Annotated in this window: 48 protein-coding genes, 1 pseudogene and 1 riboswitch; of the genes and pseudogenes, 22 read left to right on the plus strand and 27 right to left on the minus strand. The window is 66.5% G+C overall.

Annotated elements, in window-relative coordinates; genetic code table 11:
• Positions 1-96: 96 nt before the first annotated feature.
• From B7Z76_RS03900 to B7Z76_RS03920, 5 genes and pseudogenes are all read right to left on the minus strand, one after another.
• Positions 97-222, minus strand: coding sequence for a hypothetical protein (locus B7Z76_RS03900; protein WP_291342269.1), 126 nt, complete (start codon positions 220-222; stop codon positions 97-99).
• A 54-nt stretch (positions 223-276) separates the two neighbouring features.
• Complete coding sequence (locus B7Z76_RS03905; protein ID WP_291342270.1) at positions 277-1,764, minus strand: outer membrane beta-barrel protein; 1,488 nt, start codon at positions 1,762-1,764, stop codon at positions 277-279.
• Positions 1,765-1,871: 107 nt separating this feature from the next.
• Positions 1,872-2,618, minus strand: a complete 747-nt coding sequence (locus B7Z76_RS03910) for a hypothetical protein (RefSeq protein ID WP_291342271.1) — start codon at positions 2,616-2,618, stop codon at positions 1,872-1,874.
• Positions 2,619-3,113: 495 nt separating this feature from the next.
• Positions 3,114-3,266: pseudogene (locus tag B7Z76_RS03915) on the minus strand (IS3 family transposase); the annotation flags it as partial.
• A gap of 83 nt (positions 3,267-3,349) precedes the next feature.
• A complete protein-coding gene (locus B7Z76_RS03920) occupies positions 3,350-4,762 on the minus strand; it encodes a PAS domain-containing methyl-accepting chemotaxis protein (protein WP_324482243.1) in 1,413 nt (470 codons plus the stop codon).
• A gap of 830 nt (positions 4,763-5,592) precedes the next feature.
• Between B7Z76_RS03920 and B7Z76_RS03925 the strand changes: the two genes are divergently transcribed.
• Genes B7Z76_RS03925 through B7Z76_RS03935 form a run of 3 tightly spaced genes read left to right on the plus strand, consistent with a single transcriptional unit; the run spans position 5,593 to position 7,952 of the window.
• Positions 5,593-6,417 (plus strand): ABC transporter substrate-binding protein, encoded by an 825-nt coding sequence (locus tag B7Z76_RS03925; protein ID WP_174503344.1) that lies wholly within the window; start codon positions 5,593-5,595, stop codon positions 6,415-6,417.
• 15 nt (positions 6,418-6,432) lie between these two features.
• Entirely contained in the window at positions 6,433-7,185 is a 753-nt protein-coding gene (locus tag B7Z76_RS03930) for an amino acid ABC transporter permease (protein WP_174503345.1), read from the plus strand.
• Positions 7,185-7,952 (plus strand): amino acid ABC transporter ATP-binding protein, encoded by a 768-nt coding sequence (locus B7Z76_RS03935; RefSeq protein ID WP_174503346.1) that lies wholly within the window; start codon positions 7,185-7,187, stop codon positions 7,950-7,952. The genes B7Z76_RS03930 and B7Z76_RS03935 overlap by 1 nt, the downstream gene beginning before the upstream one ends.
• Before the next feature lie 150 nt (positions 7,953-8,102).
• Here the strand turns inward: B7Z76_RS03935 and B7Z76_RS03940 are convergent, their stop codons facing one another.
• Positions 8,103-9,326, minus strand: coding sequence for a DUF2235 domain-containing protein (locus tag B7Z76_RS03940; RefSeq protein ID WP_291342275.1), 1,224 nt, complete (start codon positions 9,324-9,326; stop codon positions 8,103-8,105).
• 323 nt (positions 9,327-9,649) lie between these two features.
• On the opposite strand from B7Z76_RS03940, the gene B7Z76_RS03945 reads away from it, so the two are divergent.
• Positions 9,650-12,544 carry a S8 family serine peptidase gene (locus tag B7Z76_RS03945; protein WP_291342277.1) on the plus strand — a complete coding sequence of 965 codons (2,895 nt, stop codon included), beginning with the start codon at positions 9,650-9,652 and terminating at the stop codon, positions 12,542-12,544.
• Between the two features lie 25 nt (positions 12,545-12,569).
• On the opposite strand, the gene B7Z76_RS03950 is transcribed toward B7Z76_RS03945, so the two are convergent.
• Positions 12,570-13,346, minus strand: a complete 777-nt coding sequence (locus B7Z76_RS03950) for a hypothetical protein (protein WP_174503349.1) — start codon at positions 13,344-13,346, stop codon at positions 12,570-12,572.
• Positions 13,347-13,838: 492 nt separating this feature from the next.
• On the opposite strand from B7Z76_RS03950, the gene B7Z76_RS03955 reads away from it, so the two are divergent.
• On the plus strand, positions 13,839-17,126 hold the full coding sequence (locus B7Z76_RS03955) for an EAL domain-containing protein (RefSeq protein WP_174503350.1): 3,288 nt from the start codon (positions 13,839-13,841) through the stop codon (positions 17,124-17,126).
• Between the two features lie 126 nt (positions 17,127-17,252).
• Here the strand turns inward: B7Z76_RS03955 and B7Z76_RS03960 are convergent, their stop codons facing one another.
• From B7Z76_RS03960 to B7Z76_RS03970, 3 genes are read right to left on the minus strand one after another with little or no spacing between them, the layout of a single operon-like run.
• Positions 17,253-18,227 carry an HlyD family secretion protein gene (locus B7Z76_RS03960; RefSeq protein WP_291342279.1) on the minus strand — a complete coding sequence of 325 codons (975 nt, stop codon included), beginning with the start codon at positions 18,225-18,227 and terminating at the stop codon, positions 17,253-17,255.
• A gap of 14 nt (positions 18,228-18,241) precedes the next feature.
• Positions 18,242-18,454, minus strand: a complete 213-nt coding sequence (locus tag B7Z76_RS03965) for a DUF1656 domain-containing protein (RefSeq protein ID WP_174503351.1) — start codon at positions 18,452-18,454, stop codon at positions 18,242-18,244.
• Position 18,455: 1 nt separating this feature from the next.
• Entirely contained in the window at positions 18,456-19,526 is a 1,071-nt protein-coding gene (locus B7Z76_RS03970; RefSeq protein ID WP_174503352.1) for an FUSC family protein, read from the minus strand.
• A 224-nt stretch (positions 19,527-19,750) separates the two neighbouring features.
• Between B7Z76_RS03970 and B7Z76_RS03975 the strand changes: the two genes are divergently transcribed.
• Positions 19,751-20,908 carry a patatin-like phospholipase family protein gene (locus tag B7Z76_RS03975; RefSeq protein ID WP_291342280.1) on the plus strand — a complete coding sequence of 386 codons (1,158 nt, stop codon included), beginning with the start codon at positions 19,751-19,753 and terminating at the stop codon, positions 20,906-20,908.
• A 219-nt stretch (positions 20,909-21,127) separates the two neighbouring features.
• On the plus strand, positions 21,128-21,415 hold the full coding sequence (locus B7Z76_RS03980; RefSeq protein WP_174503354.1) for a DUF427 domain-containing protein: 288 nt from the start codon (positions 21,128-21,130) through the stop codon (positions 21,413-21,415).
• A 34-nt stretch (positions 21,416-21,449) separates the two neighbouring features.
• Here B7Z76_RS03980 and B7Z76_RS03985 read toward each other — a convergent pair whose 3' ends face one another.
• The 3 genes from B7Z76_RS03985 to B7Z76_RS03995 form a co-directional block, all read right to left on the minus strand.
• On the minus strand, positions 21,450-22,853 hold the full coding sequence (locus tag B7Z76_RS03985) for an L-serine ammonia-lyase (protein ID WP_291342282.1): 1,404 nt from the start codon (positions 22,851-22,853) through the stop codon (positions 21,450-21,452).
• A gap of 51 nt (positions 22,854-22,904) precedes the next feature.
• Entirely contained in the window at positions 22,905-25,754 is a 2,850-nt protein-coding gene (gcvP, locus tag B7Z76_RS03990; protein ID WP_291342284.1) for an aminomethyl-transferring glycine dehydrogenase, read from the minus strand.
• Positions 25,755-26,008: 254 nt separating this feature from the next.
• A complete protein-coding gene (locus tag B7Z76_RS03995) occupies positions 26,009-27,301 on the minus strand; it encodes an MFS transporter (RefSeq protein WP_291342285.1) in 1,293 nt (430 codons plus the stop codon).
• Positions 27,302-27,547: 246 nt separating this feature from the next.
• Between B7Z76_RS03995 and B7Z76_RS04000 the strand changes: the two genes are divergently transcribed.
• Positions 27,548-28,705 (plus strand): M20 aminoacylase family protein, encoded by a 1,158-nt coding sequence (locus B7Z76_RS04000; protein ID WP_291342286.1) that lies wholly within the window; start codon positions 27,548-27,550, stop codon positions 28,703-28,705.
• A gap of 116 nt (positions 28,706-28,821) precedes the next feature.
• Positions 28,822-29,325 carry a MarR family winged helix-turn-helix transcriptional regulator gene (locus tag B7Z76_RS04005; RefSeq protein ID WP_291342287.1) on the plus strand — a complete coding sequence of 168 codons (504 nt, stop codon included), beginning with the start codon at positions 28,822-28,824 and terminating at the stop codon, positions 29,323-29,325.
• 40 nt (positions 29,326-29,365) lie between these two features.
• Here the strand turns inward: B7Z76_RS04005 and catC are convergent, their stop codons facing one another.
• The 7 genes from catC to benA all read right to left on the minus strand — a co-directional run bounded on the left by catC (position 29,366) and on the right by benA (position 35,572).
• A complete protein-coding gene (catC, locus tag B7Z76_RS04010; protein WP_174503360.1) occupies positions 29,366-29,644 on the minus strand; it encodes a muconolactone Delta-isomerase in 279 nt (92 codons plus the stop codon).
• A gap of 15 nt (positions 29,645-29,659) precedes the next feature.
• Positions 29,660-30,814: a muconate/chloromuconate family cycloisomerase gene (locus B7Z76_RS04015; RefSeq protein ID WP_174503361.1), complete on the minus strand. Its 1,155-nt coding sequence runs from the start codon at positions 30,812-30,814 to the stop codon at positions 29,660-29,662.
• Between the two features lie 52 nt (positions 30,815-30,866).
• Positions 30,867-31,796, minus strand: coding sequence for a catechol 1,2-dioxygenase (catA, locus tag B7Z76_RS04020; protein WP_291342290.1), 930 nt, complete (start codon positions 31,794-31,796; stop codon positions 30,867-30,869).
• A gap of 77 nt (positions 31,797-31,873) precedes the next feature.
• Positions 31,874-32,674, minus strand: coding sequence for a 1,6-dihydroxycyclohexa-2,4-diene-1-carboxylate dehydrogenase (locus tag B7Z76_RS04025; RefSeq protein WP_291342292.1), 801 nt, complete (start codon positions 32,672-32,674; stop codon positions 31,874-31,876).
• A gap of 1 nt (position 32,675) precedes the next feature.
• The gene (benC, locus tag B7Z76_RS04030; RefSeq protein ID WP_174503364.1) at positions 32,676-33,692 is read right to left on the minus strand and encodes a benzoate 1,2-dioxygenase electron transfer component BenC; all 1,017 of its coding nucleotides are present in this window, start codon (positions 33,690-33,692) and stop codon (positions 32,676-32,678) included.
• Positions 33,693-33,707: 15 nt separating this feature from the next.
• On the minus strand, positions 33,708-34,220 hold the full coding sequence (benB, locus tag B7Z76_RS04035; RefSeq protein WP_174503365.1) for a benzoate 1,2-dioxygenase small subunit: 513 nt from the start codon (positions 34,218-34,220) through the stop codon (positions 33,708-33,710).
• Positions 34,217-35,572 (minus strand): benzoate 1,2-dioxygenase large subunit, encoded by a 1,356-nt coding sequence (gene benA, locus B7Z76_RS04040; RefSeq protein WP_291342296.1) that lies wholly within the window; start codon positions 35,570-35,572, stop codon positions 34,217-34,219. The genes benB and benA overlap by 4 nt, the downstream gene beginning before the upstream one ends.
• 141 nt (positions 35,573-35,713) lie before the next feature.
• Between benA and B7Z76_RS04045 the strand changes: the two genes are divergently transcribed.
• The 5 genes from B7Z76_RS04045 to B7Z76_RS04065 all read left to right on the plus strand — a co-directional run bounded on the left by B7Z76_RS04045 (position 35,714) and on the right by B7Z76_RS04065 (position 41,264).
• Entirely contained in the window at positions 35,714-36,622 is a 909-nt protein-coding gene (locus B7Z76_RS04045; RefSeq protein WP_291342297.1) for a LysR family transcriptional regulator, read from the plus strand.
• A gap of 49 nt (positions 36,623-36,671) precedes the next feature.
• Positions 36,672-37,661: an AraC family transcriptional regulator gene (locus B7Z76_RS04050; RefSeq protein WP_291342299.1), complete on the plus strand. Its 990-nt coding sequence runs from the start codon at positions 36,672-36,674 to the stop codon at positions 37,659-37,661.
• Between the two features lie 122 nt (positions 37,662-37,783).
• Positions 37,784-38,362: a flavodoxin family protein gene (locus B7Z76_RS04055; protein ID WP_291342301.1), complete on the plus strand. Its 579-nt coding sequence runs from the start codon at positions 37,784-37,786 to the stop codon at positions 38,360-38,362.
• Positions 38,359-39,186 (plus strand): MBL fold metallo-hydrolase, encoded by an 828-nt coding sequence (locus B7Z76_RS04060; RefSeq protein ID WP_291342303.1) that lies wholly within the window; start codon positions 38,359-38,361, stop codon positions 39,184-39,186. Before B7Z76_RS04055 ends, B7Z76_RS04060 begins: the two co-directional genes overlap by 4 nt.
• Before the next feature lie 326 nt (positions 39,187-39,512).
• Positions 39,513-41,264, plus strand: coding sequence for a methyl-accepting chemotaxis protein (locus B7Z76_RS04065; RefSeq protein WP_174503371.1), 1,752 nt, complete (start codon positions 39,513-39,515; stop codon positions 41,262-41,264).
• On the opposite strand, the gene atzF is transcribed toward B7Z76_RS04065, so the two are convergent.
• Genes atzF through B7Z76_RS04100 form a run of 7 tightly spaced genes read right to left on the minus strand, consistent with a single transcriptional unit; the run spans position 41,246 to position 50,633 of the window.
• Positions 41,246-43,012 carry an allophanate hydrolase gene (gene atzF, locus B7Z76_RS04070; RefSeq protein ID WP_174503372.1) on the minus strand — a complete coding sequence of 589 codons (1,767 nt, stop codon included), beginning with the start codon at positions 43,010-43,012 and terminating at the stop codon, positions 41,246-41,248. The genes B7Z76_RS04065 and atzF overlap by 19 nt on opposite strands.
• Positions 43,009-46,497, minus strand: coding sequence for a 5-oxoprolinase/urea amidolyase family protein (locus tag B7Z76_RS04075; protein WP_174503373.1), 3,489 nt, complete (start codon positions 46,495-46,497; stop codon positions 43,009-43,011). The genes atzF and B7Z76_RS04075 overlap by 4 nt, the downstream gene beginning before the upstream one ends.
• A complete protein-coding gene (locus B7Z76_RS04080) occupies positions 46,494-47,126 on the minus strand; it encodes an urea amidolyase associated protein UAAP2 (protein WP_174504830.1) in 633 nt (210 codons plus the stop codon). The genes B7Z76_RS04075 and B7Z76_RS04080 overlap by 4 nt, the downstream gene beginning before the upstream one ends.
• 7 nt (positions 47,127-47,133) lie before the next feature.
• Positions 47,134-47,898 (minus strand): DUF1989 domain-containing protein, encoded by a 765-nt coding sequence (locus B7Z76_RS04085; RefSeq protein ID WP_291342306.1) that lies wholly within the window; start codon positions 47,896-47,898, stop codon positions 47,134-47,136.
• 25 nt (positions 47,899-47,923) lie between these two features.
• Positions 47,924-48,721, minus strand: a complete 798-nt coding sequence (locus B7Z76_RS04090; protein ID WP_291342308.1) for an ABC transporter ATP-binding protein — start codon at positions 48,719-48,721, stop codon at positions 47,924-47,926.
• Complete coding sequence (locus B7Z76_RS04095) at positions 48,718-49,536, minus strand: ABC transporter permease (protein ID WP_291342310.1); 819 nt, start codon at positions 49,534-49,536, stop codon at positions 48,718-48,720. The genes B7Z76_RS04090 and B7Z76_RS04095 overlap by 4 nt, the downstream gene beginning before the upstream one ends.
• Positions 49,537-49,544: 8 nt before the next feature.
• The gene (locus B7Z76_RS04100) at positions 49,545-50,633 is read right to left on the minus strand and encodes a putative urea ABC transporter substrate-binding protein (protein ID WP_291342312.1); all 1,089 of its coding nucleotides are present in this window, start codon (positions 50,631-50,633) and stop codon (positions 49,545-49,547) included.
• 81 nt (positions 50,634-50,714) lie between these two features.
• A riboswitch (guanidine-I (ykkC/yxkD leader) is annotated at positions 50,715-50,825 on the minus strand.
• A 259-nt stretch (positions 50,826-51,084) separates the two neighbouring features.
• On the opposite strand from B7Z76_RS04100, the gene B7Z76_RS04105 reads away from it, so the two are divergent.
• The 8 genes from B7Z76_RS04105 (at position 51,085) to B7Z76_RS04140 (ending at position 57,654) form a co-directional block, all read left to right on the plus strand.
• Complete coding sequence (locus tag B7Z76_RS04105) at positions 51,085-52,089, plus strand: fatty acid desaturase (RefSeq protein WP_291342314.1); 1,005 nt, start codon at positions 51,085-51,087, stop codon at positions 52,087-52,089.
• Positions 52,086-52,727 carry a cysteine hydrolase family protein gene (locus B7Z76_RS04110; RefSeq protein ID WP_291342316.1) on the plus strand — a complete coding sequence of 214 codons (642 nt, stop codon included), beginning with the start codon at positions 52,086-52,088 and terminating at the stop codon, positions 52,725-52,727. The genes B7Z76_RS04105 and B7Z76_RS04110 overlap by 4 nt, the downstream gene beginning before the upstream one ends.
• Complete coding sequence (locus B7Z76_RS04115) at positions 52,724-53,500, plus strand: N-acyl homoserine lactonase family protein (RefSeq protein WP_174503379.1); 777 nt, start codon at positions 52,724-52,726, stop codon at positions 53,498-53,500. The genes B7Z76_RS04110 and B7Z76_RS04115 overlap by 4 nt, the downstream gene beginning before the upstream one ends.
• A complete protein-coding gene (locus B7Z76_RS04120) occupies positions 53,497-54,342 on the plus strand; it encodes an ABC transporter permease (protein WP_201712607.1) in 846 nt (281 codons plus the stop codon). Before B7Z76_RS04115 ends, B7Z76_RS04120 begins: the two co-directional genes overlap by 4 nt.
• The gene (locus tag B7Z76_RS04125) at positions 54,339-55,160 is read left to right on the plus strand and encodes an ABC transporter ATP-binding protein (RefSeq protein ID WP_174503380.1); all 822 of its coding nucleotides are present in this window, start codon (positions 54,339-54,341) and stop codon (positions 55,158-55,160) included. Before B7Z76_RS04120 ends, B7Z76_RS04125 begins: the two co-directional genes overlap by 4 nt.
• Before the next feature lie 32 nt (positions 55,161-55,192).
• On the plus strand, positions 55,193-56,179 hold the full coding sequence (locus tag B7Z76_RS04130; RefSeq protein ID WP_174503381.1) for an ABC transporter substrate-binding protein: 987 nt from the start codon (positions 55,193-55,195) through the stop codon (positions 56,177-56,179).
• 340 nt (positions 56,180-56,519) lie between these two features.
• A complete protein-coding gene (locus B7Z76_RS04135; protein ID WP_291342320.1) occupies positions 56,520-57,272 on the plus strand; it encodes a hypothetical protein in 753 nt (250 codons plus the stop codon).
• 64 nt (positions 57,273-57,336) lie between these two features.
• Positions 57,337-57,654, plus strand: coding sequence for a hypothetical protein (locus B7Z76_RS04140; protein WP_291342322.1), 318 nt, complete (start codon positions 57,337-57,339; stop codon positions 57,652-57,654).
• Positions 57,655-57,671: the final 17 nt, after the last annotated feature.

Raw genomic sequence — 57,671 nt, forward strand, 5'->3', positions numbered from 1 at the left:
TTGCGTGTCGTTCAGCCAGAAAAGTTCCGCCATGTTCCAAGTCCTCCGAACAGACTTGAATCAGACGCCCCGTAGTCATGGCAATAGGTACAGAACCTAATGATCTGCTTCGCCCTGACGGGCCACTGAACTGAAGACCACGCTCTTGGACAGGATGCGCGACAAATCGACAAACCTGGCGGCGACCAGCAGTTTCCGGCGTTTGGTCAGTGCGCGTTTCACGCGCAATCTAAGGCTCAGGCCGCGGCGCCAGGAGGCATGGGAGACCAGCGGCAATCAGAACAGGAGACCCGCCTCGATCACGCCAGTGACCTGGTCGCGGCCGGTGCCGCTCCTGCCATAGGCCGGCGCGGCGCCAGGCCTCGTCAGGTGCAGGTAGCCGAGATCGGCGCGCGCAAAGAGGTATTTCGATTGCCATGTCGGGGTTACCGAGAGGCCAACCCCCTGCGAGCGCGGCGTTGCGAACCAGAGATCCGGCCCGTTGGAGGCGAAATATTCTCCCCAGGCGCCGATCGAGTAGGGCGACGCACCGAAATGGTAATCGGCGAACACGGCCGCGCCGAAATTGCTGGAAAACCCGTTCAGACCCACCTGATGGTCAATGTTCGCATAAACGTATTGGACTTCCGGCACGATGTTCAGGTTGCCCGAACTGTACGAATAGAACCCGCCGATCATCGTCGAATTCACGAGCGGGGATTGGCTGAGCGGGCCGAACCCGACATGCGCGCTGGCATAGGGCGTGGCAGCGGAACCGTAGACATGCGTCCGCGGCCCCGTGCGCCCGAGATTGGTTGCGCCGGATATCGTGATGCTGTTGCTGGCGTCGGGTGCGTAGCTCACATCCGCCTGAAGGAAATTCCATACGCCGGTATCGAACCCATCGCCGAGCGATGCGGTGACGCCGAAGGGGCCATGGCTGTAGCTGGCGGTAACACCCAGACTCTGCCCGTTCTCGACATAGAAGAGGTCCGTTGTCAGGACGTTGGCATTCTCCCAGTCGATGGCGGATTCATATCCTTCGACCGAGCCGATCTGGCCTGCGGAAATCGTGAAATCACGGGTCGGGGCCAGTGTCAGATAGGCGGCGTAGAGGGGGCCCGTCGGGAGTGCCTGCGCGGTTGCCGGCGTCGGCGCCGTTCCGAGCGTGAACGGCGTCGCCGCGCCGCCCTGGAGGGTGAAGCGCACCAACCCATCGGGTTTTTCGATCTTGATCAGGCCGTTCATCAGTTCCGCGCCGGCCGACTTGCTGGTGCCCAGAAGGCCCGGATCAGCGCTGCTGCCCGCGCCTGACAAGGCATACATGTATCCATCGACCCCGCCGGTGACATCGAGAGTGCCGAACGGTCCAGCCTGAAGATGCAGTGGCGCCGGGCCCTTCATCGCCTCCGCGAGGGGCGCCCTCAGGAGCGATACGACACAGACAGCGACCAGCGCGCGAACAGTCCTGCACGGGACATGACGGCATCCCGATATCGTCTTCATGGGAGGCAATGACCTTTCGTGATGTCGAGGGGAAAGCACATACCAGATCAGACGCAGAAAGACGCCTGCCCGGTTGATGCATCGGCTCCCGCCAATGGGAGGGTGGCGTGTCGAGCGCCGCAAGGAGAATGCCGCAGCGTTTGGCTGAAATGCCACTTCGCGCTTGGTGATCAACCTGTGTCCGGCGGCAAAACCCGGCGTTCGACGCTGCTTGCCGGCGTCTTGGTCCTGTTCTTGCTGGAGCATCATCCGATTCATCAGGATCGGAACGTGGTCCAAGCCATCACGCCCTCGCGGCGGGGATCAATGGAATCGCATCGACAAACAGCCGGTTGTCGCCCCCGCTCCGGCCAGCTGTGCCAACACGGCCAGGCGGGGCGGGGAGATCAGGCGTCCACGGCTGCTGCGCGCTGCTTCGCCCGGCCGGTGAACCTGCGCAGCCCGCTGGACATATGCGGATCGCAGAAATGCGCCAGGGCTGTGGCTCGCAGTTGTGTGGGATCGCAGTCGGCATTCGCGTGCACGGTGCGGTAGCCCCAGAAGAAATACAGGTCGCCAGGATTGAGCACGACCTCCTTGAAGGCGCTGCCGCCGGCCTTCGCCCCGCAGCGCAGCAGCCCCTGGCGGAACTTGTTGTCCAGGAAGATCTTGTCGACCAAGTTCTGCAGGTACGAGGAGCGCACGCCGCGGCGCCGCTTGCGGATGATCAAGTGCCCGGCTTTTTCGCCCTGCGGGATAATCACAGGCAGCAGAGCGGTAATATAGTACGAATCATAGTGGAAGAAATAGGACTGGCTGCCGCCAGTCTCGCCCTTCACGCAGCGCAAGACATTGTAGAGCGACTGCTTGGGCGGCTCCTTACCCGAAACTCTTCTGTATATGCGGCGCATCAAGTCAAGAAATTCTGGCGACTGCAAGACCGGAGCGAAGGGCGTCGGCGTCGCACCGGTGAGGGTCAGAGCGACATACTCACCATGATTGTCGGCGACTTTCTGCTCGACGAACGCCTTCAGCGGCGCAAGCGTCTCCGGCGGGGCAAAGCCGCGCAATACACCGATGCCTTCTGCGTTGATCTCGCTGATCAGGGCATCGATGTCCGCGTCGCTTACGTTCGAGCTGGAGTTTATCGGCATTTCCAATTTCCTCGCGTCTACGCAAATTCTAAACATTTTTTTTAAGTTTTTTGATATCGTTTTAAAATGTTATCAATCTCTTAATATTATGACTAGTGGGTTTTCAGCAGCACAGAGCCGCAACCGCTCTTGCGGCATCCGAAATGCGCAAGAGTCGGTCCAAGATCATGCCTTGTCTTGGCGAAATCTTCCGAGCATCGGCCGCACCGACGCGCAGCGAAGGAATGCCAAGGCATTTCGGCCGAGGCACGAGGGCATCCATCAGCAAGGCCTGCGTATCGACGAGGACGTGACGCTTCTTGACGCCATCAGACCCTCCGTGGCCATTCCACCGATATTTCGGGCCGGAGGAACCCTCGGCTGGTCTGAGCGCCAAGGTCCCGCCATTCAGGAGTAGAGTTTCATCCCCGGGTGATGCCTACGATCGGGCGCAGGTGCAACAGAAGCTGATTTTTCCTGCCACCTCTGCCGGGGTTTTGTGGCCCAGGCTCGAATGGGCGCGATGTAATGCCTTTCCACGTTCCGCTCTTTCGAGCAGCGCAGGATCGACATGCTGGTGAGCGCAGTGCCGTTGTCGCTGACCACCATGAGCGGGCGCGCCCCCCGCTCAGTGATCGCCATATCCAACTCGCGCGCCACCCGGGCGCCGCCTCGCCAAATCGACGGCTCTTCATCTCGTCCGTCTCCCTGATGGAGCGGACTCTGCTCATTCCTGGAGGAAATCCACGGGCTCAGACCACTGCGCGCGCCGACAACTGCCTTGGCGCCAACGGCCTTGATCCTGGCAGAGATTTCGGCGGCGACCGAAACATGAGAGAATCGGACTGTTCACGAGTGTTTTCGGGATTTCTGCTTGCGACATCCAACCCTATTTTGAATCGCGAGATCAGGTTTGAGAGAAGATCTACTTCCTTGGAGAGATTATGATAGGACTCTGTTGATTCCTGAACCATATTGGCGTTCTGCTGGGTCGTCTGATCCATCTGGGTGACGGCAGAATTGATCTCGTTCATGCTCGTTGCCTGAGCCTTCGGGCCTATAGCGATTTCGGACATTATCCCGTTGACCTCCGCGACTTGCACAGAGATTCGCTCAAGCGACGTGCCCGTCTCGGCCACGAGTTTTACGCCCAGCTCGACTTGCGTTGTCGAGGTTGAGAGGATGCCTTTGATCTCTTTGGCAGCCTCGGCAGAGCGTTGAGCAAGCGCACGCACTTCGGAGGCCACGACGGCGAACCCGCGTCCTGCGTCGCCGGCTCGCGCAGCCTCAACGCCGGCGTTGAGGGCGAGCAAATTTGTCTGGAATGCAATTTCGTCCATGACGACGATGATTTGATTGATGGTCTGTGCGGAGGATGCGATATTCTGCATCGTGCCGACGGCTTGGTTCACGATGGTCGCACTGTTCCTGGCGTCTTTATCAGCATTTGAGACGACCTGACGTGCGTGCGCTGCGCCGTCCGCAGATTTCTTGATCGTCGAGGTGATCTCACTAAGTGTCGCGGCAGTTTCTTCCAGGCTCGCAGCCTGCTGTCCAGTTCTGCTTGCGAGATTATCCGATGCAGCCGACATCGTGAGAATTCCAGAATAGATCGACGCGGCAGTGGAATTTACAGCGGAAACTACTTCTTCCAAATTTCCAATTGCCGAATTGAAGTCCAGACGCAATAATTCATAATCTTCAGGAAATTCCTCGTTCAGTCGGAACGTCAGATTTTGGTTCGCAAGCTGCTTCAGCGCAGTCGCGAGTTGCGCGACGGTTTTTGCCTGAGCTTGGCTCGCCAACGCTTGAGCCTCTTCAGCAACCTTTTGGGCATGAATATCGACGACAGACCCGTAGGATCGCAGCGGTTCGCCGTTGGGCCCGCGCAAGGTTCCGCACGTCCCGCGGAACCACCTGTATGATCCGTCATTCGTTTTCAGCCGGTAGGAAAAATCAAAAGGCGTTCTCCCGCTATGATCGGCGAGATGTGCGATATAATGGCTGATTGTAGGTTCGGCGTCGTCCGGATGTAACCTGTCAGACCATGAAGTCATAATGTCAGGGAAGTCCGTCTCATTGTTAAATCCGAGCAAGCGGCGCATTTCCGGCGAAAATGTCCAGCGACTATTTTGATGAGTGGGATCACCTTGATAAATTACGATCTACCAAAGACCAACACCTGCAAAATTATCGAGCACCCTCAACCGCTCTTTAACCTCGTGTAATTCATTTTTTAATTCGGCATAGACGTCTTGATTTTTAAAAAATGAAAATAATGCCATTGCAAATGAACTCCGGTGTGGGTGATATATGGCTTCTCATGGTTCCGCTACGGGACTTCCATGTAAATTCAGCTTCTCGGTAGAGGTTTATCTTATCACCCAAGATGCATCAAAAATCAGACCTCGTGCATTTATCGATTTTGTTAATTATTAATTTACTATTTGTCATCATTTATAACATAAAATCGTCTTCTTGCCAACGGTTAAAACTTCGTATTGAAGCGGAGATGGGCCGGACTGGCTTGTAGCGACTGTATAAAGACAAGCTGATCGAGTTGGTCCTGCGACTGCACCGATCCGACAAAACCTCGCGAACTGGTCGAAGTCGTCTTCGACGGACAAGAAAGCGACCCGCGAGACGACCATCGGTCGACTCCCGATCGTTCCCCTCGGACAACGCAAAGACGCGCCGCCGGATACGCCCCGCCTGATGGCTGGTGCGATTCCCCCGCTCTCCGATCCGGTATCGTCCTGCCGAAGACCCGCCCTACCGACATATCGCCTGAAACAAATCTTATCGCTTTTCTTTTAATCACTCGTCTATAAACACATCCATAATTGATGATTTAATAGTCATATTACTCTAGTACCGCATAATTTTTGTCATTTTCATGTTGGCGACCCGGATCGAATAGCCTAATTTTTCTCCATTCGGACTGATCCTGACAATTTCGTCACCAGGTCCGCCCCTTTGTGAATGGAGACTGCACATGATCCGAATGAGACCGCTGCTCCGGGCCATCGGCGCGCTGGCCGGCGCCGGACTTGCCGGGCTGGCCAGCGCGCATGCGGCATCGCCCGCCTTGCCGCCGGGCATCGCGAAATCCGGCACGCTGCGGATTTGCAGCGCCGTCAACCTGCCGCCCATGGAGTTCATGAACGAAGCGACGAAGCCATCCGGGCTCGACATCGACCTCGGCGATGCCGTCGCCAAGCGTCTCGGCGTGAAGACCGAATGGATCAACATGCCCTTCGCCGGCCTCATTCCCGCCCTGCTCGCCTCGCATTGCGACATCATCATGTCGCAGCTGTTCATCAAGCCGGGCCGGCTGAAGGTGATCGACGAAATCCCCTACATGGTCTCGCACGAAGCCGTTCTCGTGAAACCGGGCGCGAAGCCCGTCCCCTCGCTCGAGACCCTGTCCGGCAAGAAAGTCGCCACCGTGACGGGCACCACGGCAACGGTGCTGCTCGACGCCGCGAACAAGAAACTGCACGCCGCCGGGAAAACGCCGATCGACATCGTGATGTTCCCCGAAAACACCCAGGCCCTGCAGCAGCTCCAGTTCGGCCAGGTGGCGGCCTATGGCGTCGCCTATGAAACCGCGCGCTACTACATCCACAAGGCGCCGGGACAGTTCGCGATGGGCGGGCCGCCCTATTTCACGATCGCGACCGGCATCGGCATCCGCAAGGACGAGACCGTGCTCAACAAGGCGATCAGCTTCACGCTCGCCGGCATGATGAAGGACGGCACCTACGCCGCGATCTTCCGGAAATGGGATCTCGGGATCGACATGCTGAAGCATGGCTGAGCGCGGAGCATCATTGTGCATTTCGATTGGATCTATTTCTGGCACCAATTGCTGGAACCGAGCGGCGCCTTCCTGCAGGGTCTCTGGCTGACGATCATGATCAGCATCGGCGGGCAGGCGATCGGCCTCGCGATCGGCCTGCCCGCCGCCCTCGCCCGGCGATCCCGGATGCGCGCCCTGCAATGGCTGGCGCGCACCTATATCTTCCTGATGCGCGGCACGCCGCTGCTGGTGCAGATCGTCTTCATCTACACCGGCCTCGCCGCCGCCGGCATAATCCGCTTCCATGACATCCATCTCGGCGGCATCACCCTCGCCGGCAATGTGCAGGCCGGCATTCTCGCACTCGGGTTGAACGAAGGGGCCTACATGGCCGAGATATTCCGGGCCGGCATCGACGCGATCGATCGCGGCCAGACCGAGGCCGCCAAATCCCTCGGCATGGTGCCCTGGCAGATCCTTCGCCATGTGGTGCTGCCCCAGGCCCTGCGGGTGGTGCTGCTGCCGATCGGCAACCAGTTCAACATCATGCTCAAGAACTCGACGCTCGTCAGCGTCATCGGTGTCTCTGAAATGCTTCTCGTGACCGAGACGATCAATTCCGCGACCTTCCGCACCTTCGAGCTCTATTCCGTGCTCGCCATCTACTTCCTCGCGCTGACGACGATCTGGGGCGTGGTGATGGCAAGGATCGAACGCCGGATGGACCGCCCGTCCGACCATGGCGCGGTACATATCGTCCCCACCCCACTGCCGGAGTCCGCCTGATGCAGCCGCTCCTGATCGAGGCAGAGGACGTCGAAAAGCGGTTCGGCAACACGAAAGTGCTCGACCGCGTCAGCTTCGGCGTCCGCCGTGGCGAAACCGTGGTGCTGATCGGCTCTTCCGGCTCGGGCAAGACCACGCTGCTCCGCTGCATCAACCATCTGGAGACGATCAATGGCGGGCGCATCGTGGTGAATGGCGGCCTGATCGGCTTTCGCGAGCAGAACGGTAAGCTGGTCGAAGACCGGGAGGTCAACATCGCCCGCCAGCGCCGCGATGTCGGCATGGTGTTCCAGCGCTTCAACCTGTTCGCCAATCTCGACGTGCTGGACAACATCATCCTCGCGCCGATGAAGGTGCGCGGCCGGCCCCGGGCCGAAGCCGTGGCGCAGGCCGAGGCGCTGCTGGCCCGCGTCGGCCTCGCCCACAAGGCAAGGGCGATGCCCTCGTCACTCTCGGGCGGGCAGCAGCAGCGGGTTGCCATCGCCCGCGCCCTCGCGATGCAGCCGGCGGTCATGCTCTTCGACGAACCCACCTCGGCGCTCGATCCCGAAATGGTGGGCGAGGTTCTGGCGGTGATGCGCGATCTCGCGCAGGACGGCATGACGATGATGATCGTCACGCACGAAATGGGCTTCGCCCGCAACGTGGCCGACCGGATCATCGTGATGGATCACGGCCGCATCGTCGAGGACGGCCCGCCTGCCGCCCTGTTCGAACAGCCCGCGCACCCGAAGACGCGCGCGCTGCTCGGACACCGTCATGCCTGACCTGCCGCCGCCGCGGCCCCGGGCCTGCACCCGCCGGGCCGCGGCGTCAGAGCATCATCCGATCGGATGGAGTCATCCGATCGGATAAAGATGCTCGACTTATCAATATGCTAGAGCACTACATCCGATCCAATCGGATCGGAAAGTGCTCTAGTCCGTCCAGTCGGGCGTCTTCGGCATGTTCACCGGGCGATAGGCCGGCACGCATGCCATCCGCGCGGCCACGGAGCGGTGGATCAGCGCATCGTCCGGGATGAGCCGAGGCTCGCCCAGGGGCAGATAGACGCCGAGAAACCCGGCCCGTCCGGGCCACTCGCGCCATTTCAGGCGTTTCGGAATGATTTCGAACAGCCACCAGAAACCCTTGAGCGAGTCGTGCAGCTTCGCCTCCGGCGACGGGGCGGCATAGACCCGCCTGGCGCCGGCGCGCGCCTCGCCACGCGCAACCTCGTCCAACATCGCATCGTTGATCTGCAACCCGGCATGCCTCGCCTGCTCGATCATCCACAACAGCGGATATTTCGATGCTCCGCTCTCTGCCTCCGGATAACCGCCCCCGACATCCGCATGCACGCCGGCGAACCACACCTGCCTGGTGTCCTGCGCGGCGCGGCCACTGTCGCTGAAGGGATCGGGCTTGAAGGTCTGGGGCTCGCGCCAGGGCAGCAGCCGGAACATGCGCCGCCGCTCATCGATCGAGATCGCCTGGCGAAAGATTGCGACACCCGGGTCCGTCCGGGTGAAGCGAAGGGTCTGGAAATCGGGCAGCAGCCGGTCGCGGCGCGGCACGATGACCGCGGACACGGTGTCCCAGACCCCGACGAACCTGATCGTCACCGCCCGCCCGCCGGCGACGCGGCGGAACTCCCATGCCGCCGGCAGGCCGGCCGCAACCTCCGCCTCCGGCGCCGCGGCGCGCAGCGCAGCCTGGTCCTCGACCCGCCGGGTCCTGTGGCTGTCCCGGCTCGCCTTCTTGAAGGCCGTGAACGCATAATCCGCGAGGTTGAGCTGGGCCGGCGGCAACAGGCCGATCACGTAGATGAACGCGGCCAGCACCCGGACCTCATAGGCGCCCCGGCTGAACCCGAACAGCCAGATCGCATCGCCCGGCTCGTACTGGCTGCACAGGAACCGGTAGGCATCGAGCACGGCATCGTCAAGGCCATAGCCGGCGACCACGCCAAGAAACTCCTTCACGTCCGACTTCAGTTGCTGCCAGGTATCGAAAGCACCGACCGTGCCGACACCGGGGCTGTAATAGACCACCTGGTTGTCGGTCTTCTCGAGGATCCGGAAGAGCTTCAACACATTCGTCTGCGTCGCCTCGATCTGATCGCCAGTCCCGTCACAGCAAATGACGATGTTTTTCGACATGACGTTTCCCCGCGTGTCACGCGCTGCAACCCGGACGGGCAGCGACCGCCATCGGCGTGACGAATTCCAGATGTCTTTTTAAATCCCGCTCCCGCCCCTGCAAGAACCGGCCTTGCTCTATCTTTTTAATAATTTGAGCATCTTTATTCGATCAGGTGGTTCCATCCGATCGGATGATGCTCAGGGCCGCAATGAAGCTGGCACCGCCCCTTCGCGACGGGGTGGGCGCGACGGGGGGGACTGATTTCCCGTCCCTGTTTTTAGGCCCGATATCAGCGCCCGGACTCAGAAATCATTAAGATTCTGGCCGTAAACTTTGGATCATGATCCTCTCCAGGCGCTCCCTGCTGCTCGCCGCGACCGCTCTCAGCCTGACCGCCTGCTCCGGCGGAGGCGGCGGTTCCTCGTCGATATCCGGCCAGCCGACCCCCCCGCCGCCGCCGCCAAGCAACAATGCCGCCGGGGCAGGCGCCGGCGCATCGGCCACGGCGACGAATATCGGCGGGATCTCGGTCTATCTCGGCCCGCAAAGCACCAATGTCTATCCAACCTTCAACCAGTACACGCCGACCAACGTTCTCCCCGTCCTGCAGGCGGGGATCACCGGCGCCGGCGTCGCGATCGGCGTGCTGGACAGCGGGGTGAACACCTCCGTCTCGTCGCTGAGCGGCCGCATCGCCTGGTTCAATTCATACACCGCGCTGGGGAACGCCACCGTCTCGGCCAACAATCTCGCCTCGGCGAACGATCCCTTCGGCCATGGCACCGTCGTCACAGCACTGCTCGCCGGCTACCAGCAGGGCACCTACGGCAACAATTCCGGCCCGACGAATTTCTTCCCCGGCGGCGTCGCCCCCGGCGCGACCGTCTATGCAGCCCAGATCTGCGACTCCACCGGCGCCTGCCAGCTCTATACGAAGCCGTATCAGGACCTGCAGGCCCAGGGCGTCCACCTGTTCAACAATTCCGTCGGCGAGAACGCCAGCGACTACAGCAGTGCCGCGGCCGCGCAGTCCGCATCCCAGGCGGTGGGCACGCTGTTCTCCGCCCTTCCCGCCAACAACCTGTATGTCTGGGCGGCGGGGAACAACCCGGCCAATCCCGGCGATATCAGCGTCGAGGCCGAGGTTCCGGTCTACACACCCTCGCTGCAGCCGCAATGGCTCGTTGCCGTGAATGTCGATATCGGCACCGATGGCAAGGTCTCGGGCCTCGATCCCTCGTCGGACGCCTGCGGCGTCACGGCACAATGGTGCGTGTCCGCACCCGGCTACGTGCAGATCCCGATCGTCGCCGGCACCTCGTTCGTCACCGGCTACGGGGTCGGCACCTCCTTCGCGACCCCGATCGTGACCGGCACGGCGGCGCTGGTCTGGCAGAAATTCCCGTGGTTCACGCCCGCCAACGTCACCGACACCATCCTGACGACGGCAACCCATCTCGGCGCCGGCACCGGACCGAACAGCACCTATGGCTGGGGGCTGATCAACGCCGCGGCCGCGGTCAACGGGCCGGCGGCCTTCGCCTTCGGCACCTTCGCCGCCGATATCGGCGTCGCGCAGTCGACCTTCGCCAACCCGATTGCGGGATCGGGCGGCCTTGCGCTGTCGGGCACGACCGGCACCCTCACGCTCGCCGCGGCCAACACCTATACCGGCGGCACCACGGTCAGCAGCGGCAACCTGAACCTCACCGGCAGCCTCGCATCGGGCGTCACCGTCACGGGCGGCACCTTCGGCGGCTCCGGCACCGTCACCGGCGATGTCGTGGCGAGCAACGGCACGATCATCAGCCAGGGCTCTGTCGGCAGCGCCCCCGGCCTGACCATCAACGGCAATTACACGGCGCAATCCGGCGCCAATACCGCGATCGCCATCGGCACGCCGCTCACCGTCACCGGCACAGCAAAGCTCGCCGGCAACGCGCAGGTGCTGGCGCCACCCGCCTCCTACACGCCGCAGGCAACCGAAATCTTCATCAGGGCCGGCACCATCGCGGGAACATTCACTGCCCAGACCTATGGGGCCGGGGTGTTCTACACTGTGGGCCAGTTCGCCTATGGGCCGACGACCGTCACCGCAACCGTCGCTGCCTCCAATGTCGCCCAGGTCGCCAGCGTGATGCCCGGCGCGACGACGGCCTCGGTCGCCGGCGGCGCCGCGATCCAGAGCGGCCTCGAATACGCAACCTCGACATCCACCGCCGGCTCGGCGCGTTCGGCCGAATTCATCAGGACCGCCGGACAGATCCTCGCCGCGACCACGACCCAGCAGGCCCAGGCCTCCCTCACCAGCGTCTCCGGCGAAGCCTACCCGACGATGCGGACGGTGGGGGCCTCGGCCGAACTGTCGCTGCTGGACACGACCGCGCAGCACATCGCCTTGTCCGGCACGCCCGGCAAGACGACCACCTGGCTGCAATATGTCGGCGATTTCGGCCGCTTCGGCACGAAAGGCTCCGACGGCGTTCGGTTCAGCAGCAATGGCTTCACCGCCGGGTTGGACACCCCAGTCGAAGGCGCCCTCTCGCTGGGCGGCGCGATCAGCCACATCTCCTATTCCGGCTCCCTCTCCGGCGTCGGCGGCCGGGGCAACGACGATGTGAACACCGCCGATCTCTACGCCCGGTATGGTGGCGATACCGGCCCCTACGCCGCCGCACAGCTCGCCTATTCCTGGATCGACGGCCGGGTTCACCGCTCGATCTACACCGCCAGCTCAACCCTCGGCGTGGCCGGCACGATCAGCGACAACATGATCGCCGCTGCCGGCGAGGTCGGCTACAATGTGGACGGGCTCGACCCGTTCCTCTCGATCACCGACATCCGCTATGACAGCGGCGCCACCAGCGAAACCGGCGGCAACGGCTTCGGCCTGCTCATCCGCGGCCAGTCGGCGAATTATGCCTTCGCCACCGCCGGGCTGCGGGCCAATGACGATATCATCGCCATGGGGCGGGTCATCGCGCTGCACGCAACGCTCGCCTGGCGCCACACCATCGACAATGCCCGGTTCATGACCGCCAGCTTCACCGGCACACCGGGCGCGGCCTTCCGCAGCTACGGCCAGGACATGCCCGCGAACGAGGGGATCGTCGGCCTTTCCCTCGCGGGCGACCTCGCCGGCGCCTGGCGCTGGCAGGCCGGCTGGACCGCGACGATCGACGGTCTTGGCCTGGCCTCGAACGCGCTCGACGCCGGCGTCAAGGTCCGGTTCTGACGCCGCCCGCCCGGACGCGTCCCCATCACGGCGCAGATGTGGCGATGGCCTCGCGCTGCCGGCGATAGCGCAGGCAGATATACAAAATCGCGACCCCGACCCCGCCGGTGAGCACGAGTGCCACATCCGGCGTGCCATAACCAAGCCCGCTGGTCTGCACCGGCTTGTCGAACCAGTCGGCGAAGGAGGCCCCCATCGGCCGGGTCATGATATAGGCGGTCCAGAACGCGGCGACCTCGTTCAGGCCGAAGGCGACATACGCAATCCCCGGCAGCGCGAACAGGATGGAAAACAGGATGGCCGAATTCAGGTAGCCCATGCCGAATGTCGCGGCGGTCAGGTCGCCGGCCGCGGTGCCGAGCGCGAAAGTCGCGCTCACGGTCGCCCAGTAGAACGCCTCGCGCCGCGGCGTCACCACGGTATCGATCGAAAGGCTCCGCTCGCTCGCCTTCCACCCCCACAGGATCAGGAGCAGGCTCACCGCGAACAGGCCGGTCGATATCGCATAGGGAACGCCGAGCACGACGTGGATCACATCCGCCACCATGGTCCCGAAAATCGCGACCATGACCACCAGCAGCCAATACACCGCCGGCACATGAAGCCGCGTGGCGAACTGCAGCGCGAGCGCGAGCAGGAAGCCGATCCCGCCGGCAGCGACCGCGAGATACGGATTGGTGTGGAAGACGAGAAAATCCGACGTTGCCTCGCCCATCGCGGTGGAAATGATCTTCGCCACCCAGAACGAAACGGTGATTTCGGGAACCTTGGTCCCGTAATAGCGGTCTTCGTCCAGACGCATGAAGGTTCGTGCAAGTCCCAAGGCACCCAGATCCCTGCTGATTTCGGATCACGCTGGAATGGGCAAGCCGGCTCAGGATCGCAAGGCCCACCACGAAAGCCGGCAATAAACGTCTCGTGAGCGCCGCCGCACCCGGCATGCAAAGCCTTGCCCGGCCGAACTTGTGCGCTCGACCGAAATTTCAGCCGCCTCGATGTCGATGCAACGAATGCTGCAAAATTGATTCATGCCAGATATGCATATTTAAATATAATTTTCATATTCATGTCGTGTAATGGAAATAAATCGACCGGGTGAGCGCCGTTATCGCACGCACCGACGAGTCAAATTGAAAATCCCAGAGCGAAGCCCGGCGCGATCAAACGATGATCGCGTCAGACTGTCTTAATTTTTGCACTTCATAATGACCATGCGCATCATGGACGTCGCCCAGCCTCATCGACTGATCAACCGGTCAGTGTGACTCGCTCCAGCCACCGAAAGGGTGTCCACGTGTCATTGTCCGAGACTGAAACCAGACGTCAGGACGCGCTGGCACGCTACGAGGTCGTGGATACGCCGGCCGAGGAAGGCTTCAACCGCTTCGTCCATATCGCCGCCCAGGCGCTGGGCATGCCGATCGCCCTCGTCTCGTTCATCGCGTCCGACCGGCAATGGGCGAAGGCGCGTCACGGCATCGATCTCGAATGGTCCCTCCGCGAGCATGCCTTCTGCGACCACACGATCCGGTCCGACAGCGTTTTCATCATAAGCGATGCCCGGCAGGACGAGCGCTTCCGCGACAATCCGCTGGTGGTCGGGCCGCCGCATGTCCGCTTCTATGCCGGCGCGCCGATCATCACGGCGGATGGCTACCGCATCGGCGCCATGTGCGTTCTCTCGACCGAGCCGTGCAAGGGCTTCGATGCCGGGAAGCAGCGGCTGCTCTCCGATCTCGCGCAATCTGTGATGACCGAACTCGAATTGCGGCGGGCCCATCGCGAGCAGTCGAAAATCGTGGCCGATCTCGCTTTCTGGAACCGCGTCTCCGACGCCATCGCCTCCTCGCCGGATTTCGACACGGCACTCGATCACACGCTGTCCTACTGCGCCGAGCGGACCGGCGCCGCGCTGTGCTTCCTCACCGCCTACCATCCAACCCAGGGCATGATCGAATACGTCAAGGGGCATCTCGATCCGTTCGGCGGCTTGCGGGGGCTCGACGTTTCAAAATGGTCCGGCGCCTATCCCGTCGGCTATCTCAGCTTCGGCGCCAGCCTCGCCGGGGGTCTCGTCTCCGACAGCGATCCCCTGCGCGAAACCGACCCGGTCCATGATTTCCCGCTGCTGCACGATCTCGTCCGCGCCGGCATCCGGCGGCAGATGGTCTATCCGTTCGATCTCGCCAAACGCCGGTTCGGTCTCGTGCTCGATTTCGAAACGCCCGTCATCGATGACGCGATGGGATGCCTAGTCAGGGAGTTCATCGGCCGGCTGATCCCCTTGCTGATGGGGCGCCTGCGCGAGGATGCGCTGGAAAACGCCAACCGCACCCTGCGCATGATCCATGCCTCGTCCGATGCCTTCGCGCAGGCCGACACGCCCGACGCCCTGTTCACCCTGGCCTGCAAGCTGGCCGTCGATGTCGGCCTCTACGACACGTGCTGGATCGGCCTTGCACAGGACGATGCCGCGCGCTCCATCCGCATCGTCGCCAGCGCCGGACAGGACAGGGATTACGTCAGGCAGCTGCGCCTCTCCTGGGCCGACACGCCGGCAGGCAGGGGACCATCGGGCACATCCATCCGCGAAGGGCGGATCGCCGGCTGGTCCGACATCAGGATCGACCCGCGATACGAACCGTGGCGCGACAAGGCCGCCGCCGCCGGCTTCCGCGCCAGCGTCTCCATCCCCTTTCGCACCGCGGGCAAGCCTGGCATCGGCACGTTCACGCTCTATTCGGCCAACCCGATCGCCTTCGGCGAGGAGGAAAGGCGCCTGCTGGAAGAACTCACCACCAACCTGACCAAGGCGCTGCAGGACATCGCGACGCGGCAGGAGCGCGACGCCGCGCTGATGGCCCGCTCGATGAGCGAACAGCGGATCGAACGGCTCCTCACCGCGAGCGCGACGGTGCTCTACGCGCTCGCCTTCGAGCCCGCGCCGGGGCACGCCACACCCACCGAGATCAGCCGCAACATCCTCGACATGCTGGGCTATGCGCCGGAGGAGATCCACGGGCCGGAATGGTGGCAAAGCCACGTCCATCCCGACGACCTGCCGCAGGCGAGCCTCGGCATCGCCCGCGTTCGCGACGCCGGGCATTACACGCATCGCTACCGGATCAGGCATCGCAACGGCAATTATCGCTGGATCCGCGATGAAATGACGCTGCAACGCGATGCGCAGGGCCAGCCTGCGGGCGTCGCCGGCGTCTGGATCGACATCACCGCGCATCGCACCGCGGAGGAGGAAATCTACCGTCTCGCCCATCTCGATCCGTTGACCGGCCTGCCCAACCGCCGCCTGCTGAACGAGCGCCTCGGCGTCATGCTGAGCGAGGCGCGGCGCACCGGCGCGCGCGGCGCCGTCCTGTTCATCGATCTCGACCGCTTCAAGAAGATCAACGACATGCTCGGCCATACCGCCGGCGATGCGGCGCTGACCGAAGCCGCCCGCCGCCTGCGCCTCGCCATCCGCGCAACCGACACCATCGCCCGCATCGGCGGCGATGAATTCGTCGTGCTGCTCGGCAGCGCCGGCGCCACGATCGAGGACGCGGCGTCGCATGCGACGATGGTCGGCCGCAAGATGATCGACGCGATGACCGGCCAGCCGATCAGCATCGGCGAGCGGGACTATCATCTCGGCGCCAGCATCGGCTTCACCCTGTTTCCAAAGCCGGCGGACACGATCGACACGCTGATCCGCGAGGCCGACACCGCCATGTATCAGGCGAAGGCGGGGAATGGCGATGTCGTGATGTTCCAGCCCGCGATGCACCAGTCGATCATGGTGCGCCACACGATCGAGGACGAGATCCGCGCGGCGCTGAAGACCGGGCAATTCGAGCTCTGGCTCCAGGACCAGGTGGATGACGATGGCATGCCCGTGGCCGCCGAGTCCCTGGCCCGGCTGCGCAAGAGCGATGGCCGGATCGCCAGCCCGGCCGAATTCATCGGCATCGCCGAATCCTCCGGCCTTATCATCCCCCTCGGCCGCTGGCTGCTGCGCGAGGCATGCTCGATCCTCTCCCGGATCGCCCCCGGCAGGCCCGGCTTCGGGCTGTCGGTCAACATCAGCCCGCGGCAATTCCGCGATCCCGCCTTTGTCGGCGACGTCCTCGCCGCGATCGACGATTTCGGCATTCCGCCGGATCGGCTGACGCTCGAAATCACCGAAAACCTGCTCATCAACGACACGCTGGCGATCGGGCAGGTCATGGAAACCCTCGCCGGGCGCGGCATCCGCTTCTCGGTCGACGATTTCGGCACCGGATATTCCAGCCTGCACTATCTGCGCCACCTCCCGATCCATGAAATCAAGATCGATCGCGGCTTCGTCACCCATGTCCCGCACGACATCTCCTCCATCGCGATCGTCGAGGCGATCCTCGCGATGGCGCACCGGCTCGATCTCGATGTCGTCGCCGAAGGCGTGGAGACGGAAGACCACGTCGCCTTCCTCAGGTCGCGCGGGCGCATGCGGATGCAGGGATATTTCTTCGCCGAGCCGATGAACTTCACAAGCTGGCAGGACCGGCACGCCATCACGCGGCGCAGCCTGGTCAGCGAAAGCTGATCCTCCGCCACGCCTGGAGCAACTTCCGATCAGATGATTCCATCCGGATCGGATGACGTGCTCTATCTTGTTGATAATTAGAGCATCTTTATCCGATCAGATGATTCCATCTGGTCGGATGATGCTCTAGCGCCCGCCGGAAGCCGGGGTGACGATGCGCACCGTCGCGGTCATGCCAGCGGCGAGGAACAGGCCCGGCGGCACATGGTCGAGCGTCACATGAACCGGGATCCGCTGCGACAGCCGCACCCATGAATACACCGGATCGACGCGCGGCAGACCGCTGCGCGCGTCCTGCATGTTGGCATCGGCAATCCCGCGCCCGATCCCCTGCACATGGCCATCCAGCACCCGGCCGGGGTCGGACATCAGCTCGATCCGGGCCGGCGCGCCCGGCCTGATCCGGTCGAGCTCGGTCTCCTCGAAATACGCGGTCACCCAGAGTTCGCCGGTATCGACCATCGTGATCACGCCGCTGCCGGCATGGGCATAATCGCCTTCATGGGCGGTGAGATTGGTGATCGTGCCGCTCACCGGCGCGCGGACCACCGTGCGCGCGAGATCGAGCGCGGCCTGCGCAACGCCCGCCTCGTCCGCCTGCACGCGTGCGGCGGCGGCCCGTGCGGCGGCGGCGGCATTGCCCCGCGTCTCCGCCGAAACCGCGATCGAGGGCAGCCGCGCGCGCCGCGCCGCATCTGCCGCCTTCATCCCCGCGATCGCCCGATCGGCGGCGAGTGTTGCCTTCGCCACCGCGAGACGATTGGCGAAATCCGCCGGATCGATCCTGAACAGGACCTGCCCCTTGCGCACGCGTTCATTGTCATGAACCGCAACCGCGACGATCCGGCCCGAAATCTCCGGCGCCACCGTCACGGCGAAGGCGCGGACCCGCGCATCCCGCGTCCAGGGCGTGGCGTCGTAGCGATGCCAGGCGGCGAAGCCGAGCCAGAGCGCAGCGGCAACGACGATGAGCGTCGCGAGGCCGGAAAAGATCGGCCGATAGCGCCGCCCCGGCGCCGCCCCGGGCGAGGTGGGGTGTGGCGAGGTCGGGTGTGGCGAGGTGGGGCGCGGCAGGGCCCGCCCCAAGATGGTGTCGAGCATGTCGTCTCCGGAAATCACAGCTGCCGCATCCCGAGGATGAGTGAAGCGACCGTGCAGACATAGATGGAAAGCATGAACAGCGGCCAGTTCCACACCGCCCGGTCGATCCGCAGGCGGGTCAGCCCGCGGCGGAGGATGTCGGTCAGCAACACCGCGAGCAGCAGCATCGGCACCGCCGGCTCGATCCCGATCCCGAACATCGACATTTCGGCAAGCGCGGGCATCATCTCAGGCGCCATCCCGATGCAGCAGGTCACGGATCGGCACGAGGCCGAGAAAGGCCCCGATCGAGACGAGCACGCCGAAAATCATCGCCATCGCCTCGTTGAGCGCGCCGCCGAGATCGAATGAAAGCGTATTGGCCGGGTCGGCCGCGAGCATGAACGCGAGATTGTAGCCGGTCGCCGGGCCCTGGGTCCGGGAATCGGCAAGGCCGATCCCGCCGAGCATCAGGAAGGGCAGCAGTACGAGCGTCTCCTCGCCGAAGCTCGCGCTGCGCGTGAACAGCGCGAACCGGACGAACAGGCCCAGCAGCGTCCCCAGCAGGAACCCGCGCAACATGCCGAGCGTCGCGGCGACCTTCGATGGATGCGCCGCGAACAGCAGCGCCGCGGCGCCGGACATCAGCACGAAGAACGGCCCGTCCTGCCATTGCGACACATACCAGAACGCGCTGGCCAGCATCACGGCCAGGCCCGCCCGCACGCCGTTGCGCCTGGCCTGGCCCGGCACCGGCGAGGCGGCATGAACCAGCGTCGCCACCCGGTGCCCGTCGAACAAGATCGCCGCGCCGCCCGCGCAGAGAATGCCGAGTGCGACCTCGGCCGTGCGGCTCGCCGCGACGATGAACGCGCCGTTCGGGTCCGCCACACTGCCATAGGACACGATCCCCGAGGTCAGCCAGGTCAGCGCGAGCGCGTAAGACTGATACTGGCGGACCCTGGTGCCGACGAAGGCGCACGCCCCCGCCCACAGCGCCATCGCGAGATCGAACACCAGCGGCCGCTGCGCGAACAACGCGACGATGACGATGCCGGCCGCAGCCCCCACGATCGTGCCGATCATCCGGTAAAACGATTTGACGAAGGCATGGTCGAGCGAGGGAACGCTCACGGTCAGCACCGTCCACGCCGCCCATCGCGGCGTGTCGAGATGCAGCGACATGGCGAGATAGAGTGCCAGCAACGCCGCCGCCGAGGTGCGCAGCGCGAACGCCGCGTCCGATGGCAGGTCGCGCAGCAGATCCGCCGTGGCACCGCGCAGGCTCTGCCCGGCGGATGAGGATTGAAGGGCGCTCATGGTCCATGAGAGGTATTCGCGTCCGCAACCGGGAGTTAGTCCCCGCACCGACTTAGACTTATGCGAAATCAATGCTGAATGGCGCGGCATCCCTCCGGCGAAACCACGGTCCCTCCCGCGTGCGTGGAATCTTTCGCCGCGAACGCACGAACGGGTTTGCTGTCGGTTCGGCCGGCCGGGCCTGCTATCATGCGGTCACCAGATCATCAGGCAAGGAATCAAGGATGACGAACCCCCGGGCACCGGCGCGGCCAGCCTCCTACGACAAGACCATCGGGCTCGTGTTGCAGGGCGGCGGCGCGCTCGGCAGCTACCAGGCCGGCGTGTACGAGGCGCTCGCATCGTCCGACTACCTGCCCGACTGGGTCGCCGGCATTTCCATCGGCGCGATCAACGCGGCGATCATCGCCGGCAACGAACCCGCCAGCCGCACGCGGCGGCTGCGGGAATTCTGGGACGAGATCACCGCCCCCACTTCGTGGTGGCCAATCGGCCTCGCCGGCCCGCTGGAGCAGTGGCAGCAGCGGCTTGGCGCGCTTGCCGCCATCGCCTTCGGCCAGCCGGGTTTCTTCGCCCCGCGCGACGTGCTCGACTGGCTGTCGACCAGGCCGCCCCTCAGCTATTACGAAACCCGCAATCTCAGGCGCACGCTGGAACGGCTGGTCGATTTCGACCGCATCAACACCGCGGGCGAAACGCGGCTCAGCGTCGGCGCGGTCAATATCCGCACCGGCCGGCTGGTCTATTTCGACAGTGCCGAGATCGCCATCCTCCCCGAGCACGTGATGGCGAGCGGCGCGCTGCCGCCGGGCTTCCCGCCCGTGGAGATCGACGGCGAATACTATTGGGATGGCGGCCTCGTCTCCAACACGCCGCTGCAATACGTGCTCGACTATTATCCGCGCCGCAGCCGCCTGACCTTCCAGGTCGACGTGTTCCACGGCTCCGGGATGTTGCCGGACAATCTCGAAGCCGTCGCCGAGCGGCAGAACGACATCCGCTATTCGAGCCGCACGCGGGTGGCGACCGAGATGTTCCAGCTCCGCCACGAGGTCCGCCACGCGATCAACGAGCTGGAAAAGCTGCTGCCGCCCGAAATCCTGAACACCGACCAGGGCCGGCGGCTGCACGCCTTCGGCTGCGTCACCGAGATGGACATCGCCCAGCTCATCTACCGTCCCGCCGCACCGCAGGGTGCGGCGAAGGACTACGAATTCAGCCGCCCCACGATGAACGCCCGCTGGGAGCAGGGGCTGCGGGACGCCACCACCACCCTCGAAGCGGCACCCTGGCTCGCCCCCAAGGCCAGCGAGGTCGGGGTCCGGGTCTTCGATGTCATGCACGACATCCTGGGCGTCCGCCCCGATCGCGGCAAAGGATGATAGAGCATCATCCGATCAGATAGAATCATCTGATCGGATAAAGATGCCCTAATTATCAATATAATAGAGCACGACATCCGATCCATCAGGATCGGAACGTGCTCTAATACAAGAGATGGTGATACAAGAGATGCCGACACAGGGCGGGGGTTGGCGGCGATCCGTCGCATGCGCGGGCATCTCGTCCCGCCCCGCCGCGCAAACGCAGGAGACCACCACATGATGAAAGCCGTCTGGAACGGAACTGTCCTCGCCGAATCCGCGACGACCGAGATCGTCGAAGGCAATCACTATTTCCCGCCCGAGGCGCTGCGGCAGGAATTCTTCCGCCCGAGCGACACCCGCACGACCTGCCCGTGGAAAGGCACCGCGCATTATTATTCGATCGCCGTCGGCGAGCAGACCAACCCCGACGCCGCCTGGTTCTATCCCGAGCCGAAAAGTGCCGCCAGCCGCATCGCCGGCAGGGTGGCGTTCTGGAAGGGCGTGCGGATCGAGGCCGGATAGCCAGCCGCGCGCCCCCTCCAGGCGGGCGGCAGGCTCAGCACTCCGGCAGGTTGACCGCGAGGCCGCCGGTCGAGGTTTCCTTGTATTTCGTGTTCATGTCGATGCCGGTCTGCCGCATCGTCTCGATGCAGTTGTCGAGCGGCATGAAGTGCCGGCCATCGCCGCGCAGCGCCATGCTCGCGGCCGCCACCGCCTTGATCGCGCCCACCCCGTTGCGCTCGATGCAGGGCACCTGCACCAGCCCCTTGGCCGGATCGCAGGTGATCCCGAGATGATGCTCCAGCGCGATCTCGGCCGCGTTCTCGATCTGCGCGTTGGTTCCGCCGAGGGCCGCGCAAAGCCCCGCCGCCGCCATCGCCGCCGCCGAGCCGACCTCGCCCTGGCAGCCCACCTCCGCCCCCGAGATCGAGGCATTGTGCTTGATCAGGCCGCCGATCGCCGCCGCCGTCAGCAGGAAAGTCCTGATGCCCTCCGGCGTCGCGCCGTGGCAATGATCGCGATAATAGCGGATCACCGCCGGCACGACGCCGGCCGCCCCGTTGGTCGGCGAGGTGACGACGCGCCCGCCCGCCGCGTTCTCCTCGTTGACCGCCATGGCGTAGACCGAGATCCAGTCATTCACGACATGCGGCTGCACAGCGTTCAATCCCCTCTCGGCGAGGAGCTGCTGATGGATCGCGCGCGCGCGGCGCCGCACCGACAGGCCGCCCGGCAACACACCCTCCTGCCGCAGCCCGCGCGAGATGCAGTCATCCATCGCCGACCAGATCGCATCGAGCCGCGCATCCAGCGCCTCGCCCACCAGGACGCGCTCATTGGCCCGTTTCATCTCCGCGATGCTCAGGCCCGCTTCCGCCCCCATCGCCAGCATGTCGGCAGCGCGGCCGAACGGATAGGGATAGCCCATCGCCGCCGTCTCGTCCGCGAGCCGGGCGTCGCGCCCGCGCGCGGCGGCAAGCTCCTCGGCGGTCTGCACGAAGCCGCCGCCGATGGAATAATACGTGCGCGACAGCAGCAGCGTTCCATCCGGCGCGCGCGCCTCCAGCACCAGCCCGTTGGCGTGGCCGGGCAGCGGCGGCCCATAGTCGAAGATCAGATCCTCCGCCGGCGCGAAGATCAACGGCGGCAGCCCCGCCGCGCGGATCACTCCCGTGCGCCGCAGCTGCACCTCCTCGCGCTCCGCGCTGTCGGAGTCGATCGTGGCCGGCTGGAAACCGAGCAGCCCGAGGCAGACCGCGCGGTCGGTCGCGTGCCCGCGGCCGGTAAAGGCCAGCGATCCGTGCAGCCGCGCCGTCAGGTGCAGGCTCTCGCGGCGCTCCCGCCCACACGCGCAGCACAACTCCTCCAGAAACCGCGCGGCGGCGACCATCGGCCCGATCGTGTGCGACGATGAAGGGCCAATGCCGATCTTGAAGATATCGAATACCGACAGGAACATACCGGCTCCGGTTCGCAAGGGGGCGGTCAGCCGCCCGAAAGGACGCGTCGTCTACTCGGCCGCGCTGGCGTAACTCTCCGGCGGCGGGCACGAGCAGATCAGGTTTCTGTCGCCATACACATTGTCGACCCGGTTGACCGGCGACCAGTATTTGTCGACCCGGAACGCCCCCGGCGGGAAACAGGCCGCCTCGCGGCTATATGGCCGATCCCAGTCACCGACCAGATCCTCGACCGTGTGCGGCGCCCGCTTCAGCGGGTTGTTCTCCCGGTCGAGCCAGCCCGCGGCGACCGCCTCCGCCTCGGCGGCGATGCCGAGCATCGCGGCGATGAACCGGTCCAGCTCCGCCTTCGGCTCGCTCTCGGTCGGCTCCACCATCAGCGTGCCGGCAACCGGCCAGCTCATCGTCGGCGCATGGAACCCGCTATCGATCAGCCGCTTGGCGACGTCATCCACCGTCACCCCGGCCCGCTCCTTCATCGGCCGCGTATCGAGGATGCACTCATGCGCCACCCACCCCCGCGCTGAGGCGTAGAGAATCGGATAGGCCGATGACAGCCGGCGCGCGATGTAATTGGCGTTGAGGATGGCGACCTTGGTCGCCTGCGTCAGCCCCTCGCCGCCCATCAGCAGGCAATAGGCCCAGGAGATCAGCAGGACCGAGGCCGATCCATACGGTGCGGACGAGACCGCGCCGGCATCCGCCACCAGCGGATCCCCCGGCAGGAACGGCGCCAGATGCGCCTTCACCCCGATCGGCCCCATGCCGGGTCCGCCGCCGCCATGCGGAATGGCGAAGGTCTTGTGCAGGTTCAAATGGCTCACATCGGCGCCGATATCGCCGGGGCGGGACAGCCCGACCATCGCATTCATGTTCGCGCCGTCGAGATAGACCTGCCCGCCATGCTCATGGGTGATCGCGCAGATCTCGCGCACGGTCTCCTCGAACACGCCATGCGTCGAGGGATAGGTGATCATGCAGGCGGCCAGCCGCTCCGCGTGCAGCGCGGCCTTGGCGCGGAAATCGGCGATGTCGATGTCGCCATTCGGCGCGACGCCGACAACCACCACCCGCATTCCCGCCATCTGCGCCGAGGCCGGGTTGGTGCCGTGCGCCGAGGTCGGGATCAGGCAGACATCCCGCCGCTCGTCACCCCGGGCGCGATGATAGGCCTTGATCGTCAGCAGCCCGGCATATTCGCCCTGCGCGCCAGAATTCGGCTGCATCGAGAAGGCGTCATAGCCGGTGATCAGGCACAGCTTCGCCTCCAGATCCGCGATCATCTCCGCATATCCCGCGGTCTGCGCGGCCGGTGCGAAGGGATGGACATCGGCGAAGGCCGGCCAGCTCAGCGCCATCATCTCGGCCGCACCGTTCAGCTTCATGGTGCACGAGCCGAGCGGGATCATCGCGCGGTCGAGTGCGAGGTCGCGATCGGCGAGGCGGCGCATGTAGCGCGTCATCTCCGCCTCGGCGCGGTTCATGTGAAAGATCTGGTGCGTCAGATAGGCCGAGGTCCGCAACAGCCCGTCCGGGAAACGATAGTCATGTGCCAGGTCGTCGTCGCGCCGCTCGATGCCGAAGGCGCGCCAGATCGCCTCGATATGCCCGCTCGTGGTGCGCTCGTCGAAGGCGATGCCGATCGTCCCACTCCCGACCCGGCGCAGGTTGATCCCCTCGGCCTCGGCCGATTTCAGGATCGCGCCCTGCACGGCGCCGACCTCGATGGTGATCGTGTCGAAGAACCGCGCCGGCGCCACCCGGTAGCCGTGCGCCTCCAGCCCCTTCACCAGCCGCACCAGCTTGCGATGGATGCGCTCGGCGATCGCGCGCAGCCCCTCCGGCCCGTGAAACACCGCATACATCGACGCCATGACCGCGAGCAGCGCCTGCGCGGTGCAGACATTCGAGGTCGCGTTCTCGCGGCGGATATGCTGCTCGCGCGTCTGCAACGACAGCCGATACGCCCGGTTGCCGCGCGCATCGATGCTGACGCCGACGATGCGGCCGGGCATGCCGCGCTTCAGCGCGTCGCGCACCGCCATGTAGGCGGCGTGCGGCCCGCCAAATCCCATCGGCACGCCGAAGCGCTGCGCCGAGCCGATGGCGATGTCCGCCCCCATCTCGCCCGGCGGCTTCAGCACGGTGAGCGCGAGCAGATCGGCCGCGACGCAGGCCAGCGCCCCCGCGCCGTGCAGCGCCGTGATCGCCGGCGTGAAGTCGTGAACATCGCCATAGGTGCCGGGATACTGGAACAGCGCGCCGAACACCTGCCCCGGATCGAGATCCGCGAACGGATCGCCGACGATCACCAGCCACCCGAGTGCCGCCGCCCGCGTCTCGATCACGGCGATGGTCTGCGGATGGCAATGATGATCGACGAAGAACGTGGACCCCTTCGCCTTGGCAGCGCGCTGGCACACCGCCATCGCCTCGGCCGCCGCCGTCCCCTCGTCGAGCAGCGAGGCATTGGCGATGTCGAGCGCCGTCAGGTCGCAGATCATCGTCTGGAAGTTCAGCAGCGCCTCCAGCCGGCCTTGCGAAATCTCCGGCTGGTAGGGGGTATAGGCCGTATACCAGGCCGGGTTCTCGAAAATGTTGCGCTGGATCGCCGGCGGCGTGACCGTTCCGTGATAGCCCTGGCCGATCAGCGAGGTCATCACCCGGTTCTTCGCCGCCACCTCGCGAAGCCGGTTGAGCACGCCCTGCTCCGAAAGCGGCTTGCCCCAGTCGAGCGTCGTGCGCAGCCGGATCGCCTCGGGCACGATGTCGTCGATCAGCGCATCGAGACTCTCCGCCCCCACCGCCTCCAGCATCGCCTCCATCTCGCCCGGCGAGGGCCCGATATGGCGGCGATTGGCGAAATCGTAGGGTTCGTAGGGCGTTTCCTGATAGGTCATGGCAGGTTCATCCACCGATAGGGGTGCAGGCAGCCGCGTTGCGCCGGCGCGCGGCATCCGCCCACACCCGGCCAGCCCGATCCTAGAGCACGTTCCGATCCATCAGGATCGGATGTCGTGCTCTCTCTTGTTGATAACGAGAACATCTTAATCCGATCAGATGATTCCATCCGATCAGGTGATACTCTAGCAACGCCACAGCCAATGTGAAGCGATTCCTCACGCCGGGCATCGTGTCAGGCAACACCGCCCGGTCAGATAGCACGACGCGCCATCTCCGGGATCGCCCGCAGCCCCGCCAGCGTCGCCGCGCTGCACGCGATGACATACCAGGCCGGCGACGCGGCATCATGCGTCACGGCGATCAGCCACGTCACGATGAACTGCGCGAACCCGCCGAAAATCGCGACCCCGAGCGCATAGACGAGCGACATCCCGGTCGCCCGCACCTCGATGGGGAAAATCTCCGCCGTGGTGATGATGATGGTCGCCCCGCCGATGGCGTTCAGCGCCCCGAGACCGAGAACCGCCGAGAGCAGCACGCCCGGTGTGGGCACCGCGTTCAGCAACAGGAAGGCAGGATAGATCGCCAGCGCGATCAACACATACGCACTCCCGGCGACAGGCTTGCGCCCGTGGCGATCCGACAGCCAGCCGCCGATGGGCGCGCCAATCAGCGTCACCACGCCCGCCGTTATCCCGGCGAGCAGGCCGGTCGCCGGCGGCATGCCGAGCTGCCGCACCGCATAGGTCGACATGTAGAGCACCACGATCGCATTGGTCGCGGTGCCGCCGATGATCAGCGCGACACCGGCGACGATCTTGCCGAAATGCCGGCTGAACACGAGCGAGAGCGAGCTCACCTCGCGGGTCTTCGGGTCGCTGTCATTCGCGTGCGTCTCCCGCAGGGCGCGCAGCAGCCACAGCCCGATCGGCACGATCAGGATGCCGAGCAGGAAGGGAATCCGCCAGCCCCAGCTCAGCACCGCGGCCGCCGGCAGCGCCGCATGCACCGCGAAGGCGAGCCCCGCGGCGAACAGCACGGCAACGCCCTGGCTCGCGAGCTGCCAGCTGCCGAAGAACCCTCTCTCGTCCGCCGGTGCGTATTCGGCGAGCAGCGTCGTCGATGCGCCAACCTCCCCGCCCGCCGAAAATCCCTGCAGCAGCCGCGCCATCAGGATGACGAACGGCCCCGCGAGCCCGACCTGCCCGTAGGTCGGCGCAAGCCCGATCGCCGCCGTTCCCAGCGCCATCGAGAACAGGGCGACGATCGTCGCGATCTTGCGCCCCCTGCGATCGGCAAAGGCGCCGAACACCACGCCGCCGAGCGGGCGGAGAAAAAACCCGACACCATAGGTCGCGAACGACAGCAGCAGCTGCACCGTCCGGTCATGCGCGGGAAAGAACAGCGCGCCGATCGTGCCGGCGAAGAAACTGTAGACAACGAAATCGTAGAATTCGAGCGCGTTGCCGATCGTGCAGGCCGCGATCAGCCGCGTCCTGCCGGGTTGCTCCAGCGCCATCTCGCCTGCCGTGATTGCGGACATGGATTCCTCCTCGCAAGGCCCCGGAGGCATCCCGGAGACCAGGATTATCGTTGGCCGCAGCCTATCACATATATGGTTGCAAACTGCAATAACATTTTTGCGCCTCGTTGAATTTCTGTCCCGAACAAACAACCTTCATAATTAGTTGCATCAAGCAATGATATTTTCTATCCACTGAAGCGCATCGGGCCACCGGGAAGGAACCCCACGGCTTGCCCGGCGCCCACATGCTGCCGGAGGCGAGCCATGCCCACCCTTCTCGACGACCTGACAACAACATCCGCCGACATCCGCGCCTGGCGCCATCACATCCACCGCCATCCCGAACTCGCCTTCCAGGAGGCCGGCACCGCCGCCTTCATCGCCGGCCTGCTGCGCGACTGGGGATACGACGTCGCCGAAGGCGTGGGCGGAACCGGCATCGTCGCCTCGCTCTCCAGCGGCAGCTCCGGCCGGGCGATCGGCCTGCGCGCCGACATGGACGCACTCCCGATGGATGAGGATACCGACGCCGCTCATCGCAGCCTCGTCCCCGGCGTGTCGCATATGTGCGGCCATGACGGGCATTCCGCGATGCTGCTCGGTGCGGCGCGCCACCTCGCCCGCACGCGGCGGTTCGACGGCACGGTGCGCCTGATCTTCCAGCCGGCCGAGGAAGTCATGGGCGGCGCGCGGGCGATGATGCGCGACGGGCTGTTCGACCGCTTTCCGATGCAGGCGATGTTCGGCCTGCACAACATGCCCGGCCTGCCGCAGGGAAAGCTGTTCTTCACCTCTGGCCCGGTGATGGCCGCGGTGGACAACTGGGAGATCGTCATCACCGGCAAGGGCGGCCACGGCTCGATGCCCGAAGCCACGCGCGACGCCGTGGTGGCTGGTGCGGCGCTGGTGATGGCGCTGCAGACCATTGTCTCGCGCAACATCGCGGCAAAGGAACAGGCCGTCGTCACGGTCGGCGCCTTCCTCGCCGGCGATGCGGGCAACGTCATCGCGCATTCGGCGACACTGCGCCTCAGCATCCGGACCACGACGCCCGAAGCCCGCGTCTTCGTGCTCGACCGCATCCGCGCGATCGCCCGCGCGCAATGCGAAAGCTACCAGGTTTCCTGCGCGATCAGCGAGGGCGAGCCCGGCGCCGTGCTGGTCAACGATCCCGCCGAAACCGCATCCTGCGCCGAGATCGCCCGGCGCGTGGTGGGCGAGGACAACGTCATCACCCCCGGCCCGACCTTCATGGGCAGCGAGGATTTCGCCTTCTTCGCCGAAGCCGTGCCGTGCAGTTACGGCTTCATCGGCAATGGCGACACGCCGATGGTCCACCACCCGAGATATGCGTTCGATGACCGCAACCTCCCCATCGGCGCCGCCTACTGGGCCGCGCTGGCGGAGGCGCATCTCGGCTAGAGCACTTTCCGATCCTTTGGGATCGGATATGGTGCGCCATCATGTCGATGACCCGAGCATCCTTGTCCGATCGGATGATTCGGTATGGATCACGAACGGAGGGGGGGAGCAAAAACGTGGCGCGCCAGAGTTTGACCTACCAGCTTGCGTCGATCTCCGAAGACGCCGTCGGCCTGGCGGACCGGATGTTCAAGCAGCGCTTCGGCATGCATGTCCACGACATCCGCGTCTTGCGCCTGATCGACGACCAGCCGGGCGTGACCTTTACCCAGCTCGCGACGCAAACCAAGATCGAGCGCACCTCGACCTCGCGGATCGTCACCCGCCTGATCAAGGCCGGCTATGTCCGGCGGAAGACCGACGCGCGGGATGCGCGCCAGTTCCAGCTCACCGCAACGGCAAAGGCGCGCGCCCTGCGCGAGCGCGCCGACCCGCTGACCGCCGATATCGAAGCGCTGGTCCTCTCGGTGCTTCCCGCCGCCAAACGCCGGCAGTTCCTCGAAATGCTGGATGCGCTGGCGGGGTGGCTGCAAGCCGATTTCGCCCGCATCCTGGCCGAACGCTACCCCGAGCTCGCATCCCCCGCGCGCAGGGCGCGCCGCGCCAGCAAGAGCGACTGACGCGGCGCCGCGATCGGCCGATCGCCAAAAGATGCCGCCCTCAGCCGATCGCCGAAGGATGCCGCGCCAGCGGCGTCACTTCGATCGTCATGAACGGAAACAGCGGCAGGGTGCTGAGAATGTCGTGCAGCGTGTCGTGGTCCGGCACGTCAAAGACCGAAAAATTGGCATACGCCCCGGCGATGCGCCAGAGATGCCGCCACACGCCATCGCGCTGAAGCTCGATGGCGCGCGCCTTCTCGGCGGCCTTCAGGCGGTCGAACTCGGCCTGCGGCAGGTCGCGCGGCGGGTGGACGTCCATGCGGACATGATAGAGCATCGGTCTGTCTCCTGATCAGGTGCGGGCAAAGCGGGCGAACGCCGCCTCGTCGAGCCGGACGCCGAGGCCGGGTCCGGGCGGCAGCAGAACGTTGAAATCCTCGTAGCGCAGCGGGGTTTCGGCAAGATCGGTGGTGAGGATGCGGGGGCCGAAATGCTCGCAGCCCCATTCCAGCACGGGAAGTGCGGCGAAGGCGTGCAGATGCGCCGCCGCCCCCACCGAGCTTTCGAGCAGGCAACCGCCGTAAAGCCCGATCCCCGCAGCGTCGGCCACGGCGGCGACGCGCTGCAACCCGAGCAGCCCGCCATGCTTGACCAGCTTGAGCGAGACCGCATCCGCCGCCCCGGCCTGGGCCACCGCCAGCATGTCGTGCGGGTCGAACACGCTCTCATCGGCGAGCAGCGGCGGCATGCCGGCCTGCCCGCGCAGCCGCGCCATGCCGGCGAGGTTCCAGGCCGGCAGCGGCTGTTCGGCAAGCCGCAGGCCGAGCGCGTGCAGCGCCGGCAGCCAGCGCCGCGCCATCGTCTCGTCCCAGGCCTGGTTGATGTCGGCGATCAGCTCGGCCCGCCCGTCGAGCGCTGCGGCGATCCGCTGCATCCGCGCGAGATCCGCCTCCGGCGCCTGCGCGCCCAGCTTCACCTTGAAAACACGATGCTCGCGGGCTTCGAGCTTCTGCTCCGCCTCCTCGATCTCCTGACCCGCATCGCCGGAGGCGAGCGTCCACAACACCGGGAAACGGTCGCGCACGATGCCGCCGAGCAGCACGGCCACGGGAACGCCAAGCGTCTGTCCCAGCGCATCGAACAGCGCGGCTTCGATGGCAGCCTTGGCGGCGTTGTTGCGCTTCGCCGCCGCGTCGAGCCGGCCGCGCGCCTGCGCGATCCGGTCGGCCGGATGGCCGAGCAGCGCGGGGGCGAGATAGGCGTCGATATTCGCCTTCATCGCCTCCACGCTCTCCTCGCTCCAGCGCGGCCCGCCGAGGGTCGCGGCCTCGCCGATCCCCTCCACGCCATTGGCCAGCCGCACGCGGACGATCACATAGCTCTGCGCCGAAACCGAGGTCTGCGCCAGCTTGTGCCGGCGGACGGTCGGCACGTCGACGATGGTGGCGCCGATGGCGCGGATCGTCACATCCCGCGCGGCGACGTCGAAGGGAATTGAATCGGGCATGGAAACTCCGGGCTGGGCGGGCGCCGCCGCGAGCGTGCGGCGCCCTGGTGGGTCAGGCCGCTTCGGCGTGGGCGCGCGCAACCTCGACGCCGGGCAGGTCCGCCGCCTCGCGGTTCAGCACGAAGTCGAAGGCGATGGTCGCGAAGGGCTCGTTGAGGCCGCGCGCGTTGATCTCGGCCGGATCGTCGTGATGCACGACCGGCGGGATCAGCCCGTCGCGGGTGGCGAAGGCGAAATCGTCATGCAGGTATTCGTCGCCCTCGATGTTGATCTGCGTGGTCAGCTTGCGGAAGCCCGGCGCGGTGACGAAGAAATGGATATGCGCCGGCCGGCGGCCGTGGCGGCCCATCCGGTCGAGCAGCTGCTGCGTCGGCCCTTCCGGCGGGCAGCCATAGCCGGCCGGCAGGATCGAGCGGAAGCGATAGCGGCCCTCGGCATCGGTCTCGATCCGCCGGCGCAGGTTGTAGCGGCTCTGCGACGGGTCGAACTGCGAGTAGCCGCCCTTGGTGTTGGCATGCCAGACATCGACGATGGCGCCGGCAACCGGCCGCCCCTCGATGTCGCGCACCTGGCCTTCCATGAACAGCACCTCGCCCGCTTCCGGGTCCTGGTCGAGCCGCGCCTCGCCCTTGCAGAGCGGCGCGCCGGGAACCCAGAGCGGCCCCTCGATCGTGCGCGGCGTCCCGCCGGCAAGCCCCGCCGCCTGCTCGCGCGCATCCAGCATCAGGTCGAGAAAATGCTCGATCCCGAGCCCTGCGACCAGCAGCCCGCCCTCGTTCGCCTGGCCGAGCCGGGTGAGATACCCCACCGCGGTCCAGAACTCGCTCGGCGTCACGTCGAATTCCTCGACCGTGCGGCAGATGTCGGCGACGATCCGGCCGACGATGCGCTTCAGCCGCGCATCGCCGCCCGGCTGGTCGAGGCCGGATGCCCGCGCGAGCAGTTCGGTCACATGGGGTGTCTGCATGAGAGAGATGGTCATCGTTTCCTCCTGTGCCGGATCGTTCCGGCGTTGCGGCGGTCCCGGCGCGTGCCGGCCGCCCTCGGTTCAGCCTCGGTTCAGCCTGGATCGCCGCCGGCGACGGGAAGCGTGACGCCGGTGATGTAGGACGCCTCGTCGGAGGCGAGGAACAGGATCGCCGCCGCCTGCTCATCGGCCGTGCCGTAGCGGTGCATCAGGCTCGTCGCCCGCGTCTGCTCGACTACCTGGTCCCACCAGAACCGGCTCTCGGCGCTGGAGGGCGAGGGCTCGGCCGGGTTGCGCGGCACGAGGCGGGGCGGCGCCTCGGTCCCGCCCGGCGCGACGGCATTGACCCGCACGCCGCGCTCGGCGCATTCGAAGGCGAGTGACGTGGTGATCGCATTTACCCCGCCTTTCGCCGCGGCATAGGGCACGCGGTTGATGCCGCGTGTCGCCACCGACGAGACATTGACGATCGCCCCCTGCCGTGCGGCGAGCATCGCCGGCAGCGCTGCGCGGCAGCACCAGAGGGTGGGGAACAGCGAGCGGCGGATTTCCGCCTCGATGCGCGGCGCGTCGTAGCGCTCGTAGGGCATCGCCCAGATCGTGCCGCCGACATTGTTGACCAGCACGTCGATCCGGCCGAATTGCGCGAGCGCGCCCGCCATCGCCGCCTCGGCCCCTTCCCAGCTTTCGAGATCCTCGTGCAGCGCGATGGCGCCGGCGGCACCGGCCGCCTCGTCGCGCACCGAATCGACCAGCGCGGCGCGGTCGACAAGCGCGAGCGCCGCCCCCTCCGCCGCCAGCCGCAGCGCGACCGCGCGGCCAATCCCCTGCGCCGCCCCGGTCACCACCGCGACCTTGCCGGCAAAGCGGCCCGGATGCACCTGGCGGTCCATCTCAGGCCGCCGCCCGCGGCGCCGTTGCGGGCGCAAATTTCTCGTAATGGAAGGCGGCGGGCGCCACCCCGGCGCCGCCGAGCCAGCCGCGCACGGCATCGACCATCGGCGGCGGCCCGCAGAGATAGACATCGACATCGCCGCCATTGAGCCAGTCGGGCTCGACATGTCCGGTGACATAGCCGCGCCGCGGATGCGCGCTCTCCCCGGCGGCGACCACGGTGCGGTAGTGAAAGCCCGGCAGGCGGGCGGCAAACTCATCGAGCCGGTCGCAGCCGACCAGATCCTCGTCGCGGGTCACGCCATAGACGAGGCGGACCGGCTGCGCGCATCCCTCGCCGGCAAGCTGCTCCAGCATGGCGAGAAACGGCGCAAGGCCGGTGCCGCCGGCGAGGAACAGCAGCGGCCGGGCGACATCGCGCAGGTAGAAACTGCCGGACGGCCCGGTGAGCGGCAGAACCACCCCCGGCGTCGCCCCGCGCAGGAACGAGCTCATCCGCCCTTCCTCGATGTTGCGGACCAGAAACGTCGCCCGCGTGCGCCCTGGCGCCGAGGCAAAGGAATAGGCGCGGGTTTCCGCGGTGCCGGGAATCCCGACATTGACATATTGCCCCGGCAGGAAGCCCAGCGGCGCCGCGGTCTCGACGCTGAAGCCGATCGCCGTCGGCGACAGCAGCTCGACGGATGAAAGCGTCGCCTCGATCGTCTGCGGCGCCGTGCGGCAGGCCGCACTGGTGGCGCGAATGTCGATCGCGAGATCCGAGCGCGGCCGCATCTGGCAGGCGAGCGCGAAACCCGCCGCCGCCTCGTCCGCATCGAGCGCCTCCTCGATATACGATCCGGCGTCGAACGCGCCGGACTGCACGCGGCACTTGCAGGTGCCGCAGGCGCCGTCGCGGCAGTCGAGCGGAATGTTGATCCCCTCGCGATAGGCGGCATCGGCCACGGTCTCGCCGGCCCGGCAATCGACGAACCGGGTGACGCCGTCCTCGAAATTCAGCGCGATCCTCGCGGTCATGGCATGGGCTCCGGGTCAGATGTGATAGATGTCGACGACCTGGTGGATGCAGTCGTTCTTGAGCACGACGCGCTTGCGCCGGATCAGCGGCGCCGTGCCGGCGAGGTCGAGCGTGTAGAACGAGGTGCCGAAATAAAGGTCGGTCGTCCGGTAGCGATAACTCAGCGTCAGCCAGTTGAACCGGATCTCGGCGATGTCGCCCTGGCGCGCGATCAGCTCGACATTGCTGATATTGTGCGAGGTGCGCGGCTCGGGCAGGCTGGTCGCGCTGGAGCGGTCGGTGCGGATGCGGAACACCCGGTCCTCCAGCCCGGCGCGGTCGCCGTACCAGATCAGCGAGATCTCGGTCTGCGGATCCTCGGTCAGCCGGTCGTCATCGTCCCAGGCGGGCATCCAGAACTCCGCATCCGGCGCGTAGCAGGCGAGCCAGGCGTCCCACTCCCGGTCATCGAGGCAGCGCGCCTCGTGATGCAGGAAACCGGCGATCCGCTGATGCAGCGCAGCGTCGCTGTCGAGGCAGAGGCTCATGACGCGTCTCCGGTTGCGGCGTCCCGCACGAGGGCGCGGCGCATCGCATCCCGCCAGAAGGCGTGCTGGATCACGAACAGGCCCTCATCCTCGGTGCGCCGCCCGCTCAGACGCGGCGCGATGCCGATCGCCCGCGCCGCCTCGTCCGGCCCCTCGATCCAGTGCGTCGCCCCGCGCGACATGTCGTTCCAGCGCGCGGCGCGGCCCTGATAAGCCATCTGGCAGGAGCGGAACTCCTCAAGATCGTCGGGTGTCGCCATCCCGCTCGCGTTGAAGAAATCCTCGTATTGACGAATCCGCCGCGCCCGCGCCTCCGGCGCCTCGCCCACCGGGGCGATGCAGTAGATCGTCACCTCGGTGCGATCGACCGAGAGCGGGCGGAACTGGCGGATCTGCGAGCCGAACTGGTCCATCAGATAGACGTTCGGATACAGGCAGAGATTGCGTGAACGCTGCACCATCCACTCGGCCCGCGCCGCACCGACGCTTTCGCTCAGCGCCTCGCGCCGGTCCCAGTTCGGCCGGTCCTCGGGGTTTTCCCATTGCGACCACAGCAGCAGATGGCCGTTCTCGAACGAGTAGAACCCGCCGCCCTGGCGCGCCCAGCCGCCGGCGCTCATCGCCCGCACATTGTCGACCCGCGCCTCGGTCTTCCGCCGGCTGGTGGTGGCGGCGTAGTTCCAGTGCACCGCGCTGACATGATAGCCATCCGCGCCGTTCTCGGTCTGGAGCTTCCAGTTGCCGTCATAGACATAGGTCGAGCTGCCGCGCAGCACCTCCAGCCCCTGCGGCGACTGGTCGACGATCAGGTCGATCATCCGCGCCGCATCGCCGAGATGGGCTGCCAGCGGCTGCACGTCCGGGTTCAGGCTGCCGAACAGGAAGCCGCGATAGGACTCGAACCGCGCCACCGGGGTGAGATCGTGCGAGCCCCCGGCGTTGAAGCCCTCGGGATAGCCGGCGTTCTCGGGGTCCTTCACCTTGAGCAGCCGGCCGGTATTGCTGAAGGTCCAGCCATGGAACGGGCAGGTGAAGGTCGATTTGCTGGCCCGCTTGTGCCGGCAGAGCATCGCGCCGCGATGGCTGCACGCGTTGATGAAGGCGCGCAGCTCGCCCTTGCGGTCCCGCGTGATGACGACCGGGGTGCGGCCCATATGCAGCGTCAGATAGTCGTTCGGCTGCGGGATCTGGCTTTCATGGGCAAGATAGATCCAGTTGCCCTCGAAGATGTGCTTCATCTCCAGCTCGAAGATCTCGGGGTCGGTGAAGATGTCGCGGCTGACCCGGAACACTCCGTCCGCCGGCCGGTCATCGAGCGCTGTCTCGATCGCGCGCATCACTCTGTCGTGCATTTCCAGTCCCTCGCTACAGCCGGCGCCCGGATCGTTGTGGCGATACCCGGCAGGTCAGTTTTCTGTTGAGCAAAGGCGTAGACCCGCCTTAACTACGACGTCCAAGACTGAATTGGTCGCTTCAATACCCTGGAGGTATCGATGGAGATGCGGCAGCTGCGCTATTTCGTGGAAGTCGCGCGCGAGCGGAACTTCACCCGCGCCGCAGCACGGCTGAACATCGCCCAGCCGCCGCTGAGCCGGCAGATCCAGCAATTCGAGGACGAGCTCGGCATCGCGCTGATCGAGCGCGGCAGCCGGCCGATCCGCCTCACCGAGGCCGGCAAGCTGGTGTTCGACCAGGCGGTCGACGTGCTCGAACGGATCGACGGCATCCGCAGCATGGCGCAGCGCCTCGCCGAGACCGAGCGGCGCCACCTGCGCGTCGGCTTCGTCGCCTCGACGCTCTATGGCTATTTGCCGGAAGTCATCCGCCGCTTCCGCGAGGCGCGGCCCGGCGTGGTGCTGACGCTGCAGGAACTCACCTCGCTCGAACAGATGGAAGCGCTGCGCGAAGGCCGGATCGATGTCGGCTTCGGTCGCATCCCGTTCGAGGATCAGGCCCTCGAACGCCGGTTGCTGCGCAACGAAAACCTCATCGTCGCGGTGCCGCGCTCGGGTCCGCTCAGCCACGGCTCCACCGCCCTCACCCTCGCGCAGCTGCAGGCCGAGCCGCTGATCGTCTATCCCAAGGCGCCGCGGCCGAGCTATGCCGACCAGGTCCTCGCCCTGTTCCGCGATGCCGGGCTGCGCCCCGCCGCCCTGCACGAGGTCCGCGAATTGCAGACAGCGCTCGGCCTCGTCGCGGCGGAGAGCGGGATCTGCATCGTGCCCGCCTGCGTGCAGCACCTGCGGCGCGACAACGTGGCCTATCGCCCGCTGGACGCCCCGGCCGCCGTCTCGCCGATCATCATGAGCACCCGCCGGCACGACCCTTCGTCGGAGGTCGATCTCATCCTCCGCCTGCTCCGCCAGCTCTACCAGGCCAAGGGCATCACCTTCGGCGCCTGAACCGCCGCCCGGTCCGAAAGGATCGGAAACCGCCCAAGGAGAGGCAAGCATGGATTTTCCGATCTTTCCCTTCGCCCCCCGATCGCCGCTCGCCATTCCGGTCGAGGTGCAGCGACTGACGGCGGACAACCCGATCCGCCGGATCCCGCCGCACGGCCACCTGTTCTTCGAACTCATCATGATCACCGACGGCGCCGGGCTGATCATGGTGGACGGCAGCGTCCACACCGCCCTGCCCGGTTGCGTCTTCATGATCGCCCCCGGCATGCCGCACGACGCGAGGGGCCTCGCCACCGCCGCGGGCTGGACCGTGATGTTCACCGCCGCCGGCGCCACCCCCTCGCCGCTGCCCGGCCTCGCGCTGTTCGAGGATGCGCCTGCCGGCCTCGTCTTCGATCCGTTCCGCCGCACTGCCCGCCGGGCCGGCGCGCCGCTGCTCCTCGCGGCGGCCGACATGGCGGCGCTGGTTGCGCTGATCGAGCGGATCGAGACCGAGCTTACCGCCCGTCCCGCGGGATACGACATCGCGGTGCGCGCGGCGCTCAACCTCGCGATGGTGCAGCTCGGCCGCGCCGCCACCGCCCCGCCCACCACACAGCCCACCACACCGGCCGGCGCACCGCCCGATGCAGCCCCCCAGGGCCGCGACCTGCTCGCCCGGGTCTTCGAGGATATCGACCTTCATTTCGCCGCCGACGCATCGCTCGCCGCCGGCGCCCGCCGGCTCGGCATCGCCCCCGCCCACCTGACCACCCGGATCCGCCGCCTTACCGGCAAGACCTATGGCGGCTGGGTGATCGAGCGCCGGATGATCGAGGCGCGGCACCTTCTCGCAACGACGCCGCGCAGCCTCGCCGCGATCGCCACGACGGTCGGTTATCGCGATACCGAAAGCTTCATCCGCCGCTTCCGCGCCCGCCACGGCCTCCCCCCGGCGCAATGGCGGAGCCAGGCGCGCGGCGCGGCGCCAGAGCCCGAGCCAGAGCAGCAGGGGCCGGAGCCGGGGCCGGGGCGGGAATCCGCGCCGTCCGAATCCTGATCCGGCCGCGCGAAAACGAAATCCCGGCCAGCAGAAACCGAAATCCTGTCCTGTCGCGCCCCCGCGTCACCCCTCTAGGCTTGCCGTGCCGGAACAAGCCGGCCGAACAGGGAGCAGAACGCATGACGAGCGTGACAATCGTGTCTCACAGCGGCTACGGCCACACCGCCCGGCTGGCCGGGGCGGTCGCGACGGGGATCGGGGAGGTCGAGGGCGTCGCCCTGTCGCGCATCACCATCGATGCGGACGGCGAGGTTGAGGAGTCCGCCTGGGAGACGCTGGCAACGGCCGATGCCATCCTGTTCGGATCGCCGACCTACATGGGCGGACCGTCCTGGCAGTTCAAGAAATTCGCCGATGCGTCGAGCAAGGTCTGGGCGCGGCAGGGCTGGAAGGACAAGCTGGCCTCGGGCTTTACCAATTCCGCCTCGATGAACGGCGACAAGGCGTCCACCCTCGCCTGGTTCGTCACCTTCGCGATGCAGCACGGCATGGTCTGGGCCGGCACCGGCATGATGCCGGCGAACACGCGGGCGGCGAAGCGCGACGATGCCAACTATCTCGGCGCCTTCACCGGCCTGATGGCCCAGTCCCCGGCCGATGCCGGCCCGGACGAAGCGCCGCCACAAGGCGACCTGCATACCGCCGCCCTGTTCGGCCGGCGCATCGCCGGTCTCGCGCGCCGGAGCGGCCGGTCATGACGGCCCCATCCGGCCGGATCACCATTCACGTCCGCGGCCCCGTGCGGGTGCACGATTATCAGGCGCCGCCGGACGGGCTGCTGGTGCATTCGGTGATCGTCGAGGGCCCGACCCGGCTGGTGCTGTTCGACGCCCAGTTCCTGCTCGCCCCGGCGGCCGAACTCGCCGACTATATCGCCAGCCTCGGCAAGCCGCTCGAGCGGATCATCATCTCCCACGGCCACCCCGACCACTGGTCGGGTCTCGAGGTGATCGCGCAGCGCTTCCCCGGCGTTCCCATCGCGGCGCTGCCGGCGGTGCGCGACGAGATCGCCGCCAACGGCCAGGCGATCATGACGGCGCGGCGGGCGATTTTCGGCCCGCGCGTCGCCGCTGGCCCGGTCGTGCCGACCCTGTCGCTCGCCCCCGGCGCGCTGGAGATCGACGGCGTCCGCTATTTGCTGGAAGCGCATGAGGAAGCGGAATCCCGCCACCAGCTCGTCGCCACCCTCCCCGACCAGGGGATGCTGCTGGCGTTCGACCTCGTCTTTCCCGCCGATGTGCACGCCTTCACCGTCGCCGGCCATTTCGATCACTGGATCGCGGTGCTGGACGACCTCGCGACCCGCCCCTTCGAGACGCTGCTGGTCGGGCATGGCGGCCCGGCCCGCCGCGCCGATATCGCCGCGACGATCGCCTATCTGCGCACCGCGCGAGACATCCACGCAAGCTCGACCACCCCGGATGACTATGCCGCGCGGCTGAAAGCCGCATTCCCGCATCTGTCGGAAAGCGGATGGGTCGATTTCGCCAGCCTGATGCTCTACGGCGTCATCAATCCCTGAACGGCCGCCTGCCCCTGGGATCCACCCGCGCATTTCAGGGGCAGATGCCACGGATCGCCAAGCGCCCTGGTTATCACTACGATCGGGACCGCGGCGCAGATCCCACACCCCCGCTCGCCGGCAGCAAACGCCCGCCAAGGCGCCCAAACGGCACCGCGAAACAAAAACGAGCTACAATATTTTGGAGCATTAAATCTAATTTCGAGCATCTCCGAATATTTTTACATATTGAAACATATTTCTATTGTTAAATAATTGTTTACCGAACTTGCCGTAATAAAACGTCGAATTTTAAAGCGATAACCATCAGGCCAGGGTGAACATCTGTGACGTTCGATCTCCTTCGCATCCTCGAAAAAAATTATATTTTAAATGCAATTTCGGATGCCTTCTGCTTCATCAGCTTCGCCCCTGACGGCACGATCATCGATGCCAATGAACGCTTTCTCGAACACACCGGCTACAGCCTTGGCGAGCTTGTCGGCAGTCATCACCGTCTCCTCGTCCCCCCGGCCGAGCGTGACAGCGCCGCCTATGGCGAATTCTGGCAAGACATGCGCGCCGGCACCTTCCGCTCCGGCGAATTTCGCCGCATCGGCAAGGGCGGCGCCGATGTCTGGCTCCGCGCCTCCTATGTTCCCGTGCGCAACCGAAAGGGTGCGGTAGTCAAGATCGTCAAGCTCGCGCTCGATGTCACCGCCGAGAAGCAGGCGGCCGCCGCCAATGAAAGCCTGCTCGCCGCCATCGGCCGCGCCCAGTCGGTCATCGCTTTCGCGCCGGACAGCACGATTCTCGACGCCAACGAGAATTTCCTCCGCGTGATGGGCTATGCGCGCGAAGAGATCATCGGCCGCAAGCACGCCATGTTCGCACCCCAAGGCGTTGCCGCGACCCCCGCCTACGCGAGCTTCTGGGAGAAGCTGCGCGCCGGCGAGTTCTACACCGGCGATATCGAACGCATCGGCAAGGGCGGCCGACCCGTCTGGTTCCAGGCCACGTACAACCCGGTCCTCGATGCCGCGGGTCGGGTGGTGAAAGTGGTCAAGGTCGCGGTCGACCTGACCGACAGAATGGCGGATGTGGGCCGGGTCGGCGCGGCGCTCGCGCGCATCGCCCAGGGCGATCTCACTGCCGCGGTCGATCGCAGGCTGATCCCCTCGCTCGACCAGTTGCGCGTCGATTTCAACGTCACCGCCGGACACCTGTCCGAAAGCATCGCCGGCGTCCGCCAGAGCACCGACGAAATCAATCTCGGCGTCTCCGAAATCGCGACCGCCGCCGAATATCTCGCCCGCCGCACCGAGCAGCAGGCCGCGACGCTGGAAGAAACCGCCGCCGTGCTCGACAGCCTGACCACCGGCCTCGGCAAGACCGCCGCAACCGCCGCCCGCGCCGCCAGCGCGGTCGATGCGACGACCGACGCCGCCCGAAAATCCCACGCCGTGGTCAGCGAGGCAGTGTCAGCGATGAACCGGATCGAGGCCTCCTCGCGCGAGATCGACCAGATCATCGGCCTGATCGACGAGGTCGCGTTCCAGACCAACCTGCTCGCGCTGAATGCCGGGGTCGAGGCCGCTCGCGCCGGCGATGCCGGGCGCGGCTTCGCCGTCGTCGCCACCGAGGTCCGCGCTCTTGCCCAGCGCTCGGCGGAGGCGGCGAAATCGATCAAGCAACTCATCGCCCGCTCGTCCGAACAGGTCGGGGCCGGCGTGCGCCTCGTCGGCGAAACCGGCGCCGCACTCGGCACCATTCTCGGCCATGTCACCGACCTGCACGGCCTCGTGGGCGAAATGGCCGCCGCCGCCGCCGAGCAATCCGGCAGCCTTGCCGAAATCAACACCGCGACCAACCAGATGAACGTGGCGGTGCAGCAGAACGCCGCGATGGTCGAGCAGACCTCCGCTGCCACCCACTCCCTGCACGAGGAAATCGGCCGCCTCGCCGGCCGCGTCGCCGGTTTCCGAACCGCAGGGCCCGCGGCGCACACCCCGCCAGCCGCCGATCCCCCGCCGCGATCCCCCGCGCGCCGGCCGGGTCCTGCTCACGCTCCCGCCCCCGCTTACGCCGTGGCGAGATAGGCCCGCCAGCCACCGAACCCGGTAATCTCCCGCGCCCCGTCCAGCGCCGCTGGCTCGCAGAGAAAGCCGGGGGCTTGCCGCCCATCCGCCAGCCTCACCTGGCCGATGACCATCGGCCCCGGCACCCCCGCCACGAACCGCCCGAACCCCTCCGGCGTGAGCGACCACCGTTCCACCACGATGCCCTCCCCCGCGAAGCCCGGCGCCCGCACCAGCCCCGGCTTCGCCGGTGCGGTTGCCAGCGCATAAAGCCGGTAGTCCGGCGCCGTGCGCGTGGTCTCCTCCAGCCGCGCGCCCAGCGCGGTCAGCTCATGGTTCAACGCCATGCCCGAGAGATGCGCGCCGGCAACGACGATCGGAATGCGCTCCTCCGCCGGCATCTCCAGCCTCTCCGGCGCTCCCTGCCGCGACACCCCGCATCCGGGCGAGCCTTCGCGGTGCAGCGCATCGCCCAGCGCCAGCAAGGCAGCGTCACTGAAGGCCGGGCCGATGAGCGACACACCGAACGGCAACCCGTCCGCCCGGAACCCGGCCGGCACCGCAACCGCGGCCATGTCCAGCAGGTTGACGAAATTGGTATAGCGCCCGAGCGCCGCGTTCCGCGCGATCGGCGCCTCCAGCATCGCCGCCACGGTGAAAATCTCCGGCGCGGTCGGCAGCAGCAGCGCGTCCACCTTCGCGAGTTCCGCCCCGGCCTGCCGCCGCAGCGCCATCAGCCGCGCCTGCGCGTCGAACAGATCGGCCGCGTCGAACCCGCGCGCCCGCTCCAGGATCGCCCGCACCGCCGGATCGAACGCCTCCGGCGATCGCGCGAAGAAGCCCCGCAGCGCCGCCAGCCGCTCGGCCACGAACGCATCCTCGTAAAGCAGCGAGGCCGCGGCGCGGAACGGTGCGTCGTCGATCTCCACCAGCGTCCAGCCGAGCCCCTCGGCCACGGCGCAGCTTCGCTCATAGAGCGCCGCATACCCCGCCTCGTTGCCGCCGATCCGTTCCTCCGCCTTCAGGATGCCGACGCGCGGCCGCGCCGGCAGCGCCACCATCGCCGGCGCCCGCGAAAACGGGTCCGCCGCATCCATCCCCTGCGCCGCCGCCAGCACTGTCGCCGCATCCGAGGCCGCATTCGCGAAAATCGACACGCAGTCGAGGCTGCGGCACGCCGGCACCACACCGCTCGCCGGCAGCAATCCCCGCGTCGGCTTCAGCCCCACCAGGTTGTTGAACGAAGCCGGCACCCGCCCCGATCCCGCCGTATCGGTCCCGAGCGCAAACACCGCGAGCCCCGCAGCCACCGCGACCGCCGAACCAGAGGACGACCCACCTGAAATATACCGCTCATCGAACACGCAGCGCGGCGCGCCATGGGGGGAGCGCGTGCCGTTCAGCCCGGTGGCGAACTGGTCGAGATTGGTCTTGCCGATCGGCACCGCCCCCGCCGCCCGCAGCCGCGCGACCACCGTCGCGTCCCGCCCCGGCGCATAGGCGAAATCCGGGCATCCCGCCGTGGTCGGCAGCCCGGCGACGTCGATATTGTCCTTCACCGCGAAGGGCAGCCCGGCAAGCGGCAGCGACGGGTCCGCCGCCATCGCCTCCCCCCGCACGGCCGCGCGCGGCCGCAGCGCGATGAACACCGCCGGATCGTGATACGCCTCGATCCGGTCATAGATCGCATCGACCACATCCCCCGGCGTGAACGCCCCGGCGGCGAAGCCCGCGCGCAGCGTCGCGATATCGAGCAATCCGAGCTTCATGCCACATCCTCCAGCGCGATCACGGCGAGCCGTTGCCCGGCCCGCACCACCTGTCCGGGCGCGGTCTCGATCGCGGCGAGAACCCCCGCCGCCGGCGCCGTCACCCGCACCTCCATCTTCATCGATTCGACGATGATCACCGCCTCCCCGGCGGCGACACGCTCGCCCGGCCCACGCAGCACCTGCCACACGCTGCCCGGCACCGGGGCGGGCAGGGCGCGCATCCCCGCCGCCAGCACCGTCTCCGCCACCGGCGGCGGCAGCTCCTCGGCCGGCACCGCGTCCAGCCCCTTCGCCCGCCAGGCCTCGCGCTCGGCGGCGAAGGCCGTCCCCTGCCGCGCCCGGAAGGCGGCGATGCTGTCCGCCTCCGCCGCCATCAGCGCCTGCTGGGCCGCGAGCGAGAATGTCGTCTCCTCGATCCGCAGCGGATAGCGCCCGTGCGGAAACGCCGCGCGCGCCTCGGCCAGGTCCTGCGCATCCACCTGGTAGAACCGCAGCACGTCGAAATGCCGCAGCAGCCAGGGTGTGTCGCCGAACGGCACCCGCCCGCCGGCATGGCTGTTCCACATCTGCACAGTGCGGCCGAACAGCTGGTAGCCACCCGGCCCCTCCATGCCATAGACGCAGAGATAAGCCCCGCCGATCCCCACCGCGTTCTCCGGCGTCCAGGTCCGCGCCGGGTTGTATTTGGTCGTCACCAGCCGGTGCCGCGGGTCGATCGGGGTGGCCACCGGCGCGCCGAGATACACATCGCCCAGCCCCATCACCAGATAATCGGCGTCGAACACGATCCGCCGCACCTCGTCCTCGGATTCGAGGCCGTTGATCCGCCGGATGAACTCCACATTGTCCGGGCACCAGGGCGCGTCCGGCCGCACCGTCTCCTGATATTTCCGCATCGCCAGCATCACCTGCCCGTCCTTCCAGGACAGCGGCAGATGCACGATGCGCGAGGGCACCGTCATCGTCGCAGGATCCGGCAGGTCCGGCTCGATCGCGCGGATCGCCTCCAGCAGCACCGAGGCCCGCACCGCATCCGGGTCGAAATGCACCTGCAACGAGCGAATTCCCGGCGTGAGATCGACGATCCCCTTCAGCCCCGCCTGAAGCAGCGCTGCCTGCAACGCATGCGCCCGCAGCCGCAGCGCGAAATCCAGCGTCATCGCGCCGAACTCGACCAGCAGGTTCGCATCCCCCTGCCGCCGCACGACCATCGTCTCCGAGCGGTGCAGCACCGCAGGGTCGGCGTCGGCGCGGGTGAAATGCACCACATCCCCCGGCCGCAACTGCCCGAGCTTCCACAAATCCTCCGCTGCCACCACGCCGGGGCAGACGAACCCGCCGAGCGAGGGGCCATCCGGCCCGAGCAGGATCGGCATGTCTCCGGTGAAGTCCACCGCCCCCACCGCATAGGGCACGTCATGGATGTTGGAAGGATGCAGCCCCGCCTCGCCGCCATCCGCCCGCGCCCATTCCGGCTTCGGCCCGACCAGCCGCACCCCGGTCCGTGCCGAGTTGTGATGCACCTCGTAGGAGGCCGAGAACAGGGCCGCGATATCCGCCTCGGTGAAGAAATCCGGCGCGCCGTGCGGCCCGTAGCGCAGCGCGATTTCCCAGCGATCGGTCAGTTCCGCCGCCGCCGGCGCCGCCGCAGCACCGCGCGCCAGCCCCTCGAAATGCAGGACATCCCCCGTATTCAGGCAGCCGGTGCCATGCCCGCCGAAGCCGCCCAGCGCGAAGGTCGCGGTCGAGCCCAGGAATTCCGCCGCCATGAACCCGCCGCCCACGGCGAGATAGCAGCGCTGCCCCGGCCCCTCGATCGCCCCCAGCGCCAGGACCTGCCCCGCCCGCACCGCGACCACCGCGTCATGCGGCACCCTCGCGCCATCGAGCGTCGCCACCATCCGCGCCCCGGCAAGCGCGATCTCGGCATCGCTGCGGAAGCGCAGCACCGGCCCGGTCAGCGTGCATTCCAGCACCGCCGCCCCCGGCGGATTGCCGAGCAGCGCATTCGCCCGCGCCGCACTCCGCGCATCCATCGGCCCGCTCGGCGGAATCCCCACCTCCCAGGCGCCAAGCCTCCCCGGCAGGCTCTGCAACGAGGATTGCGCCCCCGGCTCGATCACCGCGATCCCCTCGCCCGGCCACTCCAGCAATCCCAGCGTCCCCGTTGTCATGGTCCCGGCGCGGAAATCCGCATTGTCGAGCGCCGCCAGCAGATAGGCGCGATTGGTCTCGATCCCGGTCACCGCCGTCGCCGCCAGTGCCTCCCGCAGCGCCGCGATCGCCGCCTCCCGCGTCTCCCCGCGCCCGATCAGCTTCGCCAGCATCGGATCGTAGAACGGCGTCACCTCGCTCCCCGGCGCGATCCACCCGTCCACCCGCACGCCGGCGCCATAGCGCAGCGCGGTGATCCGCCCGGTCGAGGGCCGAAACCCTTCCGCCGGGTCCTCCGCATAGAGCCGCGCCTGCACCGCCGCCCCGCGCGGGCGCAGCCCCGCCGGCAGCACGAACCCGCCGGCGGCGGCGCGGACCATCCATTCCACGAGGTCGATGCCGAACACCTCCTCGGTCACCCCGTGCTCGACCTGCAACCGCGTGTTCACCTCCAGAAAGTAGAATCTTTCCGCCACCGCATCGTAGATGAACTCCACCGTTCCGGCCGAGAGATACCGCACCGACCGCGCCAGCCCGCACGCCGCCGCCTCCATCGCCGCCAGCACCGGCGCGGGAATTCCCGGTGGCGGCGTCTCCTCGACGACTTTCTGGTTGCGTCGCTGCAACGAGCAATCGCGCGCCCCGAGCGCCACCACCCCGCCCGCGCCATCGCCGAAAATCTGTACCTCGACATGCCGCGCCGCGGTGACGAATTTTTCCAGATACAGCGCCGCCTCGCCGAAATTCGCCTGCGCCAGCCGGCTGATCCCGGCGAAGCGCGCCCGCAGCTCCGCCTCGTCGGCGCAGGGCGCCATGCCGATCCCGCCGCCGCCCGCAGTGCTCTTCAGCATCACCGGATAGCCGATTTCTGCCGCCGCTGCCGCCGCCGCCTCCACCGAGCCGAGCAGCCCCGAACCCGGCAGCAGCGGAACCCCGGCGGCCAGCGCCAGCTCCCGCGCCGTGTGCTTCAGCCCGAAGGCGCGCATCTGCTCCGGGCGCGGCCCGATGAACACGATCCCCGCATCCGCCAGCGCCTCGGCGAAATCCGCCCGCTCGGCGAGAAACCCGTAGCCAGGATGCACCGCTTCCGCCCCGCTGGCGCGGCACGCGGCGACGATCGCCCCGACATCGAGATAGCTCTCCGCCGCCGCATCCCCCGCCAGCGCCACCGCGTGATCCGCTGCCAGCACAGGCGGCGTGAACCGGTCCGCGGGCGAATGCACCGCGACCGTTTCAATCCCCAACCGCGTCAGCGTCCGGCCGATCCGCGCCAGAATCGCGCCCCGGTTGGCGATCAGGATTTTCGAAAACAGGGCCTCCCGCCTCATGGTTCCCACACCACGCAGCGGATCGGCGTTGGCCGGAACCCGTTGCACGGGTTGTTCACCTGCGGGCAGTTCGAAATCAGCACCAACAGATCCATCTCCGCCCGCAGCTCGACATACCCGCCCGGCGCCGACACCCCGTCATCCACGGTCAGCTCCCCATCCGGCCGGATCGGCACGTTCATGAAGAAATTCACGTTTGACACGAGATCGCGCTTGTCCATCCCGTATTTCGCAAGCTCGGTCAGGAAGTTCTCCCGGCACGCATGCATGAACCGCGTCGCCTGGCCGAACCGCACGGTGTTGCTCTCGCACGAGCACGCCCCCGCACTGGTATCGTGAAACCCGCAGGTATCGGCAACGATCGTCGCCATCGCCCGCCCCTCGTTCGAGCGCAGCACCGACCCGGTCGAAAGGTCATACCGCCCGCCCGCCCGCGCCTGTGCGGCCAGCGTGTCCTGCGCCGAATAGCGCTCGCCCGGATCGGCGGCGTTGTAGAACAGCGCATCCACCGCCTGCTGGCTTTCCAGGTCGATGATCCGCAGCACCTGCCCTGCCTTCAGCGTGGCCGAGAACGGCGCGCGCGCCGGCACCACGACATCGAGGATCGCCGCGTCGAAATGGTGTTCCATCATGCCCTCACGCGAAATAGCGGTCATTGTTCTCGAAGCCGCGCGCGGCTTCCTCCGTCGCGCACCGGCAGGGATCATCCGCACCCGGCGGTGCTGCGCGATACCGGACGATCCCGATCTCCCCGGTTGCCTCCTGCAATGTCGCCAATGGATGCGGCGTGTTTGACAGCGCGACCAGCAGATTCATCTCCGCCCGCAACGTCACGAACGCCCCCGGTGGCGGCGCGCCGACCAGCGCCGGAAGCCCCGCCGCATCCACCCGCATCTTCGCAAACAGCGTCAGGCACGGCCCGACATCCCGCCGCCCGAGACCGAACTTCGCCGCAGCACTGCGCAGGTTGTCGCGGCCGTTCCGCGCCCCGCCCGCCGTCTGCGGCGTCGATGGCCCGAGGATCGGGTCATGCCCCGCCCCGCTATCCGCGATCACCGCGGCCATCACCCGCCCCATGTCGGAAAACAGCACCCGTCCGCCGCCGATCAGCGTCGTCCATTGCAGCTTCGCCGTGTCCCCGGCATTGAACCGTTCCGAAACATCGTCGGCATTCCACAGGAAAACCGAAGCCCCCGGCGTGCCGTGCGGGTTCTCGACATGCAGCGCCTCGCCCCGCCGCAGCCGGAGTGCCACGTACCACCCCGGCGGAATCACCTCCCGCGCGATCACGTCGCCAGCGCCGATCGCCGGCTTCACGCCGAAATCCGGCATCGCGCCCGCCTTCGCCCGGGCCCCCGCCTGCAACGCCTCGTAGCGCGCGCGATACTGCGCGGGCGTCATCGTATCGAGATGATCCATCATTCCCTCACATGATGTTAGCGAGGCCGTCCTCGCGGGCGATCGTTCCGGCCGTGGGGTCGTCCCCCGGCCCGTTGCGCGGCGTCCGACGCCGCACGGGAATGTCATGGGTGATCCGCGCGCCCCGCGCCGGATCGTCCGGCTCCGGCCGCTCGAACACCAGCACCCGCGTGCCCAGCCGGAACGCCTCGCTGATATCGTGCGTCACCATCACCACCGTCATCCGCGTCTCCTCCCAGAGGCGGCGCATCAGCCCGTGAATATCCGCCCGCGTGCCGGGATCGAGCGCGCTGAACGGCTCATCCAGCAGCAGCACGCGCGGCTTCAGGATCAGCGCCTGCGCCAGCGCCAGCCGCTGCTGCATCCCGCCCGACAGCTGCGCCGGATAGAGCGATGCCGCATGCGCAAGCCCGACCTCCTCCAGCAGCGCGCGCGCCTGCACCTCCGCCCGCCGCCGTGCCGCGCCGAACAGCCGCCCGAGCAGCGGCGCCGCCGCGATCTCCAGCGGCAGCACCACGTTGCCGAGCACGCTCAGATGCGGAAACACCGAATAGCGCTGGAACACCACGCCCCGATCCGCCATCGGCTCGCCCGGCAGTGGTGCCCCCGCCAGCCGGATCGAACCGTGGCTCGGCGTCTCCTCGCTCATCAGCATGCGCAGGAACGTCGTCTTGCCGCACCCGGTCGGCCCGACGATCGTCACGAAGCTTCCCTCTGCGATCCGCAGGTTGATCCGCTCCAGCACGATCCGCCCGCCATAGACCTGGCCGACATCGCGCACCTCGATCAGGCTTGTCCCGCTCACGAGCGCGCCGCCCCGGCGAACCACGGGAACGCCCTGGCCTGCAAAAGCCGCAGCGCCGCATCCGAGATCACCGCCAGCAGCGTGATCCACACGACATAGGGAATGATGATGTCCATCGCGAAATAGCGCCGCACCAGGAAAATCCGGTAGCCGAGCCCGTCCTGTGCCGCGATCGCCTCGGCCGAGATCAGATACAGCCAGGCCGGCCCGAGCGAGAGCCGCAGGCTGTCGATGAGTCGCGGCAGCATCTGCGGCACCACCACCCGGAGCGCGATCTGCCAGGACGACGCCCCCAGCGTCTGCGCCTTGATCAACTGCGCGCGCGGCAGTTCCTCCACCCGCAGCACGAGGTCGCGCACGATATAGGGCGCCGTGCCGATCACGATCAGCGCCACCTTCGCCGTCTCGCCGATCCCGGCGATGATGAACAGGATCGGCAGCACCGCGAGCGGCGGCACCATCGAGAAGGCGGTGATGAAAGGCAGCAGCAGCTTGCGAAGATACGGCACCATGCCGACGAGAATGCCTGATGCGAAGCTGATCGCGGTGGCGATCGCGAGCCCGGACAAGATCCGCCGCAGGCTCGCCAGCGTATCGGCGAGCAGCGGATACTGCCCGGTCGCCATGTCGCGGGTGAGCGCCATCTCCCGCATCCCGGAAGCCATCTGCGCCAGCGTCGGCAGCACCTTGTCGGATGGATTGACCTCGTGCTGCATCGTCGAGGCGACGACATAGCCGAGCCCGACCAGCACGAACGGCAGCAGCATCAGCACGCGCCCGCTGCCGGGCCTGGGATGACGGTTGATGACGCGCATCGCCCGGCTCAGAGCGTCTTCGCCGCCGCCATCCGCATGAAATCCGACGTGTAGCGAAACTTGACGTTCTTCTTGTCGCCAAGGATCTTTCCATCCGGAAACGCGATCCCCACCACGTTGGGCGAGGTCGCCCCCTGGCCCATCAGCCCGTGGCTGAACAGGAAGGTGCGCACATATTCCATCGTCTTCACCAGCTCCGCCGAGCCGGTGAACGATGCCGCCCCGGCCGGATCGGCGAAGAGATGCGTGGTCTTGAGCTGCGCCTCGAACCCCTTGAGATCGGTGCCCGAAAGCTTCGCCATCGCCATCCGCGCTGCCTTGCCCTCGGCAGTGTCCGACAGCATGATCCCCAGCGTTTCATACCACGCCCCGGTCAGCGCCTTGGCGAATTCCGGATGCGCCTTCAGCACGTCGGTCCGCACGATGCACAGGTCGAGAATCTCGCCCGGAATCTGCGCCGAGGTGAACACCTCGTGCGCATCGGCGTTCTTCATGATCTCCTGCACGATCGGATTCCACGTCACCACCGCGGTCACCGCCTTCGTCATCCAGGCTGCCGCCATGTCAGCGTCGGAGGTGTTGACGATCCGCACATCCCGCTCGCTCATGTGGTGCTTTTCCAGCCCCCGGTCGAACAGGTATTGCGACACCGAATACTGAACGAGGTTCACCTTCTGCCCCTTCAGGTCGGTGAACTTCATCTTGTCCTTGAGAATCACGGCATCGTTGCCGTTGGAGTAATCCCCGGTGATAATCGAGGTCGAATCCACCCCGCCCACCGCCGGCACCGCCAGCGTGTCCATGTTGGTGATCGTCAGCGCGTCGAACGCGCCGGCGGTATACTGGTTGATCGAGGTCGGATAATCCGCGACCTCGATCACCTCGATCTCGATCCCGTACTTGTCCGCCCATTTCTTCACGATCCCCTTGTCCGCCGCCCAGGGCCAGGGCATCCAGCCGACATAGATCGTCCAGGCCAGCTTGAATTTTTTCGGCCCTCCGGCTCGCGCCACCGGCAGGCCCGGCAGCACCGCCGCCGTGGCTGCCGCCGTCGCCGCCCCGGCGCCCGCCTTGATGAATTGCTTGCGTGTCAGCATCGGTTTTCTCCTCACCGTCGATCGCATCGATCGGCGCGAGGGGGCGAACGGAGAAACCGATGCGCACCCACGCACCAAAGTCTCTCCCGGGCTTTTGTCCCGCCGTGGACCGCGCGGATGTCTCCCGCGCGGCTGAAGCTCTCGGACCAGCGCCGGATTTTCGATCCGGCCGGAACCCTAGCTCGGTTTCTGCTCCTGCAACTGGCGTGCCAACGTAGGGGCCATCGCGGCAATGCCGTCGGCAGACGCAACTCCCGACGCACCCTCGGCGCCCATACGCCTCATTTGAGTATAAAATAGACTATAATAGACTATCTTATAATCAGATAGATTATATTTTATTCTCTATCGTTTTACAAAGCTGAAAATACGTGCATTTTTCGGGCAAAAAGGGCAGGCCGCGTGATGGCACAAAGTTTGCGATGCTCACGGCGCATGTCGGGAGTACGCCATGAAGTCGCGCATTTTTCGCTATCCGGACGGCATCCTGCCGAATCTCTTCGCCCTGGCCTATGCCGTGCTGGGCTGGCTGGCCGGGATCGTCCTGATCGCCGCCGCCCCGCCGCAAGGCAAGATCTGCGGAATCCTGCTGATCGCCCATGCGCTGGCGATCGGCGCCTATCTCATTCACGAATGCCAGCACGGCACGATCTTCGCGACCGCGCGCGCCAATGACCGCCTCGGCGCCGCACTTGCCTGGATGTCGGGGGCGTGCATCGCGCCCTATGCCGGGCTGAAGGAAAAGCACCTCCGCCACCATGCCGATCGGATGGACGTCGTCAGTTTCGACTATCGGGCGGAACTGGCTGCCGGCCCGGCCTGGTTGCGCCGCGCCGTGCTCGCACTGGAATGGGCCTATGTCCCCGCCGTCGAGCTTCTCATGCGCGCCTTCATGGTCCGCAGCCGGTGGCGCGCCGGCCCGGCGGCACGCCGCGCGCTGGCGGGCGTGCTCGCGCTGCGCCTCGCCGCCTTCGCCGGCCTCGCCGCGGTCTCGCCCTGGGCCGTGCCCTGCTACGCGATTGCCTACTGCATCTTCCTCCATATCCTGCGGTTCCAGGATGCGTTCCAGCACACGTTCGATCTCTACCACACGGCCGATTACGCGCCCGCGCCGCACGATCCGGTGCGCGACCGCGCCTATGAACAGGCCAACACCTATTCCGATGTCGTCAGCGCCGATCATCCGCTGCTGAACCTGCTTGTTCTCAACTTCGCCTATCACAACGCGCATCATGCCCGCCCGGCCGAACCCTGGTACCGGCTGGCGCGGCTGCACCTCAACCTCTTCGCCGATGACAGGGCCCAGGTCCTGCCGGTGCGCGCACTCCTCGCCAGCTATCATCGCCATCGCGTCACCCGTGTCCTCGCGCCGGATTGCGGCTTGGTGGCGCCGGAGGGCGACCGGGCCGGATCCTTCATCGGCGCCGTCGGCGTCTCCTTCCTCACCGCCGCATGAGCGCGCGCGCCGCCCTGCTGATCATCGACATGCAGCGCGATTTCTGTATGGCCGGCGGCTATGCCGATCGCGCCGGGCTCGACATCGCGCGCCTTGCCGGGCCGATCGCCCCCATCGCGCGCCTCGCCACGGCGTTTCGCGCGGCCGGTCTGCCGGTCATCTACACCCGCGAGGGCCATCGCCCCGATCTTGCCGATTGCGCGCCGGCCAAGCAGGCGCGCGCCCGCGCGGCGGGAGCGCCGATCGGCTCGCGCGGTCCGCTCGGCCGCGCCCTGATCCGCGGCGAATACGGGCATGACATCGTCGACGATCTCGCCCCGCACCTTGATGACATCATCGTCGACAAGCCGGGCTATTCCGCCTTTCACGCGACCGATCTCGATCACACGCTGCGTGCGCTCGGCATCGGGCGCCTCGTGCTGAGCGGTGTGACGACGGAGGTCTGCGTCCACTCCACGCTGCGTTCCGCGATCGATCGCGGCTATGACTGCGTGACCGTCGCCGATGCCACCGCCTGCGACGATCCCGCCCTGCACGCCGCCGTTCTCGGCCTGATCGCCAACGAATGCGGCATATTCGGAAGTGTCGCCGATACCGACACGGTCTGCGCCATGGTCTGCGCGAAGGTGCCCGCATGACATCCGTCCGCACCTTCCGCCCGCTGCTCACCGGCACCTACAGCTACGACAAGTCGATCTCGACGCGCGGCCGCGGCGCCGGCACGCTGATCGAAGCGCCGATCCTCGCCTACCTGATCGAGACCACGCAGGGCCGCATCCTCTACGATGTCGGCTGCGACTACCGCAAGATCGACGATCCGGCACTGCGCGCGCGCTTCTACGGCGACCTGCCGTTCCCACCCCCCGCCATGCCGGACGATCACCGCCTGCCCGCCCGCCTCGGCGCCCTCGGCCTCGACCCGCGCGACATCGACCTAGTCTTTCTCGGCCACCTGCATTTCGATCATGCCGGCGGGCTGCACGATTTTCCCCACGCCGAGATCCATGTCCATGAGGACGAACTCGCCGGCGCCGCCGAGCCCGGCGCGCGCGGCTATTTCCCCGACGATTTCGCCGGCGCCTGGCGCTGGCGCCCCCGCCGCGGCGAATACGATCTCGCCCCCGGCGTCACCGCGATCGAGACGCCGGGTCACACGGCAGGGCATATGTCGATGCTGGTCGAGCTGCCGAAGGGCGCGCCGATCCTGCTCTGCGGCGATGCCGCCGATCTCGTCGAAAATCTCGACGAGGAAATAGCCCCCGGCCTGTGCTGGCAGGAGAACGAGGCGATGGCGGTGGCTTCGATCCGCGCGCTGAAATCCCGCGCCTGCGGCTGCGGTGCGACCCTCTGGCCGAATCACGACCTCGCCTTCTTCCGCGACCATGACTGCTTTCCGGGATTTTTCGAATGAGCGAGCGCATGGAAGCCGGCACCAAGGTGCGGCCCGCCCGCCTCGCGACCGGATCGCCGCACCCCAGCATCTGGCAGATCCGCACCAGGCTCGACCGGGGGCGCTATCTCACCCTCGCCACATCGAGCTTCGCCGCCCTGCTCATGGCCTGGTGGGCCATCACCGCCAGCGGCGCGGTCAACCCGATGTTCCTGCCCTCGCCCGCCGGCGTGATCGACGCGCTGGTGGCATGGTATCGCGACGGCACGCTGCTCGACGATATCGGCATCTCGCTCTGGCGCGTGTCCGCCGGCTTCGCGCTCTCGGCGGTGATGGCGGTGCCGCTCGGGCTCTATGTCGGCGCCTACCAGCCGGTGCGCGCGCTGTTCGAGCCGATCATGGAATTCGCGCGCTATCTGCCCGCCGTCGCCTTCGTGCCCCTGGTGCTGCTCTGGTTCGGCCTCGGCGAGACCGCGAAGATCATGCTGATCTGGATCGGCACCTTCTTCCAGATGGTGCTGATGATCGCCGAGGATGCGAGCCGCGTGCCGATGGCGCAGATCGAGGCGGCGCGCACGCTCGGCGCCAGCAACCACGAAATCCTCAACCTCGTCCTGCTGCGCTCGGCGCTGCCGGCGATGTTCGACACGCTGCGGATGACGCTCGGCTTCGCCTGGACCTATCTCGTCGTCGCCGAGCTGATCGCCGCGAATTCCGGCCTCGGCTTCGCGATCCTGCGCGCCCAGCGCTTCATGCAGACCGACCGGATTTTCGTCGGCATCATCCTGATCGGGCTGATCGGCCTGGTCACCGACCAGGCGGTGCGGCGTTTGCAAAAGCGCCTGTTCCCGTGGCGCGCATGACCGCGTCCGTCGTTCTCCAGGGTGTCACCAAGGTCTTCCCCGGCGGGTTCGCCGCGCTCTCGCCGATCGACCTCGCGATCGACCCGGGCAGCTTCGTCGCCATCGTCGGCGCCTCCGGCTGCGGCAAGTCGACGCTGCTGCGCATCATCGCCGGGCTCGAGTCCCGCAGTGCCGGGCGCGTCCTCGTCGATGGCGCGCCGGTCGAAGGTCCGGGCCGCGACCGGACGATGGTGTTCCAGGATTACAGCCTCTACCCCTGGCTCACGGTGATGCAGAACATCCGCTTCTGCCGCGCGCTGCGGGCGCACCGCAGCGAGGATGGCCGCCACGCGGAGGCCGAGGCCGAGCGCCGCAGCGTGGCACTCCTCAACCTGATGGGCCTCGCCCGCGTCGAACACGCCTGGCCGAGCCAGCTCTCGGGCGGCATGCGCCAGCGCGTCGCCATCGCCCGCGCGCTGATGGCGAAACCCCAGGTCCTGCTGATGGACGAACCCTTCGGCGCGCTCGACGCGCAAACCCGCGAGGTCATGCACGATCTCATCCTGCACGTGAAATCCGCCGAGAAGCGCACCATCATCTTCGTCACCCACGATGTCGAGGAGGCGGTCTACCTCGCCGACCGCGTCATCGTCCTCGCACCGCATCCCGGCCGGATCGACACGATCGAGACCATCCCCTTCGCCGCCCGCACGCGCGACCTGCGGCTCGACCCGCACTTCCTCGCCCTGCGCCAGCGCATCACCGAACGCATCCGCGCCACCGCCGGCATGGGCGGCGACCCCGACGGGCTCAGCGCCCTCGCCGCACCGGTCGCATGAAGCGGGATATCCCACAACAAAAGGAGGCTCTCTTGAAACGGATCTTCAGCCGTCTGCTCCTCGCATCCGCGATCGGCGTTGCAAGTGCCGCACCGCTCACCCCCGCCCGCGCCGCCGGCACCACGGTCAGCTTCGGCCTCAGCTCGTGGATCGGCTTCGCCCCGCTCTTCGTCGCCTCGGCGAAGCACTTCTTCGGCGACTACCCGATCCGCTTCGTCCACATGGACAGCGGGATCAACGCCGCCCTGATCTCCGGCGCGATCGATACCGCCGACATCTCGATGAACGAGGCGATCAACGACCGGGTGAAGGGCTTCCCGGTCAAGATCGTCATGCCGATCGACTATTCCGCCGGCGCTGACGCGATCGTGGCGAAGGATACGGTCAGGACCGTGGCCGACCTGCGCGGCAAGACCGTTCCGCTCGACACCGCCTCCTATTCCGAACTCCTGCTCTCCCATGCGCTGCACGGCGCGAAGCTCTCGCTCGCCGACGTGAAGCAGACCGACATGCCGGCCTCGGACATCCCCGCCGCCCTGCTCGGCGGCCATGCCGAAGCCGGGGTGACCTGGGCGCCGAACATCTCGATGATCACGGCGCACAAAGGCTTCCACGTGCTCTACACCTCGGCCGACGCACCCGGCCTGATCACCGACAATTTCGCGGCCAGGACCAGCTTCCTCAAGGCGCATCCCGGCGCGATGCCGGCGATCATCAAGGGATTCCTCGAAGGCTCGGCCTATATCCGGACCCACCCCGCCGCCTCCTACCGCATCATCGGCAAGGCGCTCGGCATCTCCCCGGCGGAGGCGAAGTCGCAATATGCAGGGGTGGTCAACCCCTCGCTGCGGCAGATGAAAGCCATGATGACCGGCGCGGGAGGCGAGACGATCATCCCCTACAAGCAGAACATCGCGATGGTGCGCGCGCTGATGATATCGCAGAAGCAGCTCGCCCCGTCGCAGACCATCGCCTGGGCCAGCCTGCTCGATCCGGCCTATGTCAGCGCCATGAAATAACCCGCGGCGCAGCTTCACCTCGAACGACCTCGCGCACGCGGTCGGCCCCAGGCCGGCCGCGTTTGTGCACCGCCGCCGGCATCCTGCCGCCGGGACAGTCATCCGGTATCGGCGCCCCAGGCGCCGCATGTTATTCGATCTGTCGAGCCATACCACGAAACCCCGGTTCTTAACTGCGAGGCGCTTCACTGCCAGATGCTTCACCGTATGGCTTTCTGCATGCGACGAAGCTACTGTCCCGACAGCTCGGGTTTTTCGCTGTTAGAGCACGACATCCGCCCGGATGATGCCCTCATCAGAGACTCCCTGAAACCTTGGGCCAATTTTCAACAATGATTCCGTGCGGTGCATTGTGGAACAAAATCGATCGCGTCGTGCAGCGGTATACGCTGCCTGGGGCCAGAAATTTGTCGAGGAAGCGGTGGTCAGTGCCAGGACGGCGCGTCGGTTCGGATTGGACCGAATCCTGATTACCAGCCCAGATTCTTCAAGGTTTCTCGATTGCGAAGATTTTACCGAAATCATCTATCACGATTTCAAATTGCAAGGACAATTGGCAAAAACCGAAATTTTTGCACTTCTCCCGGATTGCTACTCGAGTTTTGTATTCCTCGACACCGATACGCAAATCTTATTGGATATCAGCCAGGCATTCGAACGAGCCGAGCAGCATGGCATCGCTGCCGCGCAGGCCGCACATTATTCACTTGAGCATTTTTGGGGATTTGGATCGCATCTGGACAAAATCGGCTTCAGATCCAACGAATTATTACAGTATAATACCGGCGTGATATTCTTTTCCAGGCAACCAAAAGCGTGGCAGGTTCTGGAAAAATGGCACGAACTTTGTACCGAGGTGAAGGATGACGTCTCAGCCTGGGGCGATCAGCCATATCTGACGCTCGCAATGGAGTTGCTTCAGTTCAACCCGTACACGCTGTCGATCGCCTACAATTACAGGAATTTCGGCGAAATTGTCAGCGGGAAGATACGCATCTGGCATAGCCGGATCGCTCCTCCGGCGGATGTGAATACATTTGCCGATCCGTGGCCACCGCGACGGTTCAGAGACAGTCAGCGATTGGGTGTATAGAGCATCGCCCGATCAGATAGAGTCATCTGACCGGGCAACGATGCCTCGGCCTCAACCCGGCGCGATGCCGGCGATCATCAAGGGATTCCTCGAAGGCTCGCCCTATATCCGGCCCCATCCCACTGCCTCCTGCCGCATCATCGGCAAGGCGCTCGGCATCTCCCCGGCGGACGCGAAGGCGCGATATGCCGGGGTGGGCAACCCCTCGCTGCGGCGGATCATAGCCATGATGACCGGCGCGGGAGGCGAGACGATCATCCCCTCCAAGCAGAACATCGCGATGGTGCGCGCGCTGATGATATCGCAGAAGCAGCTCGCCCCGTCGCTGCGCATCGCCTGGGCCAGCCTGGTCGGTCCGGCCTATGTCAACCCGCTGAGATAACGCGGGGCGCCGCCGCG

Source organism: Acidiphilium sp. 20-67-58 (assembly GCF_002255515.1).
Classification (GTDB): domain Bacteria; phylum Pseudomonadota; class Alphaproteobacteria; order Acetobacterales; family Acetobacteraceae; genus Acidiphilium.

What these genes read in the sequence shown, in the direction of transcription:
- B7Z76_RS03910 (WP_291342271.1), bottom strand. Translation starts at nt 2,618, where the DNA reads ATGCCGATAAACTCCAGCTCGAACGTAAGCGACGCGGACATCGATGCC.
- B7Z76_RS03925 (WP_174503344.1), top strand. Translation starts at nt 5,593, where the DNA reads ATGATCCGAATGAGACCGCTGCTCCGGGCCATCGGCGCGCTGGCCGGC.
- B7Z76_RS03935 (WP_174503346.1), top strand. Translation starts at nt 7,185, where the DNA reads ATGCAGCCGCTCCTGATCGAGGCAGAGGACGTCGAAAAGCGGTTCGGC.
- B7Z76_RS03940 (WP_291342275.1), bottom strand. Translation starts at nt 9,326, where the DNA reads ATGTCGAAAAACATCGTCATTTGCTGTGACGGGACTGGCGATCAGATC.
- B7Z76_RS03945 (WP_291342277.1), top strand. Translation starts at nt 9,650, where the DNA reads ATGATCCTCTCCAGGCGCTCCCTGCTGCTCGCCGCGACCGCTCTCAGC.
- B7Z76_RS03950 (WP_174503349.1), bottom strand. Translation starts at nt 13,346, where the DNA reads ATGCGTCTGGACGAAGACCGCTATTACGGGACCAAGGTTCCCGAAATC.
- B7Z76_RS03960 (WP_291342279.1), bottom strand. Translation starts at nt 18,227, where the DNA reads ATGCTCGACACCATCTTGGGGCGGGCCCTGCCGCGCCCCACCTCGCCA.
- B7Z76_RS03965 (WP_174503351.1), bottom strand. Translation starts at nt 18,454, where the DNA reads ATGATGCCCGCGCTTGCCGAAATGTCGATGTTCGGGATCGGGATCGAG.
- B7Z76_RS03970 (WP_174503352.1), bottom strand. Translation starts at nt 19,526, where the DNA reads ATGAGCGCCCTTCAATCCTCATCCGCCGGGCAGAGCCTGCGCGGTGCC.
- B7Z76_RS03975 (WP_291342280.1), top strand. Translation starts at nt 19,751, where the DNA reads ATGACGAACCCCCGGGCACCGGCGCGGCCAGCCTCCTACGACAAGACC.
- B7Z76_RS03980 (WP_174503354.1), top strand. Translation starts at nt 21,128, where the DNA reads ATGATGAAAGCCGTCTGGAACGGAACTGTCCTCGCCGAATCCGCGACG.
- B7Z76_RS03985 (WP_291342282.1), bottom strand. Translation starts at nt 22,853, where the DNA reads ATGTTCCTGTCGGTATTCGATATCTTCAAGATCGGCATTGGCCCTTCA.
- gcvP (WP_291342284.1), bottom strand. Translation starts at nt 25,754, where the DNA reads ATGACCTATCAGGAAACGCCCTACGAACCCTACGATTTCGCCAATCGC.
- B7Z76_RS03995 (WP_291342285.1), bottom strand. Translation starts at nt 27,301, where the DNA reads ATGTCCGCAATCACGGCAGGCGAGATGGCGCTGGAGCAACCCGGCAGG.
- B7Z76_RS04000 (WP_291342286.1), top strand. Translation starts at nt 27,548, where the DNA reads ATGCCCACCCTTCTCGACGACCTGACAACAACATCCGCCGACATCCGC.
- catC (WP_174503360.1), bottom strand. Translation starts at nt 29,644, where the DNA reads ATGCTCTATCATGTCCGCATGGACGTCCACCCGCCGCGCGACCTGCCG.
- B7Z76_RS04015 (WP_174503361.1), bottom strand. Translation starts at nt 30,814, where the DNA reads ATGCCCGATTCAATTCCCTTCGACGTCGCCGCGCGGGATGTGACGATC.
- catA (WP_291342290.1), bottom strand. Translation starts at nt 31,796, where the DNA reads ATGACCATCTCTCTCATGCAGACACCCCATGTGACCGAACTGCTCGCG.
- B7Z76_RS04025 (WP_291342292.1), bottom strand. Translation starts at nt 32,674, where the DNA reads ATGGACCGCCAGGTGCATCCGGGCCGCTTTGCCGGCAAGGTCGCGGTG.
- benC (WP_174503364.1), bottom strand. Translation starts at nt 33,692, where the DNA reads ATGACCGCGAGGATCGCGCTGAATTTCGAGGACGGCGTCACCCGGTTC.
- benB (WP_174503365.1), bottom strand. Translation starts at nt 34,220, where the DNA reads ATGAGCCTCTGCCTCGACAGCGACGCTGCGCTGCATCAGCGGATCGCC.
- benA (WP_291342296.1), bottom strand. Translation starts at nt 35,572, where the DNA reads ATGCACGACAGAGTGATGCGCGCGATCGAGACAGCGCTCGATGACCGG.
- B7Z76_RS04045 (WP_291342297.1), top strand. Translation starts at nt 35,714, where the DNA reads ATGGAGATGCGGCAGCTGCGCTATTTCGTGGAAGTCGCGCGCGAGCGG.
- B7Z76_RS04050 (WP_291342299.1), top strand. Translation starts at nt 36,672, where the DNA reads ATGGATTTTCCGATCTTTCCCTTCGCCCCCCGATCGCCGCTCGCCATT.
- B7Z76_RS04055 (WP_291342301.1), top strand. Translation starts at nt 37,784, where the DNA reads ATGACGAGCGTGACAATCGTGTCTCACAGCGGCTACGGCCACACCGCC.
- B7Z76_RS04060 (WP_291342303.1), top strand. Translation starts at nt 38,359, where the DNA reads ATGACGGCCCCATCCGGCCGGATCACCATTCACGTCCGCGGCCCCGTG.
- atzF (WP_174503372.1), bottom strand. Translation starts at nt 43,012, where the DNA reads ATGAAGCTCGGATTGCTCGATATCGCGACGCTGCGCGCGGGCTTCGCC.
- B7Z76_RS04075 (WP_174503373.1), bottom strand. Translation starts at nt 46,497, where the DNA reads ATGAGGCGGGAGGCCCTGTTTTCGAAAATCCTGATCGCCAACCGGGGC.
- B7Z76_RS04080 (WP_174504830.1), bottom strand. Translation starts at nt 47,126, where the DNA reads ATGGAACACCATTTCGACGCGGCGATCCTCGATGTCGTGGTGCCGGCG.
- B7Z76_RS04085 (WP_291342306.1), bottom strand. Translation starts at nt 47,898, where the DNA reads ATGACGCCCGCGCAGTATCGCGCGCGCTACGAGGCGTTGCAGGCGGGG.
- B7Z76_RS04095 (WP_291342310.1), bottom strand. Translation starts at nt 49,536, where the DNA reads ATGCGCGTCATCAACCGTCATCCCAGGCCCGGCAGCGGGCGCGTGCTG.
- B7Z76_RS04100 (WP_291342312.1), bottom strand. Translation starts at nt 50,633, where the DNA reads ATGCTGACACGCAAGCAATTCATCAAGGCGGGCGCCGGGGCGGCGACG.
- B7Z76_RS04105 (WP_291342314.1), top strand. Translation starts at nt 51,085, where the DNA reads ATGAAGTCGCGCATTTTTCGCTATCCGGACGGCATCCTGCCGAATCTC.
- B7Z76_RS04110 (WP_291342316.1), top strand. Translation starts at nt 52,086, where the DNA reads ATGAGCGCGCGCGCCGCCCTGCTGATCATCGACATGCAGCGCGATTTC.
- B7Z76_RS04115 (WP_174503379.1), top strand. Translation starts at nt 52,724, where the DNA reads ATGACATCCGTCCGCACCTTCCGCCCGCTGCTCACCGGCACCTACAGC.
- B7Z76_RS04120 (WP_201712607.1), top strand. Translation starts at nt 53,497, where the DNA reads ATGAGCGAGCGCATGGAAGCCGGCACCAAGGTGCGGCCCGCCCGCCTC.
- B7Z76_RS04125 (WP_174503380.1), top strand. Translation starts at nt 54,339, where the DNA reads ATGACCGCGTCCGTCGTTCTCCAGGGTGTCACCAAGGTCTTCCCCGGC.
- B7Z76_RS04140 (WP_291342322.1), top strand. Translation starts at nt 57,337, where the DNA reads ATGCCGGCGATCATCAAGGGATTCCTCGAAGGCTCGCCCTATATCCGG.